The organism is Sphingobium sp. SJ10-10, from assembly GCF_036038995.2.
Lineage (GTDB): Bacteria > Pseudomonadota > Alphaproteobacteria > Sphingomonadales > Sphingomonadaceae > Sphingobium.
Map to the genome: position 1 here is coordinate 169,661 of NZ_CP158133.1, position 57,671 is coordinate 227,331.

Sequence of the window (57,671 nt, forward strand, 5' to 3'; positions counted from 1 at the left end):
GAATGCCGCTATAGAGATTGAGGTAGACGGGGAAGATGGTCCCGAAAGCGATCAGGGCCACTTTGGGCGTCTCGCCAATGCCGAACCAGACAATGAAAAGCGGCGTCAGCGCGAGCGCGGGAATGGTCCGCTTGATCTGCATCAGCGGGTCGACGGCCAGCTCCCCGGTGCGGGACAGACCGGCGACGAGACCAAGCCCGAGGCCAAGGCCCACCCCTATCAGCAAGCCAGCGGCGACTCGGGCGAAGGACACCAGCAGGTTTGAAGGCAATTCGCCCGAGAGCAGCATTTCGATCAGCGTGCCGATCACGGCGGAGGGCGCGGCCAGGGTCCGTTCGGGGATCAGGCCGCTTCGCGACCCCAATTCCCAGAGCAGCAGCAGAATGACGGGCGAAAGCCAGCGTCCGCCGAAGCGCGCCAGAGAAAATCTCCGGACGTCGGAATATCCGGGACCGCCCCTGTTCACTGTCACAACCGTCATCAACTCGCCCTCTTATGGTGAGGGAAAGCCCAACATGAATTCTCTACCAATTCAATTAAGTTTTATTTGGCCGACCTATGAGGGATGTTAATATGGAGCGATTGACCGCAAATCGGGCGTCATTGGCCGCAGGAAATGGCGGGTTTGCGTGCTTCGACCGTTTGAGCCAAGATTTTCCTGGCCATATTAAATCTCTACTATTTTGATTGATATATTAGCCTTCGCGATAAGACAGCATCTCCGTTCCCGGCTTCGGATCGGCGGCTCCCCTTTCGATGAGGTTTTCATGCCGGTCAATCTGCCCACCAATTTGCTTCGCAGCTTCGTTGCCATCGTCGACACCGGATCGATGCTGAACGCGTCGGAGCAGGTGTTCGTGACCCAATCCGCGCTCAGCCTCCAGATCAAGCGGCTGGAGGAACTGGTGCAGCAGACGCTGTTTCTTCGGGAAGGGCGGCGGCTGAACCTGACCTCCGCCGGGGAAGTGCTGCTCGATTATGCACGGCGCGTGCTGCTGCTGCATGATGAAGCCGTCGCGGCGGTCAGCGCCGGCCGTTTCGCAGGGCCGGCGCGCATCGGCATGGTCCAGGATTTTGCCGACAGCCTGCTCAGCGGGCTGCTGTCGCGCTTTTCCGAACTGCACCCCGACGCGCAGATCTATGCGCGGGTCGCCGGCACCGCCGAGTTGCAGACTTTACTGGACCGCCGCGAACTGGACATTTTGCTGGGTTTCGCCGCGCCCAACGATCCGCATGCGGTGACGATCGCCCCGATGAGCTGGTATGGCGAGGCCGCGTTGGTCGAGCGCGAGGTGATCCCGCTGGCCGTGCTGGAGGAGCCCTGCCGGTTCCGCGAAGCCGCGATCCGGGCGCTAGAGGATAGCGGGCTGCAATGGCGGATCGCGGTGGAAACGCCCAATCTGGCGACGCTAAAGGCGGCGGTTGGTGCGGGGCTGGGCGTCACCTGCCGCACCCATTTGTTCCTTGGCGACAGCGAAGCGCTGGAACATGAAAAGCTGCCGCAATTGCCCCGCGTCGCCGCCATCCTGCGCGCAGGCGAAAAGCTGGACAAGGCAGCGCATCGTCTTGCCGAGTTAGCGCGGGAGACGGTTCAGACGCTCTGACTCGATTGCCGCCGGGTTCATTCTCATCCGTCATGCTGAACTTGTTTCAGCATGACGGATTTCCTGGCGGCTATCATTCACGATAATCGAACGTCAGCCGATCCTAATAACCCCGTGCCGGATCCACGATGTCGCTGGGCTTTTCGCCCCGGACGAAGCGGGACAGATCGTCATTGACCTTATCCAGCAACCGATGGCGGATCAGGGTGTAATTGCTGGAAATATGCGGTGTCAGCCGGACACGCGGATGGCTGTAGAGCGCATGACCTTCGGGCAGCGGCTCCGGATCGGTGACGTCCAGAGTGGCAAAGCCCAGCCGGTTCCGATCCAGCGCATCGATCAGCGCTTCCTGATCGATCACGGACCCCCGCGCCACGTTGATGATATGGGCGCCCGGCTTTATCCGCGCAAACAGGGCTTGGTTGAAGAGATGGCGGGTTTCCGGCGTTCCGGGCACGGCGATGACGATATGATCCGCCTCCGCCACCAGTGTTTCGAGATCGCGGACATGCTGCACGCCGCTGATTCCCGATTGCGCCCCGCTTCGCCGCAAGCCAACGACCTGAGCGCCCAGCGCCAGACCGCGCCGCGCCACCGCCGCGCCGATCGCGCCCAGGCCGACGATGCCGATGGTCGTTCCAGACACGCGGCCCAGCGGAAGCTGGGCCCACTGCTCGCGCGAGCGCACCGTCACCGCCTCCAGATTCTTGGCATGCGCATAGATGGCGGCGATCACATAATCAGCGATCTCTTCCGAAGCGACCCCGCGACCGCAGGTGACGAGCGGCGCATCCAGCAGCCAGCCGGGATAGAAATCCACTCCTGCCGAGGCGCTATAGACCCATTTGAGCCGCCCCGGCCATATTTTGGGCCGCTCCTGCGCCGATTGCCGCCAGGCCAAGGAGGGCCGCACCAGCAATATGTCCGCCTCGTCCGCGGCGGTCCACGGCTCGTCCTCCGCCACGTCGATCAGGGTCGGGGCGGACGGGTGCAGGCCAAGGCTACGATTGAAATCGGGTTCCAACTGGCTGGCGATGATCAAGGACATGTCAGTTCCCCAGCGCGGCGCGTCCCGCCGCGATCAATATGGTATCGGTCTGCGGCGAGTGGATGCGGCTGCACAGCACGTCGCGATAATGGCGCTCCAGCGGATTCTTGCGGCTGATGCCCGGATTGCCGGTCAGTTCGAGGCCGATTTCCACCGCGCGAATCGCATTGGCCATCGCGACATATTTGATGTTGTTCACCTCCACCGCGCCGGGCGGATCACCTGCGTCATGGCGCGCAGCGGCGTCGCGGATCAGCGTGCGGTTGACTTGCAACAGTGTCTCGATCTCCCCAAATTTCTCCTGCACCCGCGGCAGCGTCGCCAGCGAAGCGCCGAGGTTGCTGGGCACCCGATCGTTGAGATAGGCGCGCAGCCAGTCACGCGCAGCCCGCGCCACGCCATCATAGATGGTCGAAATCGACAGCGCGTTCCAGATCGCGATGCTGGGGTCACTCACTCCCGCCGCCCATTGCTCGGGCAGACGGATGTCGACCGCATGATCGAGCGGAACCGGCGTATCCGTGAAATGCACTGCATGGCTGACGGTCGCGCGCATGCCCAGATGGTCCCAGGCCGCTTCTATGCCGATGCCCGGACTGTCGGAACGGACCAGGAAATTGCCGACGCGGGGGCTTTCCTCATCCGTCTTCGCCCATACGGAAAACCAGTCGAGGCCCGTCGATCCGGTGGAGTAGATTTTCGTGCCGCTGATCGCCCAGCCATCGGCCGTGCGCCGGGCCACCGTCGCGGGCAGGCCGCCGCGCACCGGCGTCCCCAGCTCCGGCTCGACGCGCAGCCCGCCGATCAATCCGCGCCCCTGCACCGCCTGCCGCGCCAGTTGCTCGTAAATCCCCTGCGGCCAGTCCTGCGCCCGGGCAGGAGTCGCATGATAATGGTAAGTCATGAACAGGATCAGCGCTGTTGACGGCTCCCCCTTGGCCACCGCGCCAAGCACGCGCAACGCTTCGGAGAGGGCCGCGCCGCGCCCACCATATTCGACCGGGACAGTCAGCCCGATCAGCCCTTCCCGCCCCAGCAGATCGAAATTGGCGCGGGGAAATTCCGCGCTCCGGTCATAGGCTTCCGCCGTTTCCGCCAGTTGCCGGGTGATCCGGTCCAACAGTTCGGGGCCGATCGGTGCGAGAGACGGAGTTTCGGGAACAAGTGCCTGGCTGGCCATGATTTTTCAGCCTCTTTTCGGTATGGAATCGTTGAACCGCTTGTCCCAGAGGGGCCGCACGTCGACCGCCTTCGGCAACAGCTTCTGGGCAAAGAAAAGGTCCGCCACCTGCTGTTGAGAGGCGATGGCCGCATCGGTCACGGGGCGCAGTTCATAACTGGCGCTCTTGCGCCGGAACTGGTCCACCACATAATCGCGCGGCACGCCGATGTCCTGGGCGATGATGCCTGCCCACTCATCCTGGTGCGCTGCCGCCCAGCCAAAGGCCTGCTGCACCAGCGCCAGATATTCGCGGATGATCTGCGACATTGCCGGATCGGCCAGCGCATCGACATGGGCTGCCACCAGATAATTGCCCGACAATATGCCATAGGCCGTGCGCAATATCCGGGCGCCTTCGGTCGCGATCGCCCGCTGGATCGGGAAGCCGTAGATCGCCCAACCGTCCAGCGATCCCTGGGAAAAGGCCGCCGCGCCATCGGAGACGCCCATGGCGACGGGCGTGATGTCGTCCCATCCCAGGCCCACTTCTTCGAGCATCCGGATCAGGAAATATTGGGAGGTCGTGGCGCGCACATAGCCCACCCGCTTGCCCTTGAGATCGGCAATGGAGCGCGCTTTCGAGCCCTTGGGCACCAGCACCACCTGATTATTGACGTCGGCATGGGTGACGGCGATCTGCCGGAAGCTCTGGATCGTCGACGCGGCGGCGAAAATGGGCGGAATTTCGCTCATCCCGCCATAATCGAGCGAACCGCCGTTCAGCGCCTCCACCACCAGATGGCCGGACTGGAATTCGCTGTAGCGCAGATCGAAACCCTTGGGCGCGATTCCGGCCGCCTTGAACAGCAGCCGCGTATCGCCTTCCCCCTTGCCGGTGATCGAGACGCGCAGACGGGGCCGGGAATCGCGACCGGCGCCGCACCCCGACAGCAACAGCCCGGATGCCGCCCCAGCCGCCAGAAAACCGCGCCGCGACCAGCCTTCAGCGACCACCGAGGCTTTCCTGCTTCGGCGCAGCCCGATCGAACAGGATCACGTCGGGATCGCGCAGAAATTCGCGACGAGCGGCATCGCGCAAGCGACTCCAGGAGTCGATCAGGAAACGCAACGGGTTCATATTTGTCCTTCCGACAGCAATTGCTTATTTATCTATTTCATCGGTAGAGATAAGTCTCACAAGCAATGCTGTCGGAACTATAAGAATTCTTTGATTCAATGCCGTTCCGGCTTCAGAGGGCGGTTTGCATCACGGCGCAGCCGCTACCAGACCATGCCGGGTCGGATCATATCCGCGAAGCGTCGCCGGAATAACGACTGGCGCGCCCGGCTAGGGGTGCGTCTGCAATTTGCACCTCATGCCGTTGGCCGCGCAAATTGCGTTAAGCGCACTATCGAAAATGGCAGCGGCGCCGGACGCCGGACCGATAAGCTTGCGATGTTCCAAGCTCACCACTCCATGCGCCGCTGCCCACAATGCGTAGGTCACATGCTGGGCATCAAGCCTGCGGTCGGCTGGCAAATCGTCGCGCACGGCATCCCTTAGCGTTTCGAAACTGCGCCAGGCCTGCTTGCGACAGGCGGCGGGCGCTTCCCACGCCCGGCCCAGATCACCGAACATCACATTGTAGAGCGCCGGTTCGTCAAGAGCGAAAGACCGATAGGCTCCCAACATCAGGGCCAGCCGCCGGGCGCTGTCGGCTTCCCCGGCATGTGCTTGAAACGCAAGGACCAGCTCAGCAAAGCTGTGCAGGTAAAGAGCTTCGAGCAAACCGTCCTTGCCGCCGAAATGGGTATAAATCATCTTCGTCGAAGCGCCGACGGTTTCGGCCACGCGCCGGACCGTCAGCGCGCCCGGCCCCTCTTCGCTCAACAAGGCCGCGGCAGCCGACAGGAGGGTCGGACGAGTCTCCGCCTCCAATGCCGACCGGGCGGCCCGGATATTGCCTATGATGGGAGATGCGGTCATGCGGCGACAGTTTGATGATCCGCAGCGCCTTCGGCAAGGAAATTGGATAGCCGCCGCCGGATAATGCTTTCGGCATCGGCCATGATCCGGTCGATCAGATCCTTGACCGTTGGAATGTCCCGGATCAGGCCGACGACCATCCCACAGCTCCATGCGCCCGCGTCCATATCGCCATCGACCATGACCTTCGGATAGACGCCCGCAACCTGATCGTGGATGTCGTCGATCGTGAGGGCGCTGCCCTTTTCCCGCTCAATCTCCTGCAAACGGGTGACATTCTCGTTCTTCAATACGCGTTCGGTGTTTTTGAGAGACCGCATGATCAGCCGCGTATCGAGCTCGGTCGCATCGAGCAGAGCCTGCTTCACATTGGCATGGACCGGCGCTTCCTGGGTCGCAATGAACCGGGTTCCCATATTGACGCCGTCGGCGCCCAGTGCGAGGGCCGCGACAAGGCTGCGCGCGTCTCCTATGCCGCCGGACGCCAGAAACGGTATGCGCAATTCGTCCGCCGCGCGCGGCAGCAGGATCATGTTCGGAATATCGTCCTCTCCGGGATGGCCGCCGCATTCAAAGCCGTCGACGCTCACCGCATCGCAGCCGATCGCTTCCGCCTTTAACGCATGGCGCACCGAGGTGCATTTGTGGATGACCGTGATCCCCGCCGCCTTGAGCGCGGGCATATAGGCCTCCGGGCTCCGGCCTGCCGTCTCCACGATGGTAACGCCGCCCTCGGCGATGGCCTGGATATATTCAGGATAGGGCGGCTTCGCGAACGCCGGGAGAAAGGTCAGATTCACGCCGATCGGCTTGTCGGTCATTTCGCGGCAGCGGGCGATCTCGCGCGCGAGCGCTTCGGGGGTGCGTTGCGTCAGCCCTGTGATCACGCCCAGTCCCCCGGCGTTGGAAACGGCGGAGGCCAGTTCGGCCAGGCCCACGAAATGCATACCGCCCTGAACGATCGGATGCTGTATTCCGAGCAAATTGGTAATCCGGGTGCGCATAATGAAATCTCCTAAACCATGCTGGAAACGTTGTTACCATAAAAAACAACGTTTCTCAACTCCGTCGCGCGGGATTTTTTCCGGCCCCGCAGGAAGCTTGCGAAAGCGCTGTTCCGGCAGTCGAGACCGTGGGATATGATGCAGACATCGAACCGCGGCCGCTGAGCATTTTTTGGCGCAAAGCCGCGAACGGCGGCCGGCTTTATCGTTGCCATGCGCGATTTTCCTTGAACTGCCATCTCACGCAGGGCATCCGATAATGCCACGGAAATCCTTGGTTTCCGGCAGGAATATTGGCGCTGTCTGGGCGAATTCAGATTGGAAATGCTTGATCCATGCTGAAGGTCGATCATGCCGCCATCATCGGGGGCGGGTTCAGCGGCACGCTGCTGGCCATCAACCTGCTTCGGCATGGCACGCTGCGGGTGACGATGCTGGAGCGCCAGGGCGACCGCCTGGGCCGGGGTCTGGCCTATGGCGCCGCGCAGGCCGGCCATATCCTCAACGTGCGCGCCGCCAATATGAGCGCGCTGCCCGACAGCCCGGATCATTTCACCGACTGGCTGAAACAGGAAGGGCTGGGGCAGGAAGGCAGCTTTGCCACGCGGCGCGACTATGGCGCCTATCTCTGCGCGATGCTGGACAAGGTGCGGGGACAGGCCAGCGACAGGCTGACCATCGTGACGGATGAAGCGGTCGATCTGAGTCTGCGCGACGACGGCGTCCATATCGACCTGCGGTCAGGCGGTGGGGTGGATGCCGACATCGTCGCACTGGCGCCCGGCAATCTACCGCCCCATGACCTGCCCGCCTTTGCCGGCCTGTCCGGCCATAGCGCATCCTATGTCGACGATCCCTGGGCCGCATCCATTGCCGAAGGATTGGGACCGAGCGATCGGGTTCTGCTGCTCGGCAGCGGGCTGACCGCCGTAGACTGCGCGCTCAGCCTGGACAGCGCCGGCTTTCGGGGACGGATCGTCGCACTTTCCCGCCGTGGATTGGCCCCGCAAAGCCATGCTCCGGCAGCGCACTACACAGCCCGCAGCGACCGTCCGAGGGGCGCCGCCTCAACGCTGGTTCGCACGCTGCGCAGCCGCAGCGCGGAGATCGGCTGGCGCAACGCCGTCGATGAACTTCGCCGCTTCACCCAGGATATGTGGCGCGCCGCCAGCGCGGAAGAACGCAGTCGCTTCCTGCGCCATTTGCGTCCCTATTGGGATGTGCACCGCCACCGCCTCGCCCCGCAGGTCGCCGCAAGACTTGCGGCGATGCAGGCGGAAGGGCGGCTGGAAATCCATGCCGCCAAGGTGGTGGAGGCCGTTCCCCACGGCCGCACGCTTCACGTCCATCTGCGCAGGCGCGGACAGGACGAGAGGGAGACCCTGCCCTTCGCCCGGGTCGTCAATTGCACAGGCCCGCTGGGCGACCTGCGGCGCACCGACGATCCGCTGCTGCGTCAGTTGGCGATTCGCGGCGACATCCGGCCCGATCCGCTGGCGATCGGCATCGATGTCGACCGGCAATGCCACGCCATCGCCCGCAACGGATCGGCCCAACAGCGGCTGTTCGTGGTCGGACCGATGACGCGTGGCGCGCATTGGGAAATCGTCGCCGTTCCCGACATCCGCCGTCAGGTCTGGGAACTGGCGCGGGAAATCACCGGCGCTCATTGGGTCGAGGCCGAAGGATTGTGAAAGGGCATGACCTGTTTACGCCTGCCCGCGCAAGATGAGGTGCGGATTTGACCGGCATCTTCTAAAGCGATTCCATGACGACATCCCCCGACCTTGCCATTCGCCTGCGCCGCGCCGATTTCAACCGCGCTCTGGCCGAGGCGGACCTGAATGCCATCGGGCCGCTGCTTGCCCTCCATGCCGTTCTCGTCACCGGGACGGACAGCGCCGTCATCTCCGGCCGCAAGGCGCAGCTTCAGGCGTGGAAACGGGAATTCAGCGCGGCGGAGCGAACCCTCTATATCCGCACGCCCGACAGCATCGTCGCCTCGACGGTCGAGCCCATCGCGCTGGAACATGGCCGCTGGCAGGGCGTGGCCGCCGGGGCGGGTCGCCTTGTCGCATCGGGCAGCTATAGCGCCAAATGGCGGCAGGCCGGTGCGGATTGGGTCATCGAAGCGGAAATCTACCTGACCCTCGCCTGATTGGCGCAACGGCCGGAAACGCTTGAACAGCCGCTCGCCAGCGCCCAATTAGAGGATATGCTTCATCCGTCGAGACCCTGAAAGCTGCGAGAAATCATGACGACTGCCAATCCCCTCCTGGCCGATAGTGACCTGCCCGATTTCGCGGCCATACAGGCGGCCCATGTCGTTCCCGCCATGGAAGACGCCATCGCCGCGCATCGCGCTGCCGTCGAAAGGATCACCGCCAGCGGGAAGGATGATTTCGATGCGGTGGTCATGGCGGCCGAACGCGCCGATTTCCTGCTGTCACGGGTGTGGTCGCCGGTGGGGCATCTCGCATCGGTGGCCGACACGCCCGAATTGCGGGAGGCGCATGCCGCCGCCCAGGCGCTGATGACCGCCTATCTGATGGAGGCTGGCCAGAACCGTGCCCATCATGACACCGTGGCGCGCCTTGCCGCGCGTCCCGATTTCGCCAGCCTGCCGCCTGCCGCGCAGCGCGCGGTCGACCTTGCCCTGCGCGGCTTCCGCCTTGCCGGTGTCGCGCTGGAGGGTGAGGCGCGGCAGCGTTTCCTCGACATCGGCGTGGCGCTGAGCGACCTCAGCACCAAATTCGGCAATGCGGTGCTGGACGCGACCGAAGCCTGGAGCGAACATGTCACCGACGAAGCGGCCCTGGCGGGCGTTCCGGAGAGCGACAAGGCGATCCTGGCAGCCTATGCGCAGGAAAAGGGGCTGACCGGCTGGCTGATCACCTTGCGCCAACCGAGCGTCCTGGCGATCCTGCTTCATGCGAAGGACCGGGCCTTGCGCGAACGCGTCTATCGCGCCCACAACACCCGCGCCTCCGATCAGGCCGACGACAAGAGCCACGACAATAGCGAAAGGATCGACGCGATCATGGCCCTGCGCCATGAAGCGGCGCAGATATTGGGCTTTGCCGATTCCGCCGCCCATTCGCTGGAAACGAAAATGGCCGCCGATGCCGACGAAGCGCTGGCATTTCTGGCCGACCTCGCTGGCCGGGCACGGCCTGTCGGGGAGCGCGAACTGGGCGAAGCCCGCGCCTTCGCCGCCAAGCATCTGGGGCTGGACGATGTGCGGCCCTGGGATCTTTCCTATGTGGCGGAGGCAATGCGCCGCACGCTGCACGGCGTCGATCAGGAGGCGCTCAAGGCCTATTTCCCCCTGCCCCGCGTCCTGGCAGGCACCCGGGCGCTGATCGAGCGGCTGTTCAACGTCCGCCTCGTCACGCGGAAGGGGGTGTCGACATGGCACCCGGACGTGCTGTTCTACGACGTGCTCGATGGGGACGGCGCCGTGGTGGCGGGCGTCTATCTCGACCTGTTCGCGCGCGCGGGCAAGCGGGGCGGGGCATGGATGGACGTGTGCCGTTCCCGCTTCCGCGATGCCGACCGCCTGCATCTGCCCATCGCCTATCTCACCACCAATTTCGCGCCGCCCACGGGCGACCGCCCCTCATTGGTGACGCATAATGACGTGGTGACGCTGTTCCACGAATTCGGCCATGTGCTGCATCACCTGCTGACCGAGGTGGATCTGCCCTCGATCGGCGGCATCAGCGGGGTGGAATGGGATGCGGTGGAATTGCCCAGCCAGTTCATGGAGAATTTCGCCTGGGACCGGGACACGCTGATCGGCCTGTCCGGCCATGTCGACAGCGGCGAACCGCTGCCGCAGGCGATGTTCGACCGCCTGCTCGCCGCACGCCAGTTCCAGGCGGGCCTTGCCATATTGCGCCAGATCGAGTTTGCGACCTTCGACCTGCTGCTCCACCGCGACTATGATCCGGCCAAGGGCGCGCAGGTCAACGCCATGTTGGATCAGGTCCGCAAGGCCGTCGCCGTCGTTCATCCGCCGGAATGGAACCGCTTCGCCCATGCGTTCAGCCATATTTTCGCGGGCGGCTATGCGGCGGGCTATTATTCCTATCTTTGGGCGGAACTGCTGTCGGCCGACGCCTTCGAGATTTTCGCCCATGGCGCCATTCCAGGCGGCGGCGCGACCGCTTTCCGGCGCGAGATTCTCGCCGCGGGGGCCAGCCGTCCCGCCGCCGAGAATTTCCGGGCCTTTGCCGGACGCGCGCCGGAGGTCGACGCCTTGTTGCGGATGCGCGGCCTGGCCGCCTAGACTTTGTCCCGATAATAGTGCGCCTGCGAGGGCAGGAGCCCGGTTCAGACATTATATGGATGAGGCGAGGGTGGGACTGGGTTCCTGCCTTCGCAGGAACATGGTTCAACTTAACTCGATAGCCGAACCATATCCTGAAACGGATCAAAAGTGGGCGGTGTAGCCACCGTCCACCGCCAGCACCTGCCCGGTCACATAGGATGCCGCGTCCGACGCAAGGAACAGGACCGGGCCGACAATCTCCTCCGGGCCGCGCCATCTCCCCAGCGACGTGCGCCAGGCGACCTGTTCGATCCGCTTGGCGGCCTTATGCGCAGTGAAGTTACGGTCCCGGTTGTTCACCGCCTTGAACTTGCTGCCGTCCACCGCAACCATGGCCCCGCCGAACAAGCCCATGCTACGGCACAGCATCACGAATTGCGCGCATACCGAGCGGATCGCGGTCCCGTTGTCGCGCCGGAAGTTGGCGATGGTCTTGAAGTCAGGTGCCAGCCGACCCGTCAGCCACATCATCTCGATATTGCGACCTGCCTCACGCTCAAGCCGGCGGCTCGAATGGATCCGGTTGAGATAGCCCTATAGGTAAATCTTCAACATCGTCGATGGATGATAAGCGGGCCGCCCCGTCGCTCCAGGTTCCGCCCCGGCAAAACCAAGAGCCGTTAGATCCAGCTCATCGATGAAGGCCTCAACCACCCGCACCGGATTATCCTCGGGCGCGCCTCGTGGGGCTAGTTTCCCAATGAAGGCGATTTTCCGGCGAGCGCAGCGCATGTCGGCTCGACGGGCGGGCGGTCGAGAAAGAAGGCCGGCCAGAGCTTCCTCGAAGCCGCTTTCGCTTGGAGTGCGGCATAGGTGAAACCGGAATCCCCGGCGATGCATATCCGTTGGGTACGCGCACCCATCCTTATCCGTTCACAGCCGCCTCCTTTGAGCCCGGCCAACAGGGCATCACCTCCTGCAAGGATGCGCCCGCCGCGAATGATCGCCAGCATAGACGGCGCAGATGCCCGGACCACCTGCTCATAGGGCGTTCTGTTCCGCTGCTTTGCCTGTTCGACCAGGATCACGTCACCGACAGCGCCGGGCTGCAAAACACCGATCCTTCCTGCCAAATGGGCGGCATGGGCGCCATTGACCGTCATCATTCGCCAAAGCGTGCGAAACGGCACGGCACTTCCGGCGGCGTCGGAATAGGCGCGCGCGCAAGCCGCTTCCCGGCCGAGCGTGAACGACCCGGAAGGAAGCCAATCGGTCCCAAGGGACACTGTGAGGCCGAGCGCGAGCGCGGCGTTGATGTCCAACGTCCTGCCGTAAAGAGAAAGGTTGGAGCGAGGCGACCAGACAAGGTCGACCTTGCGCCGCGCCAGTTCGCCCAGCATGGCCCGGTCGAAGGCAACGCCATGCAGGACGGTCACATTGTCCAATAGAAGATTTTGGGAAACGCCTCCTCCCGCCGGGGGTGGCTGAACATCGTAATGCGGGTCCGTCGCGCAGCGAAATTCGTTGCGGGCGGCCTCGCTGATCCCCTCCCCCAGATGCATGAGCGTCACATGTCTGGCCGCCACGGCCTCCGTCTTGTCCGCCAACGGTCCATAATCGCAATCCCCGGTCCGTTCGATGCCCGCCGCATCGTCGAACGGGAAAACTTCGTAGGTCACGCGGGGGACCTGCAATCCTTCAAGGCCCGCATGGAAATCGAGGTTTCGGGCGAGGCCCGCTGCCATGCTTCCACCGACGATCGACGTCTCCCCGCCAAGCAGATGGCGCAGTTCCATCCAGGCGATCAGCGCGGGATCGGTCTCCGGCTGAAAATTCTCAAGCGCCACATAGCCGTTGAGGCCCTTGCGCCAGTCGTGCCGGTGCCGGTAGCGAAGGCCATTGTCCGGTGCAGGGGCGGTGTTTCCGAACGCCAGATGCTCGTGCAAGTTGATGAATCCCGGCGAGAGCAGGGCATCAGGGCAATCGATCCGCGTGGCGTTTGGCTGCTGCGTGCTGCAAGCGCGCCCCACACAGCGAATGGTGCCGGACGGATCGATCAAGACCGTCCCTTGCTTCGGCGCGATGTCGCCGGTCAGCAAAATTGCGCGGATCGATAACCAGCGATTTCCAGGATGCGCCACGCACCGCGCATAGGCATTGCTGGTTGCGCAAATGATGACGAGAAGGGTGAACATGACCATGATACGCATCGCTGCGCGCGTGCTGCTATCCGGCTTACCCATGGTTCAAATCCCGATCTGGCGGCTCTGGAGGGAGCCCACAAGCGGGGCAGGCGACCTTCGGCCGCCCGCCCCCGAAACGCATCAGAACTTCTTGCGCACTTTCATACCGAATTCGCTACGGTCGTTGTTCGTGAGGATTTCAAGATAGCCCGCTTTGAAGCTGTCGACACGATTGACGTCATAGACCTTGTTGAAGATATTATTTCCGTAGATCGACAACTGGATCTGCTTGTCCTTGATGGAATAGGACAAATCGAAATTCGCGAGAAACCTCGGCGCGATGCGGTTGTACACGGTGTTCAGCGGCTGGCTGAAGAAGGCGCTGCGATACGAGCCGTCGACACGCATGGCGACTTCATTGCCGTTCGCCAGTTCCGTCCGGAACGACGGCCCGAGGGAAGCGGTCCACTGCGGTGTATTGGGCGGGCGATTGCCCGCGGCCGTCGCCTGGGTTCCCGGCGTCACATAAGTCACCAGCGCGTTATTATATCCGACCGATCCGTCGAGATTGAAGCCTCGGCCGACGGCCAGATGCCCCTCGAACTCGGCGCCATAAGTGCGTGAGCGGCCTGCGTTCGCCTGAATACTGACGAAGCCGGTGGAGCCGCCGACGAACTGGTTAAAGGCGAGGACCAGATCCCTATACTGCGTATAGAAGACCGCAGTGGAGAAATTGAACGCCCGGCCTATCGATCCCTTCAGACCGCCCTCATAACTCGTCGCAATCGTGGGGTTATAGGGGACGAACGCCGCCACCGAAGACGGACGCGAGGGAAAACCGCCGCTCTGATATCCGCGCTGAACGGTGAGATAGCTGACGAGCCTTGGCGTAAAGCTGTAGTTGATCGCCGCATCCCACGTCAGCTTCTCCCAGGAGCTTTTGCCGTTGGCGCTGATCAGGGGGGATGCCGCGCCGATCTGGCGGAAGAAGCTCATCGCCTTTTCGTCCCGGGTATAGCGGGCGCCAGCGGAGATTTTCAGGCCATCGGCCAGCTCATATCCGCCGTGAAGATAGGCGGCATAGCTGTCCGAAATCTGGTGGACCCCCGAGAAGGTTCGGTTGGTCACGATCGTACCGCCCGACAGCGATCCGCTGGCGCCATATTGCACCCGCGCGCCGCCGCTTTCATGGAAGTAGAAGAGGCCGGACACGAAATCGAAGCGGCCATACTCGCCATTCAGCTGAAGTTCGCCGGTCCATTGCCGGGAATCTCCGGTCTCCGGCGATTCCGCGATCGACAGCGGCGAATTGTCGTCGTCGAGACCGCCCTTGTAGGAAAGATAGCGCTCGGCCCCGATCGCCTTGAGCGAGAGATGATCGTCGAGTTTGTAGATTCCCACCAGCGAGACGCCGAAGGTCCTGGCGTTGGTGTCGGGGATGGATGGATTGGCGGTGCCATTGTCATTCCGGTTCACCGGCAAGACCCCGGCGGTAAGCCCGGACGTGCCCGCCGGATTGATGATGACATTATACATCGGCGTGATGCCGTAGCTTCCGCGAAAACCGTCGACCGTCAGCAGGAGCGATACGCGATCGGTCGGCGTCCACTTTGCCGAGAAGCGACCGCTGCCCTGAAATATCTGGCCGACTTTGGTGCTGGTGCTCGGCACGTTGATGAAGGTGCCGATACCGTTGCGGTGCTCGATATCGCCCGAGAGCGACATGGCCAGCGTATCGGTGACAGGGAAATTGCCGTAGAAGTCGAAGTTGGCCCGGCCGCGCGTGCCGATCTGCGCTCCCATCTCATAATGTTCGTTCTGGTCCGGCTGTTTGGTCACGAGGTTGATCGCGCCGCCGATACTGTTGCGTCCCGAAAGGGTTCCCTGCGGTCCCCGCAAAATCTCGACATGGTCGAGGTTGGTGAGGTTGAAGTTGATGCCCATGTTGCGGGCGATGTAGACGCCGTCGACATAGATGCTGACGGCCGGATCGGTGGTGATCCGATGATCGTTCGTGACGATGCCCCGGATGGCGACTGCCGCCTGGCTGATATTGCCCGCACCGAAATTGGTGATCGTCACGCTGGGAACGACGCGGTCGAGGTCATGCAGACTGGGCGTTCCGCGTGCGGCGAGGGCATCGCCGCTGATCGCGGTGATCGAAACAGGTATATCGATGGTGCGCTCATCGCGCTTTCTGGCGGTCACGGTGATCTCGCCGCTCTCCTCCACGCCACCCGGGGCGGGCTGTTCGGCCGCTGCAAAACAGGGAGCGGCCATGGCGATGGCCACGCTGGAGGCCGCGAGCAACTGGATGGTACGAATGGAGATCATGATTGCCCTCTATATGTTGGCGTGAGAGCGAGCGCCGACAAACCGCAACGCAAAGCATTGCGATAGCGGCCTGTTGCCCCCACCACCGTGAAGCCCCACCCGATCGTGGCGGCCACCGCTGTTCACTCCCGAGATTTTTTTTGCGTCATGGATGACGGCGCGATCATTCTCATTATTGTCGTCGTCGCGAGGCGAATTGCTCGCACAGGGCCGGTTGACAGTAAAGCCCAAAGCGCGGCCCTAAACCATTGGCCTAATCCGGCCGCGTGGATGGTGGCCGATCGCGATTACGCCTAGGATTCGTCGGCAATCGAAACGAGGCAGTGGCATGGCAGGCACCGACAATGATCTCATCAACGCCGATCTGGCGCCGACCGATGCCGGTAGCCGGACCTGGCGCTGGTTCCATTACGGGGCGCTCTGGGTCGGCATGGTGATATCGATCCCGGCCTATATGCTTGCGGCCGGGCTCATCGATCAGGGCATGACGCCGCTACAGGCGATTTTCACGATCCTGCTCGGCAACAGCATCGTGCTGATACCCATGCTTCTGGTCGGACATGCTGGCGCCCGCTACGGCATCCCCTATGCGGTGCTGGTGCGCTGCGCCTTTGGGACGACGGGGGCCAAGGTGCCCGCAGTGGCGCGGGCGATCGTCGCCTGTGGATGGTTCGGCATCCAGACTTGGGTAGGCGGCAATACATTGCTGGCGCTGGCCACGGTCGTGACACACCGCCCGATTGGCGGCGCGCCCTTGCCGCTGGTCGGCATCGATGCCGCGCATCTGGCCTGTTTTACGCTCTTCTGGGTCATCCAGCTGTTCTTCGTCACCAAGGGTCTGGACATGGTCCGCAAGCTGGAAACATGGACCGCGCCCGTCAAGATCGCCATCTGCATAGCCCTGCTCTATTGGGCAATGCACCACACACACGGGCTGGCCCTTGGCACCGCGCCGCTTTTCACCAGTGGATTCTCGGCAATTTTCTGGCCGGGTCTGACCGCGATGATCGGCTACTGGGCCACGCTCGCCCTCAACATCCCGGACTTCACCCGGTTCGCGAAAACCCAGCGCGATCAGGTCGTCGGGCAGACGATCGGCCTGCCGGTTCCCATGGCGATGCTGGCCGTGGTCGCCGTCCTGACCACGGCCGCCACACGCATCGCGTTCGGAAGGGCGATCTGGGATCCCGTCGAACTTGCGACCCATTTGCCCAATGCGGGCGTATTGATCGGTCTGCTGATCATCTCGATCGATACCGTCTCCTGCAATATCGCCGCCAATCTCGTGGGCCCTGCCTATGACTTCGCGGCTCTGGCGCCATCGCGCATCTCCTATCGCGGCGGCGCGTTTCTGACGGCCGTTCTTGCCGCCGCGATCATGCCATGGAAGCTCATCGAGAGCAGCGGCGGTTATATCTTCACCTGGCTGATCGGCTATTCCGCGCTGCTCGGCCCGATCGCCGGCATCATGATTACGGACTATTGGATCGTCCGCCGAACACGGATCGAGGTCGGTGATCTCTACCGGTCCGATGGCCGCTATTCCTATGGCAACGGATGGAACACTGCGTCATTCGTGGCGCTGCTGGTCGGCGTGCTACCCAATGTGCCGGGCTTTCTGGCAGAGGCCTTTCCGGCCTCCTTCGGCGCTGTGCCATCCCTGTTCAGGGCGATCTATCCCTATGCCTGGTTCGTGGGCGGCGCACTCGGATCCATCACTTATTGCCTCGCCATGCGGGGAGAACGCATTCCTGTCGCCTCCTATGGACATGCGCAATGACCCGCTCTTCCTCCCAACTGACGGCGGAAGCCATCGACCGATTCTGGAACGACGCGAGCGCCCATGACAATACGATGCTGGAGCTTGTCGCGATCAGCGCGAACGACGGCATCTGGGGTTGGGAGGTCGATTCGGGTCGGTCCTATTACTCGCGGCGCTGGTGGGAGTTGATCGGCGAGGAGCCCGACCAGATGGAACCGCATATCGACAATTTTTTCGCCCTGCTGCATCCCGATGACCGGGAGCGGGTGCTGGACGCCCAGACCCGTTTCATATCCGGAGAGGCGCAGGAATATCGGGTCGAGTTCCGGTTGCGTCATCGTCAGGGCGGATGGCGCTGGATTTTGTCGCGCGGCTCCGCTGTCCGCGACCCGCATGGCAAAGCCATACGCCTCGCAGGCACGCACACGGACATCACCGATCGCGTCGACGCCTCGGAACGACTGGAGCGCCTGATTGCCGAACGCACCAAGGAACTGGTCGCCGCGCGCGATCGGGCCGAACTGGCGGCCGCGGCGACCAGCAAATTCCTGTCCGCCACAAGCCATGATGTCCGCCAGCCTCTTCAGGCGATGGCGCTGCTGCTGGGGAGCCTTCAGGACGAGCAACTGAGCGCAGCGGGCCAGAGAACGCTGGAGGGGGTTCACCGCTCTCTCATCGCCAGCATGGAGTTGCTGGACGACCTCCTCGAATTCAGCCGCCTTGAGGCAGGGGCGCTGCGTCCCTCCGTCGGCCCGGTCAATCTGGGCGATCTCATGCAGTCGGTCGTGGACAGCTTCGCGATTCAGGCACGGCAGAAGGGCGTGCACCTCATCGTTCGCCCGACCCGGCTCAAGGGACGGTCGGACGCCCAGCTGATCGGCCGCATCATCCGCAATCTCGCGTCGAACAGCCTCAAATTCACAGCCTCCGGCAAAATCCTCATTGCAGCGCGCTCGCGGGGGCCGAATATCCGGATCGAGGTCTGGGACAGCGGGGTCGGCATCCAGCCCGAACTGCAACGCCAGATATTCTGGGAATTCGTGCAGGACGGACGGACGTCCGACGTCAACAGCTCCGGCCTCGGCCTCGGCCTCGCGATCGTCGAGCGGCTGAGCCGCCTCCTCGGTCACCGGATCGGACTGCGTTCGGAGCCCGGCCGTGGCTCCGTCTTCTGGGTCGAGATACCCAAAATGGCATCGGAACCCGCCCATCAGGGGAGCCACGGCGGTTTGGGCCTGAAGATGCCGGGGCTACCGGCCGGGTGCCGCATTGCCCTGATCGAGAATGATGCGGAGATCGGCGAGGCATTTCTGAAACTGCTCCGCGGATGGGGCGCGCGGGTCGTCTGGGCGCGATCGGGCGAAAGCATGTTGTCCCAGCTCGCGAACGAAGCGCCTGACCTTGTCATCGCCGACTGGCACCTCGACGGAGAGATCGACGGGTTCGAGGCTTTCGACCGATTGGAAGATCGTTTTGGCTACCGCCTTCCGGGCGTGATCCTGACCGGAGATCATGATGTCGAACGGATCAAGAAAGCGAACCGCCAGATGCGGCGGGTTCTTCACAAACCCATCTTGCCGGATATCCTAAATGCCGTGCTGCAAACCGAATTGCGCGACGCGCCCTGAGAGGCGGTGCGCGTGTACGGGCGCCCCCTCAGCCGCCGCTTCGTTCGACACGCCGTAACAACTGGACGCGATTGTTGACGTCATAGGCCCGCATGATCGCCGCCAGATGGGTCTTTACCGTGCCCTCGCTGATGTCGAGGCGGTAGGCGATCTCCTTGTTCGCGTGGCCCTCCAGCACGAAGTCGAGGATCTGCGCCTGCCGTCCGGTCAGGCGGGGCCGCGCCGGGTCCAGCGGCGCATCGGCAAAGCCTATGCCGTCCCCCTGCCCCGCCACGACATCCAGCGGCACATAAATTCCCCCGGCGAGCACCATGCGTATCGCTTCGAACAGCACGGCGATGTCTGAACTCTTCGTGACATAGCCCGAAGCGCCAGCGCCCAGACACCCCACCATGTCCCCGGCGTCTGACGATGCCGTCAGCATGAGGATCGGCTTGTTGCCGAGACGCCGCCGCAGCGCCCCGATACCGTCGGGAATGGTGAGGCCCGGTATCTTGAGATCCAGGATCAGAATATCGGGGTGGTGCAGCGCATCGAGATTCATGACCTCGTCGACATTGCCCGCCTCGCGCACCTCGCGCACCTCGGCCCGCGCTTCCAGAGCGAGGCGCAAGCCAGCGCGAAAGATCGCATGATCGTCCGCGATCATGACCGTCATGCTGTTCTGGCCTGCCCTGCTATCCATCAGGTTCAGCATGTAGCATGATAGGCGAGCGGAACAAACATCCGGTCTATCCGCGCGACAGGGCGCGGAACAGGATCGCCTTGAATGCCTCGTTCGACGCTTCGATGCACAAATTGGCGTTGGCGGGCGGCGTCGGCTTCATGCTGTAGCGGTTTTCCCCATAGAGCAGCGTGCCCCGCGTATATTCGCCCTCCAGTTCGACGCGCGCGTAGATCGCCTTGAACTGCGTCGCCACGGCAGGGTCGATGATCATGGCCATGGCGATCGGGTCGCCGTTGACCGATCCCGGCGCGTTGCGGGCCGACATCTCGAAGGATAGCCGCAGTTCGTTCGACTTCATGAAGAACCGGCTGCGCGGAGTGTCGAAGGTCTTGATATGATCGAAATCGGCTGGACGCAGGGTCGACGAGAGCGGCGTGCCCAGTCCCAGCGTGAGCGGCACCCCGGAATTCAGCACGATATGCACGGCCTCCGGGTCCACCATGGCGTTGAAGCTCGGCACTGCGCTCTGTATGCCCGCGACCCATTGCACGCCCTTGATCAGGGACGCGATGCCGGGCTCCATGAGGAGCGCCATGGCGATGTTGGTCAGCCCGCCGAGAGCGACGATCACAACTTCGCCGGGATAGCGTTTGACGATACGCCGGATCGCATCGACAGCGTGTTCCGGATCGGGCTTCTGCCTGACCTCCGGTACGGCAAACTGCCCGAGCCCGTCGGGCCCATGGATGAAGGTCGATGTGGCATAGGGCTTGTTCAGCAAGGGTTGCGCCATGCCCCTGTGCACGGGAACCTGCCCGCTGCGCCCCGCTAGGTCGACGACATACAGGGCGTTCTTCACCTCCTGATCGTAGCGTATATTGCCGGGGCAGACGGTGATCGCCTCGACCTTCAGATTGGGCGCGTCCAGCGCCATCAGCAGGGCGACCGCATCATCGTTGCCCGGATCGGTATCGATGATGATGCGGCGATTGTTCAACAGGCGCGGGAGCGGAGTGTCGGACACGCCCGGTTCGGCGGCGCTCGCCCGGCTGGCCATCATCGCCGCAGCGCTGCCCGCAATGACGCTTCCCAACAGTCCGCGCCTATCGAGTTCCATGTCATTCTCCATCACTAAGCGACCCTATGCGCTCGACCATGGTAGCAATTAGGCGCAACTGCGACGGCGAAGGCAAGCGGCGCCTGTCCGCCTAAACCATTGGCATAACCCATCCTACCGACGCCGGACGCCATCGTCTCGGCTATCCCAATGGTGTTGACCGTTCGATCTGCCACCTGGGGGCCTCACGCCATGGACCGACATATTGCCATCTTCGAGCTGCCCGCCCGCCCGGAAAGCCTCACGCTGAGCGTGGAGGAGACCGCCGTCGTCGTGATCGACATGCAAAACGGCTATGCGAGCAAGGGCGGCTATGTCGACCTTGCGGGCTTCGACATCTCTGGCGCGGCCTCCGTCATCATGCGGATCGACGAGACGCTGACCGCAGCGCGCGCGGCTGGCATGCAGGTGGTCTTTCTCCAGAACGGCTGGGATCCCGACTATGTCGAGGCGGGCACGGAGAAGTCGCCGAACTTCCACAAGTCGAACGCCTTGAAGACGATGCGCGCCCGCCCGAAACTGCGCGGCACATTGCTCGCGCGCGGTGGCTGGGACTATGCCATCGTCGATGCGCTGACACCGAAGGCCGGGGACATTTGCGTCGCCAAGCCGCGCTACTCCGCTTTCTTCAATTCTCAGCTCGACACGATCCTGCGTTCGCGGGGTATACGCAATCTCATCTTCGTCGGGATCGCCACCAATGTGTGCGTCGAGTCCACGCTGCGGGACGGTTTCCACCTCGAATATTTCGGGATCATGCTTGAGGACGCCACACACCAGCTCGGCCCGGACTTCATCCAGAAGGCGTCCGTTTACAATGTCGAGACCTTCTTCGGCTGGGTCGCGTCCGTATCCGATTTCACCGCAGCGCTGGGCCAGATCACGGCCCCATCCAGAAAGGAGTTCTGACCCATGCCCATGACGCCGATCAACCCGCCCGGTTTCGCCAAACCCATGGCGCCCTATTCATCGGGCACGATGGCCGATGGCATCGTCTATGTCTCCGGCATGCTCGCGGTGAATGAGGACGGCTCGACGGCCTGTGTCGGCGACGTCACCGGCCAGACCCGCCATGTGCTGGAATCCGTCCGCAGGACGATCGAGGCGGCTGCCGGCACCATGGCCGACGTCACCTTCAACCATGTGTTCGTCAGCGACCTTGCCAATTACGCGGCCGTGAACGCCGTCTACGCCGAATATTTCCCGGGAGACAAACCGGCGCGCTTCTGCATTCGCTGCGACCTCGTGAAGCCTGAGTTTCTCGTCGAAATCGCGAGTGTGGCGCATGTCGGATCCCGTTGATCTGCCGTTCACCCAATCGGAGATCGACGGACTGGCTGTGCGATGTTTCGGCGCATCCGACGCGCCTGCGGTCCTCTTGTCCGCCGGATTGGGCGGCGCCGGCGCCTATTGGCATCCCCAGATCGAGGCACTGGCGCGCGACCATTGCGTGATCCTGTACGATCATCGCGGCACGGGGAACAGTTCGCGCGCACCGCTGCCCTCGCCCTATGATGCGACCTATCTGGCCACCGACATCCGCCTGATCCTCGACGGACTTGGCCTGTCGCAGGCTCATATCGTCGGCCATGCGGCGGGCGGCATCGCGGGACTGGAATTCATAAGGCTGTGGCCGGATCGTGCGGCCAGCCTCACGATCGTCAACGGCTGGGCGAAGGCGGATCCGCATTTCGAACGCTGCTTCGACATCCGCCTCGCAATCCATGCGGCCGGAGGCGCGGATGCCTATTCCAAGGCGCAGCCCCTGTTCCTCTACCCCGCCACCTGGATCAGCGAGCATCTGGCTGAACTCGATGAAGAGCGTATCGCTCACGCCCCCGGCTTTCAGGATGAAGCCACGCTGAAAGCGCGCATCGCTGCGCTCCGCGCCTTCGACGCACGCGCTATGCTGACCGACATCACCGTGCCGACGCTCATCATCACCAGCGAGGACGACATGCTCGTCCCATCCACCGCGTCGCGGACTTTGGCCGATGGCATCGCGTCGGCACAGGTCGCGCGCCTGCCATGGGGGGGACATGCCGTGAACGTCACCGATCCCGGCCGCTTCAATGCCATTCTCATCGGCTTTCTCGACGAACATCGCCACAACAAAGCACAAAGGGCTTCCTAAATGGAAATTGGTGTCTTCCTTCCCATCGGCAACAACGGCTGGCTGATTTCCGAAAACGCGCCCCAATACATGCCGTCGTTCGATCTGAACAAAGAGATCGCGCTCAAGGCCGAGCAATATGGCCTCGACTTCATCCTGACGATGATCAAGCTGCGAGGATTCGGCGGGAAGACCGAGTTCTGGGAGCATAATCTCGAAAGCTTCACGCTCATGGCGGGTCTGGCCGCCGTCACCAGCAAGATCAAAATCTATGCGACGGCAGCGACGCTGACCCTGCCCCCCGCAATGGTCGCGCGCATGGCCGCGACGATCGATTCCATCAGCCATGGCCGCTTCGGCGTCAATCTCGTCACGGGCTGGCAAAAGGCCGAATATGACCAGATGGGGCTCTGGCCGGGCGAGGAGCATTTCGTCAGGCGCTACGACATGCTGTCCGAATATGCTCAGATCCTGCGCGATCTGTGGGAGACCGGCGTATCGAACCTCAAGGGCGACTACTTCGAGATGAACGATTGCCGGGTCAGCCCACGCCCGCAAAGCGATATGAAGATCATCTGTGCCGGGTCATCGGACGAGGGTCTCGCCTTCTCGGCGCAATATGCCGACTATTCCTTCTGCTTCGGCAAGGGCGTGAACACGCCGACCGCCTTTCGATCCGTGAACGAACGTCTTGAGGCGGCCACCACAAAAACGGGTCGCAAAGTCGATACCTTCGTGTTGATGATGGTAATCGCGGACGAAACGGACGAAGCCGCGGAGGCCAAATGGCAAAGCTATCGCAATGGGGTGGACCAGGAGGCCATCGCCTGGCTTTCGAACCAGAGTGCAGCCAACAACATCTCAAGTACCACCAACACCCGCCAGATGAGCGAGGCAACGTCAGCAGTGAATATCAACATGGGCACGTTGGTCGGATCCTATGAGAAAATCGCGCGCATGCTCGACGAAATTGCCGAAGTGCCGGGAACGGGCGGCGTTCTGCTGACCTTCGACGATTTTGTGGCTGGGGTGGAAAATTTCGGGACGCGAATCCAACCCCTGATGATAAGCCGGAAGGCACTAAATCCGACAGGCTCAAGTTAAGGCGAGAAGGTTGTCTGACCCCTCAATCGAAATATCTGATTGATCACCTGTCGCCTTCGTCCTGATATTCAACTCCGCGCAATGATGGTGAGGAGATTATGATGTCGAGGACGACAGCCCGCCGGCTGGATTGTGGACGGCGGGAGACCAACAAGCTGACCGGGGCTCACCAGAAAATCGGTCCACCATTTTCGACAGCGGTGAAGATGCGTGCCATTTCTGGTTGAGAAAGACGCACGAAATTCCGGCATACGGTTTATAGGTTTTCTACCTGTCGCAGATGGTCGATCACTGCACGCATGCCCGGCGAGACCGTTCGACGACTGGGATAGTAGAGGTAGTCGGCCGAGATCTCGCAAGCCCAATCCTGAAGCACTTCGACAAATTCGCCTGCGGCGATTCGGTCTGCAACCGCGTCGCGATGCACATAGGCCAAACCCAACCCATACGCGGCCGCGCGCACCGCCATATCCATATCATTGAGGATAAGGTTGGGCTCGATCGCAACGGTGATCGTGTGGCCTTCGTTGCTGAGGCGCCATGGAGCAAGCACTCCGGTGGTCACAAGACGATATCCGATGCAGCTATGTCCATCCAAATCCTCCGGCTTTTGTGGCGGTGAATTGGTTTCGAGGTATGATCGCGCGGCTATAATCGCTGTGCGGTAGTCGTTGCTGATACGAACAGCAATCATGTCCTTTGCCAGCAATTTCCCGGTCCGGACCCCGATGTCACAACCCGTGGCGACGATATCGCTCAGGCCGTCGTCGACCACGATTTCCAGTTTGAGATCCGGATACCGCTCTTTGAGGCTCCTCAGCTTGGGCAAAATGAGCATGAGCAGCGCGTTGCGATGCGCGTTGATCCGTACCGTACCGACAATCCTGTCGCGTCGGCCGGCGAGTTCCTCCAGGCCGCTATCGATTTCCTCGAACGCCGGCCTGAGTCTGCGCAGGAGGTCTGCTCCGGCTTCTGTCAACGAAATGCTGCGCGTTGTTCGGCGTAGCAACGGCACCCCGATCTTCGACTCAAGCTTTCGCAAGGAATGGCTGAGCGCCGATGAGGAGATGTTGAGTTTCGCGGCCGCGCTGCGGAATCCGCCCTCCTCCACGATGACGGCAAAGGCCATCAGGTTCGGCAAATCCTCACGGTCCATTCCTGAATCTCACTCATCCATTTATCTCATATGAGTGATCGTACCACGTAATTTGAGCGTTATGTGGTCATTTCACAATGAGCGATAGAGCTAATCAGAACAACGCCTTGCAAGCAGTTTCGCGCCTGAGGCTTGGGAGACCTCTTACAGTCCGACCTGCCGTCGATCCGGTCGTCCGACCATGAATATGTCAGCCTTGATCCCCAATTCCTGAATTTTGTTCATCATCGTGTACCATAAAAGCTATCTTATCACGCAATTGGAGGCAGCGTATCTATGCGAGATCATCTTAAAAACGAGAAGGACTGAGCAATGAAGCGTTGGATCGTGAAGGCAGGCACTACCTCTCTAGAGGGACTGACCGAGCAGGAAGCTGCGCGTCCCGAACCCGGGCGGGGAGAGGTCAGGATCAAGGTCCATGCCGTATCCCTTAATGCAAGGGATCAGTTGCTCATCAGCGGCGCATATGGTGTGCCAAATGGCGACTTCATAGCAATTGCCGACGGAGCAGGCGAAATCGACGCTTTGGGTTCTGGGGTGGACGGCTGGTCGATTGGTGACAGAGTGACCGGCCTCTACTTTCGCGACTGGCACGACGGCCCTCCCGCGCAGGACCAAGGATGGGGTCTGGGCTCCGACGGTCAGGACGGGATGCTTGCCGAATATGTCATCCTCAAGGCGGATCGGATTGCCGCGATGCCCAAATCGCTCTCGTTCGAGGAGGCCGCCTGCCTTCCTTGCGCTGCGCTGACAGCCTGGACTGCGCTCAACGGCGATCGCCCCTACAGGCGGCCGATCGGTGCTGCCGACAAAGTGCTGGTAACCGGCACGGGCGCCGTCTCGCTATTCGCCCTGCTGTTCGCGAAAGCGAGGGGCGCTGCAGTCGTCGCCACCACCAGCCAGGAAGAAAAGGGTCGGCAGGTACTCGAGCTCGGCGCCTTGGATACGGTGAACTACAAGCAGATCCCAAATTGGGGCGAGATCGCAGCAGAGCGCACCGGCGGATTTGACCGCGTGGTGAACGCCGCCGGAAGTGCAGCAATAGACCAGTCGATCGCGGCCATCGCGCCCGGCGGAGACATTGCGCTCATGGGCCTCTACGACCATGCCGCCACACCGCCGAACTTCGTAGGGCTGATGATGAAAGGCGGCTCAATTCGGGGAACCGCCGTGGGCAGCGCGATGGCCTTTGCCGACATGGCCGCATTCATCGACGAGCATGGCATCAAACCGCCGATCGCGCGCATCTTCGAAATGGCCGAAACGAAGGCGGCATATCAATTCGCCGCGTCCGGCGAACCGTTTGGAAAGGTCGTAATCAGGGTAGCGGGATAGCCGGGACGGGTTCAGGCTTGCTGCGCGCATGCACGGCTCGAGGATCATTGCCCGCAACCGGGATCGGTTGGCCCAAGCATTGCCGCTCTTAAGGCTGCATCATGCGCGAGATCGGATGCGACGGAATACCGTTCATCCTGACGGAGTTTGCAAGTCGAAGATTCCCACGCCCGCCCCGCGCTCTGCGTCATAAATCTTCGTTGCAGAGCAGCAAAACCTTCTGAAAATCCCCCACGTCCAATTTACGATCAATAAAACCAATAAACCGCAGGCAGGGACGTATCCAAAATGGGGGATCGTTATGCATCAAAGCTCTAGAACCTCTTATCCGATCGGCAATATAAGCGATAGGGTCGATCGCCGCCGGACTGGCTTTTGCCCTTCGCGACCATTGGCGTTTGCCGCGTCAATGGTCGCGATCATTGCCGCGACCGTGCCGGTTGCGTCGATTGCGCAGGTCGCTCCAGATAGTGAAGCCAAACAAGCACAGGTGGCTAATGCGGGCGACATCGTCGTTACTGGCTCCCGCATCCGCCTCCCGAATCTTAAATCACTCGAGCCGACTGTCACGATCGGACAGCAATATATCCTGGAACGGAACACTACGAACATAGCCGATACAATCAATGAAAGCCCGGCTTTCCGGGCCAGTGTCGCGCCAACTGCGGCACAGAACTATTTCGGCTCCAACGTCAATTTCGTGAACGCACTTGGCCTTGGATCCAACCGGACCCTGACTTTGGTGAACGGGCGCCGTTTCGTAACGTCCAACGTGCCAGCCGTTGCCAATGGTGGTTCCCAGGGCGCGCAGGTTGACCTCAATGTCATCAATCCACTCCTGATCAGCAGCGTCGATGTCGTGTCGATCGGTGGGGCGCCGATCTATGGCTCGGATGCGATCGCCGGCACGGTCAACCTCATTTTGCGTGACCGCGTCGATGATTTGACCGTGTCGGCGACCACCGGCGCCACCCAATATGGCGATGGTTTCCGCTACGCGATCAGCGGGTTGGGTGGACACAGCTTCGCCGACGGTCGCGCAAATATCACAGTTGCTTTCTCGCACGATCAGCAGGATGGCGTTCTCTACAATGACCGGTCGTTTCTGGCGGCCAATGTGGCAGCCGTCACCAACCCGTCCGCCGCGCAAGCCAGCGCCCTTGGCCGCCCTGCTGGCATAACTGCAGCGAATGACGGCCGCATCAACACGGCGATTGGCTTCAACAATTCGGCCACTGATGGTTTTCCCGGCACCATCCTCATCGCCAACCGGACGCTGCCCTTCTTGACATCGGGGGGCGTGATCACGACCGCGAACGGCAACCCGGCGGCCGCCCGCAATTATCAATTCGATTCGAGCGGCAACCTTGTCCCGTTCAACCGCGGCATCGCCTTCCCTGGCACCGATGCGAGCGGCGGCGATGGTTTCAGGACATCCGACTATGCCCAACTGATGGGGAATGTGAAGCGCGACATCGCCAATGCCTTCTTTCATTTCGATGCCTCGGACGCGCTGAAGCTGTTTGCCGAAACCGAATATTACCACGCGGAATCGAACGTCCTCACCCGCCAGCCGACTTTCAACGGCAGCCTGTTCAGTGGCAAGGGTGCCGCGCTGGTCTTTCCCTCCACCAGCCCCTTCCTCACATCCCAGGCGAAAGCTCAGCTCGCCAGCCTCGGCGTCAGGAGCTTTGCGGTTTCACGCGCCAATTCAAACCTCGCTTCGCTGGCGCCCTCGTCGGAGACGAACTTGTATCGGATCGTGCTTGGTGCGCGGGGCGACTTCGAGGTCGGGGACCGCAAGTTCAACTATGAGATCACCGGCAACTATGGTCACAACAAGATTGTCGATTCCGGTCAGGACATCAACGTCCAGAGGCTCGTCAACGGCGTCAACGTGACCACCAACGCATCGGGTCAGATCGTCTGCAACAGCAACGTCACTGCTGCCAACAGCGCGCTGCCTGGCTTCGCGCCTGTGGCGGACCCGGCCTGCGTGCCTGTAAATCTGCTGGGTAGCGGTGTGCTAAGCCAGGCAGCGCGTGATTATGTCATCCAGGACGTCAGCACGACGACGATCCTGACCCAGAAGGTGTTCGACGCCAATATCGGCGGCAGCCCCTTTGCGCTATTCGGCAACGACGTCGGCTTCAACCTCGGCTACGAGCATCGCGAGGAGCATGCCTCCTTCATGCCCGACAGTTTCCTGCAGCAAGGCTTGGGCCAACGCGCGGCGGTCAAACCGCTTTCGGGCGGATACAAGATCAACGAGTTGTTTGGCGAAGTGCTGCTGCCGTTGGTGACCGAGGATAACAATATCCCATTCATTCATCGCTTCGAGCTGTTTGGCCGCGGCCGCTATGTTCACAACACCGTGAATGGCGGTTTTTTCGCCTGGTCCGCCGGTGGCACGTTCGCGCCGATCAAGGACGTCAGCTTCCGCGGCAACTACACCCGGTCGTTCCGTTCGCCGTCGATCCTCGAACTCTATTTGCCAACGTCGACCTCGTTCGCGACCGTCCCTGATCTCTGTTCGCCGGCCAACAGGAACGGGGGACCAGCGCCCGCAATCCGCGCAGCCAACTGCGCCGCTTTCCTGGCGGTGTTCCCGAACGCGACGCCTTTGGACGCCGCATCCACGACGGTATCACAGCTATCGGGCGGCAATCCGCGATTGGAAAATGAGGTGGCGCGTAGCTACACTTTTGGTGTCGTGGTCCAGCCGCGCTTCATCCGTGGCCTGTCGATCACCGCGGACTATCTGCACATCAACCTGTCGAGCCCGATTGCGAGCCTGACAGTCGCGCAGATCGCGTCGGCCTGCTTCGACAATGCGGATTTCGACACCGCCAATCCCGCAAACGGCAATGCCTTCTGCTCCCTCATTCGACGCTTTCCGACCGGCAGCGCCGGAACCTCTGCGAACGGCGGCAGCATCGCCGGACAGGTCGTCAACGATCCGAGCAACCCTGGCGTCACCAGCGGCTTCGTGAACGGCAACCGCATCCTCTTCTCGGGTATGCAAGGGTCGCTCAACTACACGACCGAGCTCGATGGGATCGGATTGCCGGGACGTTTCGACGTCAGCGTCGATGCGCTCTACGTTCGTCGTCGCCTGGTCGACATAACCGGTGTTGCGCCGCTGCGCACCGACGGCACTTATGGCGCCTATGCCGCATTCGGCAACAACGAACCCCAGGGAGACCCGAAGTTCAGCGGTCAGATGGTCCTGCGCTATGTCGGCAAGATGGTCGGATCGGCTACGACGATCAACTATGTCGGCCGACAGCGCGCTACCCGCGCGGTATCGTCTCCAGACCTGTTCCAGTTCGAGCACGCCAATGCCTACGCCACGGTCAACCAGTCAATCTGGTTCGACGTCCAGTCCCGCTTCCGCCTGACCTTTTCGGTGACCAATCTCTTCAACCGGATAGGCCAGAAATATAATGATTATTACATCCCTGCGCTATTGAGCGATCCGCTCGGGCGTCGTTTCGCAGCGAGCGCGCAGATGAAATTTTAAGCGGCGCCATCCGGTTTCGGGAACCTCTCGTGCCGGGAGACGCGAGACGCCGTGGTCCCCGCAAAGGATCACGGCGTCTTATTGCCTGCAGTTCCGGTCATTGCCAATCGGCACCGGCATCAACGGTTGTTTGACGTTAAAGGTCGAGCGTCGAATGGATATATTGTTCAAGCAGGCGAACGCCAAAGCCGGTGGCACCGGCTGGATATAGACCGCCAGCCTTTTCCGCCCATACCTGGCCTGTGACGTCGAGATGAGCCCAAGTCACACCCTCCTTGACGAACCTGGCGAGGAATTGTGCCGCCGTCACAGGACCAGCTTCAGGCGGGCCAAGATTCTTCATGTCGGCGATCTCGGAATCGATCATACGGTCATAGACCTCGCCCATCGGCAAGCGCAGCAGCTTCTCATCGACCGCCAGACCGGCACTGGCCAGCGCATGAGCGAGGTCATCGTCATTACTGAAAAGGCCTGCATATTCGCGGCCGACACAGGCTATGAGATCGCCGGTCAGAGTGGCCATATCAATGATGACTGCCGGTCCGAACTCGCGCTGCGCCCAGTGGAGCAAATCGGCGAGCACCAGCCGCCCTTCGGCATCAGTATTGATCACCTCGATCGTCCTGCCGGCCATACTGGTGACGACGTCACCTGGGCGCTGTGCATTGCCGTCCGGCATGTTCTCGACGAGGCCGCAGACACCCACGACGTTGCACGGCACACCTTCCAGGGCGAGCGCGCGCATGGTCCCCACAACGGCAGCGGCGCCAGCCATATCCCATTTCATCTGCTCCACATAAGGCGATTTCTTGAGCGTAATGCCGCCGGCATCGAAGGTTACGCCTTTGCCGACAAGGACGATCGGTGTCTCGTTGGCATCACCGGCACCGTTCCAGCGCATGGTGAGGATCTGCGCTTCGCGGGGTGAGCCCTGACTGACACCGAGCAAGGCGCCCATTCCCAGTTCACACATCTTGTCTTCTCCGAACGCCTCAACCACGAGACCTGTCGGCGCGTCCCGCCGGACCCGTTCGACGAAGGATTGGGGAAAGACGATGTTGGGCGGTTCCGACACGAGATCACGTGCATAGAACACGCCCTGGGCGACCGCATCCAGCCTAGCGAAAAGCGACGCTGCACCGTCAGCTCCGGAGAGGAGGACTTCCTCGAGCCGGAGCGACGCGGTGCCGGTCGGCTGCTTACGATAATGATCGAATGCATAGCTGCGCAGCACCGCGCCATGGGCGAGATGCGCAGCGGCTTGCTCGATCGACAGCAGCGAGGGAGACAAGCCCTCCATGTCGATGTGGGCGCGAATCGCGACCGCCCGCAAATGTGCCGCGATCGCGCCGCCCGCCTTCTCGAACACGCAAGCATCTGCCTTCTCAACCGGCCCGAGGCCGCACAGGACAAGCCGATCCTCTTTCAAGCCGTGGGGCACCAGAAGCTCGATGGTGGCTCCGACAGCGCCCTCGAATCGAGCAGCCGTGATGGCCCGTCGAATCAGACCGTCGAGATCGGAGTCGAGGGTGCCGCCGCTTCCGATCAGTTCACCGCCAGCCGCAGCGAAGACGATTCTAGTGTCCGTTGCGGATTCCGATGGTTTGCAAAAACGGATCTTCACAGCCATTGCATCGCGTCCAATAAGTGCCCTTGGTGAATTGCGGAGGTGCGCCTGCGATGGCAGTCCTGCACGCGCTGCCGATCAGTCTTCGTTCGAGCCTATGCGGGGTTGCCAGCCGCCCGGTCGGCGCGCAAGGACCAGATGGTACCAGGCGATAGCGACCAACATCACGATACCAAGTGCGATCAGGCTCGGCCGTCCCGCATCACGGTCGGAGAGGTTGGCGAAGGCAATCGCGCCTGCCAGCACGAGGCCAAGCACAGGCGCAACAGGATGCAACGGAATGCGCCAATAACCGTGACCGCCGGTCAGACCCTTGTAGCGGCCGACGAGCACCGAGATGCATACCAGGCTCCACCCGTAGACGAGAATGCCCGTCATAAAGATCAGCAGCGTGCGGGAGTCCAGGAAGCAAGCGAGCGCTGAATAGACGGCGATTGCGAGAGTGGCATTGCGCGGAACACCTGAGGGACCATCGACGCTAGCCAGCCAACGGTTGGTGCCCGTGTTGAACAGCTTGTCTCGGCCAAGGCTGAAATAGAGGCGGGAATAAGCCATAACCTGGACGATCAGTGCATTGAAGATGGCCAGCACCACACCGATGTTGAGCGCGGTACCGGCCCAGATGCCCAACTTCTCGATGGCGAACATCGCGATCGGCGCAGGACTGCCGAGCACTCCGGGTAGATCGTTCGCGCCGATCGAGATGGCGATCACGGGAAATGCCGTTGCGCAGGCTCCGATCAGCCCCGCCATGATAATGATTGGACCCATCCGGCGATGTGGCCGCTCGAGTTCCTCGCCGAAATAGATGGCCTGCTGTCCGCCGGCGGCCGCGTAGAAGGCGCTGACGGCGCCCAGCGCGAGCGCGGAGGCTGCCGGTGCGATCAATCCACCTGCCGTCATCGTCAGCGGGTGGGTGATCGTCTCTGTGAAATTCCGCGCCGGAGACAGAAAGCCGGCGCCGATCAGCACGACGATCACGGCCGCTTCCACGGCGAGTATTGTTCCGGTGACGATCGCACCCCAACGTACGGCAAGCAGCGCGATGGCGGTCGCCGACAATAGCGCCCCGCCCGTCAGGACGGACAACGGGATCATGGGCAGCAATTCGTGGGCGTAAGCCGCGAAGATCTTTGCCTCAAAGGCGTTACCTGGCCCCGCAAATACCGCCCAGAGCGCAAGCACCACCACGCCGGCCCAACTGCCTAGAATTGATCCGACACCCACATAATCGCCGCCCGCATAAGGAAAGGCCGCGCCAAATTCCGCATAGACAAGGACGAATAGTGCCGTCGCCGCGATACCGAGCAGGAACAGCGGCCCCGCTGCTGTGCCCGCCTGCCGGAGCACCTCAGACCCGGCGCCATATACCGACAGGACCGGCGACAGGCAGGATAAGGTAAGCATCAGCACGCCGAAGGAGGAAAGGTGCCGCTGCAGTCCCTCGCCCGATCGGGGCGGCGTTGCCGCAGCGCTCCCGGTTGCGTCTGCAGATATCGAGAGCGGGTTCGATTGGTCACTCAGCACTGGGCGGTATTTCTTTCTTCTGACACAAGAACTGTGGCGATGGGCAGCCGCGGCACCAACTCCCCGCCCCGTTTTGCCGGGACTGAATCAGAGCGTAATATGCAGGCAACCGATAAAATGATTGTTTTGGTGCGCGTACACGGAATATTTTCCAGACCCCATCTGGAAAAGCGATTAAATTCTCGATCGCTTGCCTGCAACATGGAAGGCCGACACGAGCCCCCGCGCGCTCGAAATGATATACAGGGACCATAGATGAAATTGATGGCTAATATCCGGATCGCCGTCACCACGTCCTTGCAGGTTATGCGGATACTGTCCGGATCGCTTCTTCTCGTGACGCCTGCCATGTCGCAGACGCCAAAGCCAGCCGACGCGATCGACACTCTTTTCGCGTCCGTGGCCGAGAGCCCAGGTTGCGTTGTGGGCGTCGAAGATGGCGACCGTTCACACCTGGTGCGAGCCTATGGATGGGCCGATCTCGAGCGGCGCGTGAAGATCGCTCCCGAGACGATATTTGAGGCAGGGTCAGTCAGCAAGCAGTTCACCGCCGCCGCGATCCTTCTGCTCGTTCAGGACGGCCGTATCGCGCTCACCGACGACATCCGGAAATATTTGCCGGAGCTGCCGGCTTATGGACGGCCGATAACGATCGACCATCTGCTGACCCATAGCAGTGGCCTTCGCGACTGGGGCGATGTGGCTGAAATGGCGGGTTGGCCACGGGGCGATCGGGTCTACAGTTCGGCGGAGGCACTTCGCATCGCGGGACTGCAGCGCGAGCTCAATCATCAACCGGGGGGCGACTGGTCCTACACCAATACCGGCTATACCCTTTTAACGATCGTCCTCCAGCGCGTCAGCGGACAAAGCATGCAGGCTTTCTCGCAACAACGGATATTCGGTCCGTTGGGAATGAAGGATACGCAATGGCGCGACGACTTCCGGCGGGTCGTTGTTCGACGCGCAGTTGCCTACCGCTCGCTTGGCGCCTCCTATGAGCTGCAGATGCCGGCCGAAAATGCCATCGGTCATGGAGGCCTGCTTACCACGATCGGTGATCTGCTGATCTGGGATAGAGCCTTGGCCAGCGGCGCTCTCGGCCGACAGGTTACCGATGCATTGCAACGGCCGGCGAAGCTGAACGATGGCCGCACCCTTGCCTATGCGCGCGGGCTGATGGTCAGCCGGTTTCACGGCTACAAGGAGGTCGCCCATTCGGGCGCCACCGCCGGTTATCGGGCATGGCTGGCGCGCTATCCCGATACGGGCCTTTCGGTGGCGCTGCTGTGCAACAATGGGGATGACGGCGTCGTCACCTTGGGGCGTGCCATTGCCGCGCTCTATCTGCCGGAAAAATCGTCCGAGCCGGTCGCGTCGCCACAGCCGCCCATTGAGCTGGCGGGCTGGTACAGGAACCTGGCTAACGCCGAGCCGCTGCACCTTTCTATCAAGAACGACGTGCTACGCGGCGACGGCGGAGAGACGCTCGAGCGCATGCCCGACGGCAGCCTGCGGTTCAACGGCGAGCCCGCGAAGGTCGGAGCCGGCGGCAGGCTCACCGTGCTGGGCTTAGGCGGACAGTTTGTTACTTTTATCCGTGCACCGATGCAGTGGTTTCCAGGAAAAATATTGGCGGCGGCGAAGGGTCACTTTCATTCGAACGAAGCCTCGGCAACCGTTGAAATCGCCGCAGTCGACGGAAAGCTGCGCGTGACAGCACAGGATCGCCCCGGCCTAGCTGTCGACTTCGCACCGGCTTATGAAAACGCCTTCGTAAACCGTCGCCGCGTCATCCGATTGCTGGTCGATAAGGCAGGACGTGTAACGGGACTGATCATGTCGGCCGATCGAGTATGGCGTCTCCCATTCCGACGCGTGCCTTGAGGATAAGCGGATGAGGAACGCTGCAGCTCTCGACAAAGCCGTTCGCGCTCTGACTGATGGAGCGGGTGGTCTTGGCGGCGCTGTCGCCGTTCTGGACCATGGCGAGACGATTGTCCGACACAGTTGGGGCTATGCCAACGCAGAACGGCGCATCCCATTCGCGCCAACGACGTTGTTCCGGATCTGCTCGATCACAAAGCAGTTCACCTGTGCGCTGCTCCTCGACACGATCGGCCATCCAACCGAGCTAGATGGCGATATTCCTTCGCTTCTGCCGAACCTGCGGCAAGCGCCGCCGCAGACGCTGCACCTTTGCCACAACCAGTCCGGATTGCGTGACTATTGGGCTGTCGCGATGCTGCAGGGTGCCTCCATAGACGGCGTGTTTGGCCCTGCGGAGGCGGAACGACAGTTTCGCGCGACGCGGACGCTCCAGTTCGAACCGGGCACCCGCTATTCCTATGCCAATCAGAATTTCACACTTCTTGGCCAGATGATTGAGCACCGCGCCAATCGCGATTTCGCATCACTATTGGCTGAAAGGATCTTTGAAAAGGTGGGCATGGCTACCGCCTTCGTCGCCGCGGACACGCGCGCTATGCCTGACGGAACTGAGGGCTATGAAGGTTCAGCCGTGACCGGCTATATTCCCGCGATCAACCGGATCAGATGGGTAGCCGATGCCGGGCTGGGCGCCAGTCTCGACGACATGATCGCCTGGGAACGGTTCATCGATGGGACAAACGACCAGCCCGACAGCCTGTACAAACGCCTTTCCGGCCCAGTCCAGTTCCGCAACGGCAGCAGAGCGGCCTATGGTTTCGGCCTTAGTCATGGCACTGCATTCGGCCGCACCTACACAGGGCATGGTGGCGCTTTGCGAGGCTGGCGCAGCTTCCGCATGTATGTGCCCTCTGAACGCATCTCCGTGGTCGTGCTGTTTAACCATATGGGCAATGCCCGCGCCGCCGCTCTCGATCTATTCGCAGCGCTGGTCGACGGGCGCGAAGCGGATTTCCGGACGGCGGCACCGGCATTGATCGGCGATTATATCGAGCCCGAGACCAAGCTTCTCACGCGTATTGCCGACAAGGGCAACGGCACAATCTCGATACAGTTCGATGAGGATGCCGACATGCTGTTCGGTGCTGCGGACGGCAGCGCCTCTGGCGGTGAAGTTGCGCTTCGACCGACGTCCGAGGGTCTTCGGATGGATCGCCCGCGCGAAGGCCAGAGCAGCATCATCTCGCCCCTGGGCGGTGTCGCGAAACGCGATATCGCGGGACGATATCGCTGCGAAGAATTTGATGCGACACTATTGGTTGCCGATGCGGGTGGCCGCTTTTATGGTGCATTCTCTGGCCCTTTCGGCGACGGCCGCATGGAGGCGATGACGGCCATCGGTTCAGACGTGTGGACGTTGGCCTGTCCGCGCGCCCTGGATCAGCCGCCTCCTGGTGATTGGACGATCATCTTCGATCGCGGCAGTGACGACCGGCCCAGGGGCATGACCCTCGGATGTCAGATCGCCCGGCAACTGTGGTTCGAGCGGCTCTCCTAGGCGGACCCATCCGCCTGCCGATCGATCAATCCGAGAGCCCTTACGGCTCGACAGCTCTGCAGGCTCTGCTTTACCGGCGACAACCGCTCGACAATTTTTGTCGCCATTACGAACAAAACTTCCGGCCCGCCGGGATTACTGGCCGGAAACAGCGGAGCGACGGCGTATCGGCAGAGGTTGCGAAGAATTATCCCGCTAGCCGCCTGGAAATTGGCCAAAAATGTAATTTATGCGGCATTTTCCTCTGGACTGGGGTCGTTGCGCAACTAAGCTTTGTTCCTCATTGCCGGAGTTTAGAGGGGGAAGATTGCATGCCGTCATCCGATGGTCGCCAAAAGCTGGACATGCTCGACAAGAAAATCCTTGGGGTGCTCTATCGTGAAGGCCGGATCACCAAACTCAAAATGAGCGAGGAAGTCGGTCTCTCCGCTACGCGCTGCTGGGAAAGAATGCAGCTACTAGAGAAGGCTGGCATCATCAGAGGATATCATGCAGACATAGATTTAAGGCGCCTTGCCAAGCTTTCGACGTTTCAGGTTCAGGTAAAGCTCTCGGATACGTCTCCTGCAAAGGCACGTCAGTTCGAGCAGCTTATCCGCGAGGTCGACCAGATCACTACATGCCAAGCGGTGCTGGGCGATGTCGATTATCTGATGACCGTGGTGGCACCCGACGTCGAAAGCTTCCAGGCGATCATGGATAGCATTTCGGAGGTGCATGGCGTCCGGTTCCAGTTTGTAACCTATCCCATCTCCAAGGTCATAAAGCTTCCCCATTCGGTATCGTTTCTTGATATGATCACGCAATCCGACGAAGGCTGAAGAATGCTATTGCTGAAAAGGTGCTGCGACAACCGCACCCTTGTTCCTTCCGCTCTTGGCGATGCAAATATTCCTATGGTCGGGGTTGCCGACATCGGTCGACGGCAGCACGAAGTTTGCTCCCGCCGCTTTTCATTTTGGCGTGAACGCCCAATCCATCTTTGTTGATTTCAGCCTCGCCGTACCCGGTCTTAATTTCCTGCCTTGGCACCGCGAACCGTCAAAAGTGCCTGTGGATGGTGTCGACCGAACGACGCCTCACGCACCGCTATGATTTCTTCGATCCGAGCCAGCAGGCTTTTGGCCTTGCCGCCGGGCAAGACATTGATCTCGATCGTCACATCCTGGCGATCCGCTCCAAGGTTGGCAGCGATCGATAGCGGTCTGATCCCTTGCCGAGCGAGAAGGTCGAGTATGCGCAACAGTACCTGCATACAAGGATCTGCTTTGACCCTCAACACAGCGATGCGGTCGCGCGGGATCTTGACAGGACGCTGGGCGGTAAAAGCGTCGGATGGCGTGCCAGTAGCATTCTTCGGCATCGATATCACTCATCATTCGGAGATCGAATGTCGATGCCGATGCGGTCACGGCAATACATGTCACTCGATCCGGTAACTCTTGAGAAGCATGAGGGCTCTCCGATCCCAGACGGCCGGAGCGCCGAAACTAAGTCGCGTTGCGGCAAAGGACGAAAGCAGCGTTTGCGAAATGCGCGCGGCATTCATGGAACACCTGCCATAAGGCTCGCGGTTTGGACATTTATCCGTTGCCCTTCTCACGACAAATTTGTGGCGGCATATTCCATCTTTGTCTGGCCGCTTTCCGGGCAATTGGGAAACGTCGGTTCACCGGCAGAAGCGAGTTGATCCCTTAGACCTTTGCCAGTGCGGAGTTCAGGTCGTCCATCAGATCGGCTGGATCTTCCACGCCGCAGGAATAGCGGATGAGTCCTTCAGGGATACCGAGTTCCGCTCGCTGCTCCGCCGTACATTCGACATGGCTTGTGGTCGCGGGCGGTCCAGCCAATGTATTGACCGATCCGAGGCTTGCGGCACGATGCACGAGCTTCAGGCCATCGAGGACACGCTTCACGGCATTGAAGTCGCCGTTGACCGCAAAGCTGAGCACGCCGCCGAAGCCGGCCATCTGCCGGGCCGCGACGGCATGACCGGGATGATCCTCAAGGCCAGGATAGAATACCTGCGTAACGGCGGGGTGCTCGCGCAGCATATGTGAGATGCTAAAGGCCGTCTGGTTTTGCCGTTTGACACGCAAGCTCAGCGTCTTCAGTCCACGTAGCAACATATAGGCCGGGAAGGCCGCCAGTGTGGCTCCTGTAATCTCCCGATACTCGAACACGCGCCGTACGAGGTCGGCGCGGCCGATCAGCGCACCGCCGAGCGCATCGTCATGCCCGCCGAGGAACTTGGTCGCGCTATGCACGACAAGATCGGCACCAAGGTGCAGCGGACGCTGATTGATCGGCGTAGAGAAGGTGTTGTCCACGATAGTGATCGCGCCAGCTTTCCGGGCTGTCGCTGTAGCCCGCGCGAGATCAAGGATCTTGAGGGTGGGGTTTGTCGGCGTTTCAAGATAAACGAGATCGCACCCCGCAGCGATTGCCGCATCCAGCGCGTCAGCGTCGCTCGTTTCCACCAGGGTGACATCGATTCCCATGCCCGGCAGAAAATCGAGGAACAACTTGCTCGTTCCGCCATAGCTATCCCGGATAGAAACCACGCGCTGGCCAGGCCGCAGTAGAGCGAACAGGCTGTTCGATATCGCCGCCATGCCGCTCGAAAAGCTGGTCGCGGCTTCCCCACCTTCCAGGAGACGCATCTTCTCCTCGAAGACATGCACCGTGGGGTTGGTGTTCCGGCTGTAAATATGGCCGTCCGATCGATGAAGCGCCGCATCCATCCAGCTATCTTCATCGGGATAGGCGAAAGGCGCGCTCTGCACAATCGGCACTTGCGCAGCGCCGAATGCCAGCGGCGTTTCCTCGCCGCCCCAGACCGCGATCGTCGCGGAATCCATATCCGAAAGGTGCATGTGCTCACAATCTCCTGTCCTGTCTTGACGGAGATCATAGTCGGCAAAATCGGAGGATTTTTCCGTTCTCTCTATATTTGACGAGAGCTAATCCAGCAGTTCGCCGTCAGTGCATCGGTATGTGCGATCTCGTTGAGAACGTTCATCTGCGCGGCCTTATGCTCGAACCTCGCCTCGCTCCCGAGCAAAGGCGACGACACGCTCTTTTAGGGAGGGCTTCGGACGCCCTGCCAAATCAATCCTCTCTGCGCGATCACGACCGCGCTTTCGAACTTCGAGTGTCGGCTCTCGCGGGGCTGCGAGGGGCCGTCGGACGCAAAGAAACAAACGCGTCTGTCAATCGGCGCCGAAACAGGGCTCCGACACGATTTTGATGACGGAGCTTATGTTTAGATCGGCACTCGACCAGGGTGATTAAAGAACGCCCCGGCACACGACCAAGCCATGGGTCGACTCAGCCTGCAATTCGATAACGGATCGGCAGTTCCTTCACGCCTCCGACGAAACGGGAGATTGTGCGCGTAGGCGACCCACGGAGCTCAAGGGAAGCGACGTGCTCGAAAAACTCTTCGAAGAAAATGCGCATTTCCATCTTCGCGAGATGCTGCCCTAAACATACGTGTGCGCCATAACCGAATGCCAGATGCGAATTAGGCTTGCGGTCAGGGCGAAACTCGAACGGAGCTTCGAAGATATCTTCGTCGCGATTGGCGGAGGGATAGGAAAGGAAGAGCCAGTCACCGGCCCGTATTTTTTGGCCACGCAGGATATAGTCCTGCGTGGCGGTGCGCATGAAGTGGATCACCGGACTGGTCCAGCGAATTGCCTCATCAACGAGACCAGGAATAAGTCGACGATCATTCTTCACGGCTGCAAAAACATCAGGTCGTTCGGCAAGCGCCCATACCGCGCCTGCGGTGGATGAAGAGGTCGTATCATGGCCAGCGGTGAGAATCGTGATGTAATAGCTCGCGGCATCCCAATGCGAGATCGGCTCGCCATTGATCGTGCTGTTGGCAATGATCGATGCAACGTCCCCTGTAGGATTGGCTCGCCGGCTTTCGGTCAGAGCATCGAAAAAGTCCTTCAAAGCGATCGCTGCATCATAGGACATGGCGCGGCCTGTCTTTTCAGCAGCGGAGTCGCTAAAATCTGGATCCTGGGGACTGAAGAATTCCTGGGTCATCCGCAGCATGCGATCTTCATCAGTACGCGGCAAGCCGAGCAACTCGAGGATCACGCGGAGCGGATACCGAAGCGCCACATCTTCGACGAACTCGCAGTTTTCGCCGTGAGCAATCATCTGCGCAATGCCCTCTCGGGCGATGGCGCGAATCTGATCATCGAGACCCTTGATCCCCTTAGGCGCAAAGTCCGCGAAGGTCAGACGCCGGAAGATTCCATGTTCTGGCGCATCCATCGACACGAGAGCATTGACGGCCGAGGGCGAGTCTTCGGGTCTCGGCGCGCTCAACATCCTGTCGGTTTCCTGGTTCAGCAACACCTTACGGACACGGGTATTGCGGAAAAGATCGGGCTGACGACCAATTTCCTGGATGTCGGCATGCTTCGTGACCACCCAAAAAGGATCATGATCTTCGACCTTGGCGACACCCAAGGGCATCTCCCTTCGAAGCCATGCCAAATCTTCATGGATCTGCGACCATTGACCATAGGCGACCGGACTCGCCACGTTCGCTGCGATGGACGCTGGTATCAGCGGCACGCCGACAATGTCTTGGGATTGCGTGGCCATTCTTAACTCCTTTAGCTGTCCCATGCCGTCATGCTGCGATTCGCCGGACAATTGTTTTGGTGTTGGTATATTCCAGCAATCCTTCGACGCCGCCCTCGACGCCAATGCCGGACTGCTTGTGGCCTCCAAAGGGCTGTCCGGGCCGTAGATACTGAATGTCGTTGATCCAGACCGTCCCACATTCCAGTCGCCCAGCGATGTTGTCCGCCAAATCGAGGTTCTTGGTCCAGATCGAGGCCGCAAGACCGAATTCACTGTCGTTCGCGCGCGCAATAACCTCTTCAATGTCGCTAAAGCGCTGCAGGGGAACAATGGGTCCAAAGGGTTCTTCACGCACGATACGACTACCGTCAGGCGGGTTATCGACGATGATCGGTGGAATGAAGAACCCGGGGCGGACCGGCCATGCAGGTGCTATCAGAACGTGTCCGTGCGACCGGCTGTCTGCGATCAACTGATTGACCCGTTCATACTGTAGGCGGTTTTGGATCGGACCCATCTGGACGCCGGCTTCCGCCCCATCACCTAAACGGATCGTGCTCGCAAACGCCGCCAATTCATCGCGAAACCGATCATAGATCGAATGATGGACAAGGATCCGCTTGGCCGCGATACAAATTTGTCCACTGTTGCGAAAAGCTGCCCAGAATATTTTAGGCACCGTTTCGGCGATATCGACATCGCCAAGGACGATGGCGGGGTCATTCCCACCAAGTTCTAGCGTCAGCCGTTTCAAGGTAGGTGCCGCACCAGCCATAACGCGGCGACCGGTGGCGGTCGAGCCCGTGAAACTGATCTTGTCGATATCGGGATGCGCACTAAGCCAAGGCCCGAGTTGATCGCCCCCCGTTACAATATTGAAGACGCCAGGCGGCAGAATGCCGCGGACGATCTCTCCAATGCGCAGCATGACCAGCGGGGTGAACGGTGAGGGCTTCAGGACGACGGTATTACCTGCCACGAGCGCTGGCGCAACCTTCCACAAAGCGAGGATGACAGGAAAATTCCAAGGCGCTATGGCCGCCACAACACCAAGCGGGACATGATGGACCTCAACGCGCCGCTCCGGCGTCTCCTCCAGAACCGTCACCGGCGGCGAGAAGCGCGCGATCGCCTTCATAAAGGTGACGGCATTCATGATCTCAGCCCGGGCGAGATCAAGCGGTCGGCCTTGTTCCGCCGTGAAAAGTGCCGCGAGACTTTCGACCTCGGCGGCGACCGCATCGGCGAAAGCAGTGACGAGAGCCTGCCGCTCCGGAATCGAGTGATCGCGCCATTCGGGAAAGGCCGCCTTTGCTGCCGCGACGGCTGCATTGAGGTCATTTCGAGTCGCGTTGGGGATTTCCGCAATGACAGCCTCGGTAGCGGGATTGATGACTGACAGAAGGCTACCGTCTTCAGCGGCTTTCGCCTCACCGTTGATGAGCATGCGATATGTGCTCATGGCTGGTCATCCATCAACAAGACGGGTTTCACCGCACGGCCTGTCGCCTGGTCCTCGACCGCACGAGTGATATCCTCAAACGCATAGGTCGTGATCAGTCGATTTATCGGGAATTGACCCTTCCGGAACAGCTCAACCATTTCTGGAATGAACGTTTGTGGGTCGCTGTCTCCTTCGCAAATCCCCCGCACCCCGATTCCGCGGCCGATCATGGTGAGCATATTGACCGAAACGGCTGCGGTAGGGTCCGTCGGAACACCCATGAGGCCCAGAATTCCGCGCCGCGCCAGACAGGCTAGTACATCGTCGACAACCGCACCGCGTGCGGTTGTGTCAAGTGCGAAGGCGACACCGCCAGGCGAAATCGCTTGAACCCGCTCCGCGAGTTTCTCGGACAGTGGATCCACGACATGCGTCGCGCCAAGTTCAAGTGCAAGTTGTCGCCGAGCCGCATGTGGCTCACTCAAGATGATGACACGACACTTGCGAACCGCCGCTGCCATGATCGCCGCAAGTGCATAGGTGGTCTGCGCGCCGTTCACGTCGATGGAAATTGTCTCGCGCAGAGCGGCCACTTTTCGTGCCACCTCGGTCGCGCTGGCTGTCAGCCGGTATCCGGTCGCTCCCGCGCCGTCGATCCACAGGGCGTAAAGCGCGTCGCCAAGCTGCGCGAGCTTATAATAGCCCTCGCCGGGTTTCAGCGTCGCCTGCATCTCGGCCAGCGTCAGCCCCTGGGGACTAACGGCCCGATATTGCGGATAGGCCGCCAGCGCCGCCAGCGTATTCGCCTGGTCGGCGGCGAGTTGGTCGATGTCCGCCTGCGCCTGCATGACGTCCGGCAGCAACGCCTTCTGCCCCTCCGCCGCCTGCCGCAACTGCGCCAGCGCGATCCGCCCACGCTCGATGTCGCGCGATAGGGAGACGGACTGGCGGAACAGCCGCGCAGCCTCGCCATTGCCGGCGGACAGTTCGCGGCTCAACTGTTCCAACGTGTCGGCCGCGCCAGGCCGCAGCAGCATCTGGGACGCCGCGAACAGATCGGCCGTCAGGTCCGGTCGATTGGGAATTTCCCGCGCCAATAGGTTGAAATAAGGCTGAAGCTGGTTTGCCATCCCGGTCAGCGTCGCGCGATTTTCCATGGTCGAGGCCATGATGCCGCGATAGATTTTCAGCGCGTCCTCATTGCGCCCGCGCCGGACGAGGAAAGCGCCCAGCCGCGCCCGCGCCCCGTTCAACGCCACCGTTTCGGGATATTGCACGCCCAGCAGCACCAGCGCCTGATTCAGATTGCTCTCGGCCTGCCCGAAATCCCCCTGCGCCTCATAGGTGAGGGCGATCTCGCCCAGCAATTGGGCGCGCAGACGGGTGATGGACGTGACCCGCCCGTCGCGGATCGCGACCGCGCTCGCCAGCGCCTGGGACAGTATGTCCCGCGCTGGTCCCGGCTGCCCCGACAGCCGCAGGATCGTTCCCCGCAACTGCTGCGCCTGCGCGTCGATGATCGCTGCCCGCTCGGCTGGGGCAAGTCTCGTATCCTGCCGCACGCCCAGAGCGCGGGCCGGTGACGCCGCGCTGCTCATTTCGGCGGCGACCTCAGGCGGCAGGAACAGCGCGCCGTCCCCGCCGGTCGCCGCGCCCGTGTCACCGCCCAAGGGACGATCCAGCATCTCCAGCGCCCCGCTCAGATCCTGCCGGTTGATATGATGCATCGCTTCGAAATTGCGGCGAAGGCGGAGCTGCACCGGATCGGCGGTCGCGATCCCTCGCGCCTGGGCGAAAGCCGCATCTGCCTGATCGAACAGCCCCAGATTGGAGAGCTGCAGGCCACGATTGACCAGATATTCATGCGCCCGCCCAGCCCGCTCCGCCGGCGTCAGCTTTGCAACGTCCGGATCGCGCGCCAGCCGGTCGGTCAGGCTGTCGAAAAATTCCGCCGCTTCGGCATAATTGCCCGAAGCATTGCGCCGATAGCCCTCGGCCAGCACGGTTTGCGGGTCCAGCGTCGCGGCCTGCAACCGCGCAAAGCCCGCCTCGTTAGTGCCGACCGTCGCGATGTCGACCTTGCCCGGCACCGTTCGCCCCAACATGACGGACCGCAATCCCAGGTCGAGCGCGCTCGCATAAGCCGCATAGCCCTGCGTAACGTAGATCGTCTTGCCGCGCTCGACGGTCAGGATGCGATAGGCGCCGATCGCGCCGGTACAGTTGCGCATGACCGCCGTGCCAATGTCGGGCAGGCTGACGCCCCCCGGCACGCCGCATTCGACCGCCGTCTTGCGCGAAGCCGCCAACCGTTCCAGCAAAGCCGCATCCCGATCGCCGGAACCGCGCCGCAACGCATAGATCTGCCCGACCGGACGCGCCGCATCCCGGCATACCAGCGTCCAGGCGCGATCGAACATGGTGCGCGCGGTGGGATCTCCGCTCGCGCTCTGCGCCTGACACAGGGCGCCGCCCTCGCTGCCGATGCGAAAACTGTCCCGGAGCAGCGGGCGGTCATCCACACCCTGCGCATGCGCCACGACGGACAGACTCAAGACGCCCCAACCGCCGAGCCCGAAAACCAACTTCCCCAAAGCGTTCAAAGGCTTATCCCCCAAAGCTTGCCGGATTTTTCCGTGCAAAGCTTCCCCTTAGCCATAACCCGGCGCAGTCATAACGCCGCCCGATGGTGCGCCGCAAGGCGAAAGGCGCGGATCACGGATTCCCGAAGCCTTCGCTCCCCAATCGAGTGAGGCAAGGAAGCTACAGTTGAGTAAGATTCAATCTCTTTCACGCAATTTTCATTGCATCGGGCCAAAGACATGATCTAGATTAGCCTTGAGTGAAATCGACCGATAAGACAAGATCAACGTCAACTTATCCAAATAAATATAATAGCGAAGTTCACTACAGGGAGGATGACATGAACCAATTTCCCCGCTACAATTCCATATTGCGCCTGTCCGCGTCATGCCTTGTTTTGGCATTATCGGGCCTCTCTACTGGTGTTTCGGCTCAAGTAACCAACAGCGCGGCGGATTGGTCTGGCAACGAAATCATCGTCACTGCGACCAAGCGCAATGAATCCATCCAGAACGTTCCCTTTTCCATCAATGCACAGACCGCCGAAGCGATGCAGCGCATGGGCGCCACCTCGATCGAGGACGTTTCGCGCAGCGTCGCCGGCCTGACCGTCCAGAATCTGGGGCCGGGCCAGAGCCAGGTGTCCGTACGCGGCGTGTCGGCGGGCCAGGTGGTTCGCGACCAGCCGGGCGTCAAGGAACAGGTCGGCGTCTATCTCGACGAATCCGTCATCTCCATGTCGCTGTTCACGCCGGATTTCGACCTGTTCGACCTCGACCGAGTGGAAACGTTGCGCGGGCCGCAGGGCACGCTGTTCGGCTCCGGCTCCGAAGGCGGCACCGTCCGCTACATCACCAAGCAGCCCAAGCTTGGCCAGACCGAAGGCACGGTGGAGGCGGGCGCCAATGTCCTGAAGGGCGGCGATGTCGGCTATTCCGGCAAGGGTGCGATCAACCTGCCCCTGGGCGAAACGGCGGCGATCCGCGCGGTCGGCTATGCCGAACATTATGCCGGGTTCATCGACGCCATCGGCCCTGCCGCCGGCAAGAACATCAATGACGGCCGCCGCTATGGCGGGCGTCTCAGCCTCCTCTGGGAACCCGCGCCGGGGATCAAGCTGACCCCGCGCATCATCTATCAGGATATCCGCACCAACGGCTTCAACCGGGAGGACAGCTATCATCTCTATTATAACGAGCTGATCAGCCCCTTCGACATCCTGCCCGAACGCACCCAATATCTGAAACTGCGCGAGGAGTTCCGCGACAAGACCACGCTGGCGGACTTCACGGCCAACATCGATATCGGGTCCGACGTCGCGCTGACCTCCATCACCACCTATATCCACCGCAACATTCTGGTCAGCCGCGACGCTTCGGCGCTGACCGGATCGGTTTCGGTGACGCCTTTTGTCATGACCTTCGGCGTCAACCCCGCCATCGCCAATCTGCCATCGAACTTGCGCGATACGACCAAGCTCAAGCAATGGACGCAGGAATTGCGCCTCGCCTCGACCGGCGCGGGGCCGTTCCAATGGGTGTTCGGTGGTTTCTACAGCCATGTCGACCGCAACTATGAGCAACGGCTGCCAACTCCTGGCTATGACGCCTTCATCGACGCGGCGCCGGCGCCATTCGGACCGGGCGCATCGGCAGGGGCGGCCAATGGCTTCCCGCTCAACTCGCCCTACAATGCCGACATTCCCTATATCATCAAGCAATATGCCGCCTTTGGCGAGGCGAGCTACAAGCTTGGCCAGTTCAAGCTGACAGCCGGCGGCCGCTATTACGACTTCAAGGAAGAGCGCGATTTCAAGACCGGCGGCGTCTTCCCCAATGGCGACAACCGCGTGGGCGACAAGACCGGATCGACCGGCTTCTCCCCCCGCTTCATCGCCAGCTATGAGGCCAATCGCGATCTGACCTTCAACGTTCAGGCGTCCAAGGGCTTCCGCCTGGGCGGCGTCAACGATCCGCTGAACCTGCCGCTCTGCAATGGCGGCGCGACCGGGCCGGACGCGGCGACCTATGGCAACCGTCCGACCTTCGAGGACGAAACGCTGTGGAACTATGAAGCCGGGGTGAAGGCGTCGGGCAGCGGCATCACCTTCAACGCGGCGGCCTTCTACAACGACATCAAGAATCTTCAGGTCACGGCGGATGCGGGAAGCTGTTCCTCGCGCATCCTCTTCAACGTGCCGAAGGCGCATACGGCGGGTCTGGAAGCGGAACTGAGCGCCCGCGTCTCCCCGAACCTCGATCTGTCATTGAGCGGCAGCTATATCGACTCGAAGATCGACAGCAACGTCACCGACGGAGGCGGCGCGATCATCGCGGGCATCCGCAAGGGCAACCGCCTGCCCACCGTGCCGAAGTTCCAGATGGCGGCGGCAGCGACCTATACGATGGAGATCGCGGCGGAGACCGACTGGTCCTTCACCGCCAGCTACCAGCATGTGGGCGACCGCTATACCCAACTGGACGATCAGGAGCCGGGCAAGGGCAGCTTCACCAATTCCATCTATTATGATCCGGCCACCGGCGCTTATGGGACCGGCGCGTTCAACTTCGGCTCCTACAAGCTTGGCGCCTATAATCTGGTCAATCTGTCCACGGGCGTGAGCTGGGACAGCGGTCTGTCGGTCACACTCTACGTCAACAATCTGTTCGACGAAAATGCGCTCTATTCGCTGGACCGCGAGCGCGGCGGCCGGGGCCGGCTCGGCTATAATATCGGCACCCCGCGCAAGATCGGCGTGACCGTCCGCAAGGACTTCTAAAGCCCAATCACACGGGACGCCGGAAGCCAAACCGCTTCCGGCGTCCTTATTTTTGGGCAATACACCGGGCCGATCCGTCGCTATGGTCGCCCGGTGATCGAGACCGAGAATGCCATCGCGCAAGAGATGCGCTTCGTCGAAGGCAGCGCCTTCACCATGGGCTCCGACCGCTTCTATCCAGAGGAAGCCCCGTTGCGGCAAGTCCGCGTGGACAGCTTCTGGATCGACGAAACGCCCGTCACCAACCGCCAGTTCGCGGAGTTTGTGGAGGCGACCGGCTACCGCACTTTTGCTGAGATTGCGCCCGACCCCAAAGATTATCCCGGCATGCCTCCAGAAATGGCGCGGGCCGGTTCGCTGCTGTTCCAGCGCACGGCGACGCCCGTCGACCTCAGCGATTTCAGCCAATGGTGGCATTTCAGCTTCGGCACGGACTGGCGCCATCCCCATGGCCCCGACAGCCATCTGGACGAGCTTTGGAACCATCCGGTGGTCCATGTCGTGTTTCAGGATGCGGAGGCCTATGCCAAATGGGCGGGCAAGGCGCTACCGACCGAAGCGGAGTGGGAGTTTGCGGCGCGCGGCGGGCTTGATGGCGCGGACTATGCCTGGGGCGATGAACTAGCGCCCAAGGGAGCCATGCTCGCCAATTATTGGCAGGGCATGTTCCCCTACAGCAATCTGCTGGAGGATGGTTATGAGCGAACCTCGCCGGTGCGAACCTATGCGCCCAATGGCTATGGCCTGTTCGACATGATCGGCAATGTCTGGGAATGGACGACCGATTGGTATGCCCAGCCCAGGGTCGAGCGCAAGGCGAAGGGAAGCTGCTGCGTCCCATCCAACCCACGCGGCGGCACGAGGCGGGAAAGCCTTGATCCCGTCAGTCCGCATGTGCCGATCCCAAGAAAAGTGCTGAAGGGCGGTTCCCATCTCTGCGCGCCAAGCTATTGCCAGCGCTACCGCCCCGCCGCCCGCCACCCGCAGGCGGTGGACAGTTCCACCAGCCATATCGGGTTTCGCTGCATCATCCGCGAACCGGGCCGCTGAATTTCAATAACGGGAAGACGTCATGCTCAATATCCCCTGGGACCAGCCCGCCACCATGATCGACCTTGACGGCAAGGCACCGCTCATCGGCACGATCCGCGATTGCGCCCAGCATTTCGCGATCTTCAAGCCCCATGCGAAGGAACAGGCGCGCATATTGCTGACCCAGCCCGTCCACCGCGAGGGTCGCAAGACGCGAACCTGGGTGCTGGAACCCTGGGAGATCGAAAAGCTGGTCGAACGGCTAAAGACAGAGATGCATTGAACCGATACTTATCGCACGGCGCGCCCAATTAGGCAGGCCCGCCCAGCGCCTTCACCAGCGCAAGCCGAACGCGCCGCCCCCTTCCAATTCTCCGCGCCAGCCTCTATGCAGTCCGGCGAAAGCCAGCCTCGGCCAGCTTTCACTGATCGCGCCGGTGCCCTCCCAAGGGGCTTAATAGGGAATGCGGTGATGAATCCGCGGCTGTCCCTGCAACTGTAAGCGGTGAGCGAGACGCATATCGATTCTTCGGACCGCCGGAGAATCAGCCACTGGGCCGGACGCTAAATCCTGCGAGGCCTGGGAAGGCCATGCGTCGAGCCAAGACCCGTGAGCCAGGAAACCTGCCTGCGTCTGGTCGCTCTTGCCTTGGCCCAGGGGATGGCCGCGGCACGGTACTCCGTCTGAGCGACGCTTTACGCAGCGGGAGCTGCTGTCCGCATGCCGGGCGCAAGCGCGTCCGTCCGGCATGAAGGCAGGTCCCGTCCGGTTTCGCTGACGCCGACGGGGGATCGCCCTGATGAGACCTGTTTTGAATGCCCTGGCCCGTTCCAGCCCAATGGAATCGGCCGGCCTGCTCCGCCGCCGTGCCACGGCCATGTTCGCCGCGCTGATCGCCGCCAATCTGGCCGCATGGGCCTGGGCCTTCACGATCTTCGCGGGCGATACGGTCATGCTGGGGACCGCGCTGCTGGCCTGGAGCCTGGGCCTGCGCCATGCCGTCGATGCCGACCATATCGCCGCCATCGACAATGTGACCCGTAAATTGATGCAGGACGGCCAGCGCCCGCTGACCGTCGGCTTCTGGTTCGCCATCGGCCATAGCGGCATCGTCCTGATCGCCGCCGTCACCATCGCCATCGCCGCCAATGCGCTGAGCCGCGTCGAAGCGGCGGGCGCGATCGGCGGCACCATTGCAACAATCGTCTCCGCGACATTCCTTTTCACCATCGCCGCAATGAACCTGATCATCCTGAGATCGGTTCTCAAAACCTTCAATCATGTTCGCAACGGTGGGCTCTATATCGATGAAGATATGGATATTCTGCTCGGTTCACGCGGTTTTCTGGCCCGCATCTTTCGCCCGCTTTTCCGGCTGATAACGCGGAGCTGGCATATGGCCCCGCTCGGCTTTCTCTTCGGACTCGGTTTCGACACTGCCACCGAAGTCGCGATCCTGGGCCTGTCGGCTGGCCAGGCGGCGAGCGGCCTTTCGATATCGACCGTCCTCATTTTCCCCCTGCTCTTCGCGGTGGGCATGGCGCTGATCGACACGGCGGACGGCGCGCTGATGATGGGCGCCTATCAATGGGCTTTCGTGAAGCCGATCCGCAAACTCTATTACAACATCACCATCACGCTGGTGTCCGCCCTGGTCGCGCTGCTCATCGGCGGGATCGAGGCTGCGGCGCTGCTGGGCGACAAGCTGGGCCTGACCGGCGGCATCTGGACCCTTGCCGCCGACCTTGGCGAACATTTCAACAGCCTGGGTTTCTTCATCATCGGCCTGTTCGCTGCCTGCTGGCTGGCGAGCTGGGCCATCTACCGCTGGAAACGCTTCGACGAGATCGAAGTCACTCTCGAACCGCAAGGAAATCCCGCATGAAAAAGGTTCCCGCCCCAAAAATTCCGGCCACTGTCATCACCGGCTTCCTCGGCGCGGGCAAGACGACGCTGATCCGCCACTTGATCGAAAATGCAGGTGGCCGCCGTCTTGCCCTCATCATCAACGAGTTCGGAGATGTCGGCGTCGACGGCGCGCTGGTTCAGGGCTGCGGCGACGAAGCCTGCCCGGACGAGGATATCATCGAACTGGCGAACGGTTGCATCTGCTGCACCGTCGCGGACGATTTCCTGCCGACCATGCAAAAGCTGCTCGACCGCCCGACGCCCCCCGATCACATCATCATCGAAACCTCCGGCCTTGCATTGCCCAAGCCGTTGGTGAAGGCCTTCCAATGGCCCGACATCCGCACCCGCGCCACAGTGGATGGGGTAATCACGCTGATCGACGCCGATGCATTGGCGGCAGGCCGCTTCGCCCATGACGAGGTCGCGCTTGCCGCCGCCCGCGCAGCCGATCCGACGCTTGATCATGACAGCCCGATCGAGGAATTGTTCGAGGATCAGCTTGCCTGCGCCGACCTCGTCCTGCTCAACAAGACCGACCTGGTCGATGCCGCCACACTGGCGGGTCTGGAACGGGATTTGGCCCGGGAAACCCGTCCCGGCGTCAGCATCATCCGCACGTCAAAGGGCGAAATCGATCCCGCTGTCCTGCTCGGCCTGGACTCAGGCGTGGAAGATCAGATCGATGCCCGCCCATCCCATCACGACAATGAGGAGGAGCATGATCATGATGATTTCGAGAGCTTCATCCTCGACCTTGGCGAACTGGGCACGCCCGAACCGTTGCTGGCGGCGCTCGCGGACGCCATCGCCACCCACGACCTGTTGCGGGTGAAGGGTTTCCTCGCCATCGCAGGCCGCCCCGCTCGCCTGGTCGTCCAGGCCGTCGGTCCACGCATCCAGCATCATTACGACCGCCAATGGCAGCCAAGCGAGCAACGCTCCTCCCGCCTTGTCGTGATCGGCCAGACGGGCCTGGATCGCACCGCTATCAAGGCCGCCCTCAAGGTGCAGACGGTCCCCGCCTGATGCACCTGCTGACCGCCACGCCCGGCACCGTCTCCAACGGCGACGAAGCGATCGACCTTGGCCAGTCGCCGGGCGACATCGTGCTGCTGACCGTGGCGGACAGCGAACTCGCTTGCTTCGCCAGCGCCGCCGCAGCCTTGGGTGAGGCAGGCCCAACAATCCGCCTCGCCAATCTCCTCCAGCTCAAACATCCTTATTCCGTCGATCTCTATGTCGAAAAGGTGATCGCCCACGCCAAATTCGTCTGCGTAATCCTGCTGGGCGGTAAGAGCTATTGGCCCTATGGTATTGATGAAATTACCAATATAGCCCGCGAAAAAGGCATAGCCTTTGCCGCCCTGGCCGATGGTCGGGAGGATGATCCGGACCTGCGCGCAGCCTCGACCCTGCCCGCGGAAACCTGCGACCATCTGCGCGACTATCTCCGGCAAGGCGGCATTCCCAATGCCATCGCCTTCCTCAAGACCGCCGCTCGTCTCGCGGGTTTCGATGCAGGGGCGCCCGATGCCCCGATTCCGGTGGCCGACGCCGGTCTCTACCTTCCCGGTACGGACCGTCCGACATTGGAACAGGTCAAGGCCCGCTGGACCGCAGGCCGACCGACAGCGCTGTTCGTCTTTTACCGCGCCCTGCTGATTGCGGGCACGCTCGAAGCCGTCGATGCGATGATCGCAGGGCTCGAAGCAGCAGGCCTTAATGTCCTCCCCGTCCATGTTCGCGCCCTGCGCGAACCCTTCGCCAAGGATTTCCTGCAAGGCCTGATGGAAGGGACCGCGCCTGACGTCATCCTCAACGCCACCGCCTTTGCCGCCAGCGCGCCGGGAGAACCACGCACGCGCTCGATCCTGGAGCAGGCGGACTGCCCGATCCTGCAAACCATCTTCGCCAGCGCCGAACAAGGCGCCTGGGAAGCGAGCGCCCGAGGCCTTGGCCCCCGCGATCTCGCCATGCATATCGCGCTTCCCGAAGTGGATGGCCGCCTCTTCACCCGCGCCGTCGCGTTCAAGGCCGCTGCCCGCTTCGACGAGCGCACGGAATGCAGCATCATCGTGCCCCGCATATTGGAAAATCGTGTTAGATTTGTTTCCCAACTCACTGCAAATTGGGCAAAACTCCGTCAGACCACCATTGCGGAGCGTCGCGTTGCGCTGGTACTCGCCAACTATCCCAACAAGGATGGCCGCATCGGCAATGGCGTCGGTCTCGACACGCCGGCCAGTGCCACCGCTATCCTGAAAGCGCTGGGGGAATCCGGCTACACCACCCATGACGCTCCCGCCGACGGGGCAACCCTGATGCGCCTCATGACGGGCGGCATCACCAACGCCTCCCCCGATCGTCCCGCCAAAGTCTCGCTCCTCCTCGATGCATATCAAGCCGCCTTCGCCGTCCTGCCCGAAGCCGCTCGCGAAGCGATTCACACCCGTTGGGGCATGCCCGAAGCCGACCCCTTCTTCCAGGAGGGCGCCTTCCGGCTCCCGGTCCACCGCTTCGGCAACATCGCCGTCGCGGTCCAGCCATCGCGCGGCTATCATATCGATCCCAAGGCCAGCTATCACGACCCGGCCCTGCCGCCGCCGCACGCCTATCTCGCCTTCCACATCTGGCTGACGCAGGAATTTAGCGCCCATGCCGTCGTTCATGTCGGCAAGCACGGCAATCTCGAATGGCTCCCCGGAAAGGCCATCGCGCTATCGGAAAACTGCTTCCCCGAAATCTGCGCCGGGCCGATCCCGCAAATCTACCCCTTCATCGTCAACGATCCCGGCGAAGGCACGCAGGCCAAGCGCCGCATCGGCGCCTGCATCATCGACCATCTGACGCCACCCCTTACCCGGGCCGAAACCTATGGTCCGCTCAAGGAACTGGAGGCGCTGGTCGACGAATATTATCTCGCCGCCGGCATGGACCCGCGCCGTTTGGAAACGCTGCGCAAGGACATACTCGCGCTCGCCGCTTCGCAGGGGTTGGATAAGGATGCAGACGCTCAAGGCAGCGGAGAAGATGCTTTAGCTGCGATCGACAACTATCTGTGCGACCTCAAGGAAATGCAGATCCGTGACGGCCTGCATATCTTTACCCAAAGCCCTGAAGGCCATCTCCGCCGTGATCTGCTCATAGCCCTTGCCCGCTGTCCCAGAGGCATGGATCATGAAGGCCAGCAATCCCTCCTGCGCGCGCTTGCCGATGACCTGGCGCTGAATTTCGACCCGCTCGATTGCGTCATGGGCAGCCCCTGGACGGGCCTCCGCCCGGAACCGCTCCAAGGCTTGACCCAAGCCCCATGGCGCACCACCGGCGACACAGTGGAGCGTCTAGAACTCTACGCCATCCATCTCCTTGATAGCGAGGAGCCTGCCCCCGGCCCGCTAAGCGCCGCTGTCCTGAACGCTATCGAAACCGACCTCGCCCCCCGCGTCAGCGCTTGCGGCGAAGCCGAAAGGACTGCGCTTCTATCGGCGCTCAACGGCAATTTCGTCCTTCCCGGTCCTTCCGGCGCGCCGACGAGAGGCCGCCCGGACGTCCTCCCCACGGGCCGCAATTTCTACTCGATCGACACCCGCGCCGTGCCCACGATCGCCGCCTGGAATCTCGGCCAGCGCTCCGCCGATCTCATCGTGCAGGACTATCTCCAGCGAGAGGGCGACTATCCCCGCGCCATCGCGCTTTCCGCCTGGGGCACGGCCAATATGCGCACCGGCGGCGATGACATCGCGCAGGCTCTCGCCCTGATGGGGGCGCGCCCTCGCTGGGACTGGGCTTCCGGCCGGGTCATCGGGTTCGAGGTGATGAAGATCGCGGAACTGAATCGGCCAAGAGTGGACGTCACCTTCCGCGTCTCCGGCTTTTTCCGCGATGCCTTCCCTGAGCAGATCGACCTGCTGGACAGCGCCGCCCGCGCCGTCATGGCGCTGGACGAACCGGAGGAGGACAATCCCGCCGCTGCCCGCCATCGTATCGAAACCGCCGCCCTGATCGCCCAAGGCACGCCGGAAAAAACCGCCCGGCGCCGGGCCGGAAGCCGCGTCTTCGGCTCGAAGCCCGGAGCCTATGGCGCGGGTCTACAGGCGATGATCGACGAGAAGATCTGGCACGACCGCGCCGACCTTGCGAACGTCTATCTCGACTGGGGCAGCTATGCCTATGGCGGCGGCGTGGAAGGCGAAGCCGAGCGCAACCTTTTTGCCGAGCGCCTGACCCAAGCCGACGCCCTGATCCAGAACCAGGACAATCGCGAACATGATCTGCTCGACAGCGACGATTATTACCAGTTCGAGGGCGGGATAGCCGCCGCCGTCGAACATCTCTCCGGCAAGAAACCGCTCAGCTATCATAACGATCACAGCCGCCCGGAACGCCCCGTCATCCGCACGCTGGAGGATGAGATCGGCCGCATCGTGAGAGCGCGGGTCACCAACCCCAAATGGATCGCGGGCATGATGCGCCATGGTTACAAGGGCGCGTTCGAGATCGCCGCCTCGGTCGATTATCTCTTCGCCTTCGCCGCCACCACCCATGCGGTGAAGGATCATCATTTCGACGCCGTCCACGCCGCCTTCATTGAGGACGAGACGGTTCGCGCCTTCATGGCGGAGGCCAATCCGGCAGCCCTGCGCGAAACCGCCGCCCGCTTGTCCGAAGCGCTCGATCGCGCGCTTTGGAAACCCAGGTCGAACAGCGCCGCCATGCTCCTAACCCAACTCAAGGACGCCTAGAAATGATCGAACGCACCCCCGAACAACATGCCGAAAAGATGAAGAAGAAACAGGCCGCCCATGACAAGATCATGGCGACCAAGACCCAGGAAAAGGGTCTTCTCATCGTCCATACCGGCAAGGGCAAGGGCAAGACGACGGCAGCTCTGGGCATGGTCGTCCGCGCCATCGGCCATGGCAGGAAAGTGGGCGTCGTCCAGTTCGTGAAGGGCGCCATGACCACCGGAGAAAAAACGGTGTTCGATGCGTTTCCCGACCATGTCGAGTTCAAGTCCATGGGCGAAGGCTTCACCTGGAACACGCAGGACCGTACGCGGGACATTGCCCTTGCCCGTGAAGCATGGGATGAAGTCAGACGCATGATTGCCGACCCGGCCTATGATATGGTCCTTGCCGATGAGCTCAATATCGTCCTGCGCTACGACTATCTGCCGGTCGAAGAGGTGCTGGAAGCCGTGACCGCCAGAAGCGAAATGAAGCACGTCCTCATCACCGGCCGCAACGCGCCCGAAGCGCTGATCGAGGCGGCCGATCTCGTCACCGAAATGACCCTTGTCAAACATCCCTTCCGCAGCGGCGTGAAGGCTCAGCCAGGAATCGAATTCTGACACATACTGCCTTCGACATCGCCGCTTTCGAGGAATTGGTGCACCTGCGTCGCGATGTGCGCCATTTCCTGACCGATCCGCTGGATGAACATGAGGTCGAACGCCTCCTCGCCCTCGCCCACAGCGCGCCCTCGGTGGGGCTGTCGCAACCCTGGCGCTTCGTCCGGATCGCCACGCCCGCCTTGCGCGAAGATCTCGCCGTCCATATCGATGCCCAGATCATCAAGGCGGGCAAGATTTATGAAGGCGATGAAGACAGGCTGTACCGTAGCCTGAAACTGCACGGCCTGCGGGAGGCGCCGGTGCTGTTCGCCGTCTATTGCGACGAAGGCACTGAAACCGGCCATAAGCTGGGCGCTATCACCATGCCGGAAGCACGCCGCTATAGCTGCGTGATGGCGATTCACACTATCTGGCTGGCCGCCCGCACGCGCGGCATCGGCATGGGATGGATATCGATTCTGGATCGTCCCACGGTCGATGCGATGCTGGAGGTTCCGGAAAATTGGCGCTGCCTCGGCCTGCTGTGCCTCGGCTATCCGGTGAGCGAGGAAGCGACGCCGGAACTGGAACGGCGCGGCTGGGAGCATCGCACCGATTGGCATTCCGCGATCGTGACTCGCTGACTCCCCTACTGCCTGCGCAGGGGAGCAAATTCTCCCCACTTCCCTTTCCCCCACTCTGCGCGTATGAACCGCCTCCGGAGCGGGCATCCGTTCGCTCCATCGATCGCGTCGGTGCCCCGCAAGGGGCTTAAATGGGAACGCGGTGCGGGAGGAAACTCCCTAATCCGTGGCTGTCCCTGCAACTGTGAGCGGCGAGCAAGGCAAGGATCGGCCAACCCCCATCAACCGGGGACGGCCAGCCACTGGAGCAATCCGGGAAGGCCCCCTGCCAAGGCTATGACCCGCAAGCCAGGAGACCTGCCGAACGCAAAGGTCGCTCTAGCCATGACCCAGGGGATGGTCGCGGCTCGGTTCTCCGCACGAGCGACGGATAAGCGGCTGGGGAAGCATCCTCCAGTCGTCGTTGCGACGTGGGAGGTGAAATCCGGTGCCAGACGCGCAGAGCGCATCATCCGCCGCCATTCGCGGCTGGTGTCCCACGGCCTGGCGCCCGATGATGGCGGGCGACGGCCTGCTGGTGCGCGTCCGCCCTCCGCTCGGCCGCATGACGGTGGCCCAGGCTATCGGCCTCAGCGATGCCGCCCGCCGCCACGGCAACGGCCAGATCGACCTCACCAACCGCGCCGCGCTTCAGGTCCGGGGCGTGACGGAGCAAAGCCATCCCGCGCTGCTCGGGCAGCTTGTCGCGCTCGGCCTCACCGATCCTGATCCGACCCGCGAAGCGCGCCG

The 57,671-nt window shown here is 61.8% G+C and carries 44 protein-coding genes, 1 pseudogene and 2 riboswitches (2 of these 47 running past the window's edge); of the genes and pseudogenes, 24 read left to right on the forward strand and 21 right to left on the reverse strand.

Annotated elements, in window-relative coordinates:
* Positions 1–481, reverse strand: partial view of an ABC transporter permease gene (locus VVT58_RS16520; protein WP_327754536.1) — the 5' portion only. It extends 338 nt beyond the left edge of the window; the window shows 481 of its 819 coding nt (coding positions 1–481); it begins with the start codon at positions 479–481; its stop codon lies beyond the left edge, outside the window.
* Positions 482–767: 286 nt separating this feature from the next.
* On the opposite strand from VVT58_RS16520, the gene VVT58_RS16525 reads away from it, so the two are divergent.
* Positions 768–1,604 carry a LysR substrate-binding domain-containing protein gene (locus VVT58_RS16525; RefSeq protein WP_327754537.1) on the forward strand — a complete coding sequence of 279 codons (837 nt, stop codon included), beginning with the start codon at positions 768–770 and terminating at the stop codon, positions 1,602–1,604.
* A 103-nt stretch (positions 1,605–1,707) separates the two neighbouring features.
* Here the strand turns inward: VVT58_RS16525 and VVT58_RS16530 are convergent, their stop codons facing one another.
* The 7 genes from VVT58_RS16530 to VVT58_RS16560 form a co-directional block, all read right to left on the reverse strand.
* Positions 1,708–2,652, reverse strand: a complete 945-nt coding sequence (locus VVT58_RS16530) for a D-isomer specific 2-hydroxyacid dehydrogenase family protein (protein WP_327754538.1) — start codon at positions 2,650–2,652, stop codon at positions 1,708–1,710.
* Position 2,653: 1 nt separating this feature from the next.
* Positions 2,654–3,832 (reverse strand): acyl-CoA dehydrogenase family protein, encoded by a 1,179-nt coding sequence (locus VVT58_RS16535; RefSeq protein ID WP_327754539.1) that lies wholly within the window; start codon positions 3,830–3,832, stop codon positions 2,654–2,656.
* 6 nt (positions 3,833–3,838) lie between these two features.
* Positions 3,839–4,828: an aliphatic sulfonate ABC transporter substrate-binding protein gene (locus tag VVT58_RS16540; protein ID WP_327754540.1), complete on the reverse strand. Its 990-nt coding sequence runs from the start codon at positions 4,826–4,828 to the stop codon at positions 3,839–3,841.
* Positions 4,818–4,952: a hypothetical protein gene (locus tag VVT58_RS16545; RefSeq protein ID WP_257721821.1), complete on the reverse strand. Its 135-nt coding sequence runs from the start codon at positions 4,950–4,952 to the stop codon at positions 4,818–4,820. The genes VVT58_RS16540 and VVT58_RS16545 overlap by 11 nt, the downstream gene beginning before the upstream one ends.
* 210 nt (positions 4,953–5,162) lie before the next feature.
* The gene (locus VVT58_RS16550; protein ID WP_327754541.1) at positions 5,163–5,801 is read right to left on the reverse strand and encodes a TetR/AcrR family transcriptional regulator; all 639 of its coding nucleotides are present in this window, start codon (positions 5,799–5,801) and stop codon (positions 5,163–5,165) included.
* Complete coding sequence (locus VVT58_RS16555; RefSeq protein ID WP_066563447.1) at positions 5,798–6,805, reverse strand: nitronate monooxygenase family protein; 1,008 nt, start codon at positions 6,803–6,805, stop codon at positions 5,798–5,800. Before VVT58_RS16555 ends, VVT58_RS16550 begins: the two co-directional genes overlap by 4 nt.
* Before the next feature lie 11 nt (positions 6,806–6,816).
* Positions 6,817–7,158: a hypothetical protein gene (locus VVT58_RS16560; protein ID WP_145907700.1), complete on the reverse strand. Its 342-nt coding sequence runs from the start codon at positions 7,156–7,158 to the stop codon at positions 6,817–6,819.
* Here VVT58_RS16560 and VVT58_RS16565 point away from each other — a divergent pair.
* The 3 genes from VVT58_RS16565 (at position 7,141) to VVT58_RS16575 (ending at position 11,096) form a co-directional block, all read left to right on the forward strand.
* A complete protein-coding gene (locus VVT58_RS16565; protein ID WP_066563449.1) occupies positions 7,141–8,499 on the forward strand; it encodes an FAD/NAD(P)-binding protein in 1,359 nt (452 codons plus the stop codon). The two genes, VVT58_RS16560 and VVT58_RS16565, sit on opposite strands and share 18 nt — an antisense overlap.
* Before the next feature lie 74 nt (positions 8,500–8,573).
* On the forward strand, positions 8,574–8,963 hold the full coding sequence (locus VVT58_RS16570; protein WP_066563451.1) for a nuclear transport factor 2 family protein: 390 nt from the start codon (positions 8,574–8,576) through the stop codon (positions 8,961–8,963).
* 96 nt (positions 8,964–9,059) lie between these two features.
* The gene (locus tag VVT58_RS16575; protein ID WP_066563453.1) at positions 9,060–11,096 is read left to right on the forward strand and encodes a M3 family metallopeptidase; all 2,037 of its coding nucleotides are present in this window, start codon (positions 9,060–9,062) and stop codon (positions 11,094–11,096) included.
* Between the two features lie 144 nt (positions 11,097–11,240).
* Here the strand turns inward: VVT58_RS16575 and VVT58_RS16580 are convergent.
* From VVT58_RS16580 to VVT58_RS16590, 3 genes and pseudogenes are all read right to left on the reverse strand, one after another.
* Positions 11,241–11,870 (reverse strand): annotated as a pseudogene (locus VVT58_RS16580) (SDR family oxidoreductase).
* Positions 11,828–13,321 carry an amidohydrolase family protein gene (locus VVT58_RS16585; RefSeq protein WP_327754542.1) on the reverse strand — a complete coding sequence of 498 codons (1,494 nt, stop codon included), beginning with the start codon at positions 13,319–13,321 and terminating at the stop codon, positions 11,828–11,830. Before VVT58_RS16585 ends, VVT58_RS16580 begins: the two are co-directional and overlap by 43 nt.
* An 81-nt stretch (positions 13,322–13,402) precedes the next feature.
* A complete protein-coding gene (locus VVT58_RS16590) occupies positions 13,403–15,595 on the reverse strand; it encodes a TonB-dependent receptor (RefSeq protein ID WP_327754543.1) in 2,193 nt (730 codons plus the stop codon).
* A 328-nt stretch (positions 15,596–15,923) separates the two neighbouring features.
* On the opposite strand from VVT58_RS16590, the gene VVT58_RS16595 reads away from it, so the two are divergent.
* Together VVT58_RS16595 and VVT58_RS16600 are read left to right on the forward strand one after the other, a co-directional pair.
* Positions 15,924–17,375, forward strand: a complete 1,452-nt coding sequence (locus VVT58_RS16595) for an NCS1 family nucleobase:cation symporter-1 (protein ID WP_327754544.1) — start codon at positions 15,924–15,926, stop codon at positions 17,373–17,375.
* Positions 17,372–18,985, forward strand: coding sequence for an ATP-binding protein (locus VVT58_RS16600; protein ID WP_327754545.1), 1,614 nt, complete (start codon positions 17,372–17,374; stop codon positions 18,983–18,985). Before VVT58_RS16595 ends, VVT58_RS16600 begins: the two co-directional genes overlap by 4 nt.
* Positions 18,986–19,013: 28 nt before the next feature.
* On the opposite strand, the gene VVT58_RS16605 is transcribed toward VVT58_RS16600, so the two are convergent.
* Entirely contained in the window at positions 19,014–19,670 is a 657-nt protein-coding gene (locus VVT58_RS16605) for a response regulator transcription factor (protein WP_327754546.1), read from the reverse strand.
* Positions 19,671–19,716: 46 nt separating this feature from the next.
* On the reverse strand, positions 19,717–20,769 hold the full coding sequence (locus VVT58_RS16610; protein WP_327754547.1) for a nucleoside hydrolase: 1,053 nt from the start codon (positions 20,767–20,769) through the stop codon (positions 19,717–19,719).
* Between the two features lie 192 nt (positions 20,770–20,961).
* Here VVT58_RS16610 and rutB point away from each other — a divergent pair, with 192 nt between their 5' ends.
* Genes rutB through rutA form a run of 4 tightly spaced genes read left to right on the forward strand, consistent with a single transcriptional unit; the run spans position 20,962 to position 23,986 of the window.
* Positions 20,962–21,678, forward strand: coding sequence for a pyrimidine utilization protein B (gene rutB / locus VVT58_RS16615; protein WP_327754548.1), 717 nt, complete (start codon positions 20,962–20,964; stop codon positions 21,676–21,678).
* Positions 21,679–21,681: 3 nt separating this feature from the next.
* Positions 21,682–22,071: a pyrimidine utilization protein C gene (rutC, locus tag VVT58_RS16620; protein WP_327754549.1), complete on the forward strand. Its 390-nt coding sequence runs from the start codon at positions 21,682–21,684 to the stop codon at positions 22,069–22,071.
* Entirely contained in the window at positions 22,055–22,903 is an 849-nt protein-coding gene (gene rutD, locus VVT58_RS16625) for a pyrimidine utilization protein D (RefSeq protein ID WP_327754550.1), read from the forward strand. Before rutC ends, rutD begins: the two co-directional genes overlap by 17 nt.
* Positions 22,904–23,986 (forward strand): pyrimidine utilization protein A, encoded by a 1,083-nt coding sequence (gene rutA, locus VVT58_RS16630; protein WP_327754551.1) that lies wholly within the window; start codon positions 22,904–22,906, stop codon positions 23,984–23,986.
* Positions 23,987–24,242: 256 nt separating this feature from the next.
* Here rutA and VVT58_RS16635 read toward each other — a convergent pair whose 3' ends face one another.
* On the reverse strand, positions 24,243–25,142 hold the full coding sequence (locus tag VVT58_RS16635) for a LysR family transcriptional regulator (protein WP_327754552.1): 900 nt from the start codon (positions 25,140–25,142) through the stop codon (positions 24,243–24,245).
* A gap of 312 nt (positions 25,143–25,454) precedes the next feature.
* Between VVT58_RS16635 and VVT58_RS16640 the strand changes: the two genes are divergently transcribed.
* Together VVT58_RS16640 and VVT58_RS16645 are read left to right on the forward strand one after the other, a co-directional pair.
* Positions 25,455–26,477, forward strand: a complete 1,023-nt coding sequence (locus tag VVT58_RS16640) for an NAD(P)-dependent alcohol dehydrogenase (RefSeq protein WP_327754553.1) — start codon at positions 25,455–25,457, stop codon at positions 26,475–26,477.
* Between the two features lie 409 nt (positions 26,478–26,886).
* On the forward strand, positions 26,887–30,000 hold the full coding sequence (locus VVT58_RS16645; protein WP_327754554.1) for a TonB-dependent receptor domain-containing protein: 3,114 nt from the start codon (positions 26,887–26,889) through the stop codon (positions 29,998–30,000).
* 136 nt (positions 30,001–30,136) lie between these two features.
* On the opposite strand, the gene VVT58_RS16650 is transcribed toward VVT58_RS16645, so the two are convergent.
* Both VVT58_RS16650 and VVT58_RS16655 read right to left on the reverse strand, forming a co-directional pair.
* Positions 30,137–31,630 (reverse strand): leucyl aminopeptidase, encoded by a 1,494-nt coding sequence (locus tag VVT58_RS16650; RefSeq protein WP_327754555.1) that lies wholly within the window; start codon positions 31,628–31,630, stop codon positions 30,137–30,139.
* Positions 31,631–31,705: 75 nt separating this feature from the next.
* Entirely contained in the window at positions 31,706–33,034 is a 1,329-nt protein-coding gene (locus VVT58_RS16655) for an APC family permease (protein ID WP_327754556.1), read from the reverse strand.
* 375 nt (positions 33,035–33,409) lie between these two features.
* Between VVT58_RS16655 and VVT58_RS16660 the strand changes: the two genes are divergently transcribed.
* The 3 genes from VVT58_RS16660 to VVT58_RS16670 are packed head-to-tail and all read left to right on the forward strand — an operon-like array spanning position 33,410 to position 37,423.
* Positions 33,410–35,041: a serine hydrolase domain-containing protein gene (locus tag VVT58_RS16660; RefSeq protein ID WP_327754557.1), complete on the forward strand. Its 1,632-nt coding sequence runs from the start codon at positions 33,410–33,412 to the stop codon at positions 35,039–35,041.
* 10 nt (positions 35,042–35,051) lie between these two features.
* Positions 35,052–36,602 carry a D-aminopeptidase gene (locus VVT58_RS16665; protein ID WP_327754558.1) on the forward strand — a complete coding sequence of 517 codons (1,551 nt, stop codon included), beginning with the start codon at positions 35,052–35,054 and terminating at the stop codon, positions 36,600–36,602.
* Positions 36,560–37,423: an Lrp/AsnC family transcriptional regulator gene (locus VVT58_RS16670; RefSeq protein WP_327754559.1), complete on the forward strand. Its 864-nt coding sequence runs from the start codon at positions 36,560–36,562 to the stop codon at positions 37,421–37,423. The genes VVT58_RS16665 and VVT58_RS16670 overlap by 43 nt, the downstream gene beginning before the upstream one ends.
* Before the next feature lie 191 nt (positions 37,424–37,614).
* Here the strand turns inward: VVT58_RS16670 and VVT58_RS16675 are convergent, their stop codons facing one another.
* The 5 genes from VVT58_RS16675 to VVT58_RS16695 all read right to left on the reverse strand — a co-directional run bounded on the left by VVT58_RS16675 (position 37,615) and on the right by VVT58_RS16695 (position 45,215).
* Positions 37,615–37,965: a hypothetical protein gene (locus VVT58_RS16675; RefSeq protein ID WP_327754560.1), complete on the reverse strand. Its 351-nt coding sequence runs from the start codon at positions 37,963–37,965 to the stop codon at positions 37,615–37,617.
* A 331-nt stretch (positions 37,966–38,296) separates the two neighbouring features.
* Positions 38,297–39,478: a cystathionine gamma-synthase family protein gene (locus tag VVT58_RS16680; RefSeq protein ID WP_327754561.1), complete on the reverse strand. Its 1,182-nt coding sequence runs from the start codon at positions 39,476–39,478 to the stop codon at positions 38,297–38,299.
* A 454-nt stretch (positions 39,479–39,932) separates the two neighbouring features.
* The gene (locus tag VVT58_RS16685; RefSeq protein ID WP_327754562.1) at positions 39,933–41,234 is read right to left on the reverse strand and encodes a cytochrome P450; all 1,302 of its coding nucleotides are present in this window, start codon (positions 41,232–41,234) and stop codon (positions 39,933–39,935) included.
* A gap of 28 nt (positions 41,235–41,262) precedes the next feature.
* The gene (locus VVT58_RS16690) at positions 41,263–42,678 is read right to left on the reverse strand and encodes an aldehyde dehydrogenase family protein (protein ID WP_327754563.1); all 1,416 of its coding nucleotides are present in this window, start codon (positions 42,676–42,678) and stop codon (positions 41,263–41,265) included.
* The gene (locus VVT58_RS16695) at positions 42,675–45,215 is read right to left on the reverse strand and encodes a zinc-binding dehydrogenase (RefSeq protein WP_327754564.1); all 2,541 of its coding nucleotides are present in this window, start codon (positions 45,213–45,215) and stop codon (positions 42,675–42,677) included. The genes VVT58_RS16690 and VVT58_RS16695 overlap by 4 nt, the downstream gene beginning before the upstream one ends.
* Positions 45,216–45,583: 368 nt before the next feature.
* Between VVT58_RS16695 and VVT58_RS16700 the strand changes: the two genes are divergently transcribed.
* The 9 genes from VVT58_RS16700 to VVT58_RS16740 all read left to right on the forward strand — a co-directional run.
* A complete protein-coding gene (locus VVT58_RS16700; protein WP_327754565.1) occupies positions 45,584–48,022 on the forward strand; it encodes a TonB-dependent receptor in 2,439 nt (812 codons plus the stop codon).
* A gap of 126 nt (positions 48,023–48,148) precedes the next feature.
* On the forward strand, positions 48,149–49,072 hold the full coding sequence (locus VVT58_RS16705) for a formylglycine-generating enzyme family protein (RefSeq protein WP_327754601.1): 924 nt from the start codon (positions 48,149–48,151) through the stop codon (positions 49,070–49,072).
* Positions 49,073–49,094: 22 nt separating this feature from the next.
* Complete coding sequence (locus VVT58_RS16710; RefSeq protein ID WP_327754566.1) at positions 49,095–49,337, forward strand: hypothetical protein; 243 nt, start codon at positions 49,095–49,097, stop codon at positions 49,335–49,337.
* Between the two features lie 135 nt (positions 49,338–49,472).
* A riboswitch (cobalamin riboswitch) is annotated at positions 49,473–49,701 on the forward strand.
* Positions 49,702–49,854: 153 nt separating this feature from the next.
* A complete protein-coding gene (locus VVT58_RS16715; RefSeq protein ID WP_405053748.1) occupies positions 49,855–50,940 on the forward strand; it encodes a HoxN/HupN/NixA family nickel/cobalt transporter in 1,086 nt (361 codons plus the stop codon).
* Positions 50,937–51,992 (forward strand): cobalamin biosynthesis protein CobW, encoded by a 1,056-nt coding sequence (gene cobW / locus VVT58_RS16720; RefSeq protein WP_327754567.1) that lies wholly within the window; start codon positions 50,937–50,939, stop codon positions 51,990–51,992. Before VVT58_RS16715 ends, cobW begins: the two co-directional genes overlap by 4 nt.
* Positions 51,992–55,708, forward strand: a complete 3,717-nt coding sequence (cobN, locus tag VVT58_RS16725) for a cobaltochelatase subunit CobN (RefSeq protein WP_327754568.1) — start codon at positions 51,992–51,994, stop codon at positions 55,706–55,708. Before cobW ends, cobN begins: the two co-directional genes overlap by 1 nt.
* Positions 55,709–55,710: 2 nt before the next feature.
* Positions 55,711–56,316, forward strand: a complete 606-nt coding sequence (gene cobO / locus VVT58_RS16730; RefSeq protein ID WP_066562507.1) for a cob(I)yrinic acid a,c-diamide adenosyltransferase — start codon at positions 55,711–55,713, stop codon at positions 56,314–56,316.
* A gap of 17 nt (positions 56,317–56,333) precedes the next feature.
* The gene (gene bluB, locus VVT58_RS16735) at positions 56,334–56,942 is read left to right on the forward strand and encodes a 5,6-dimethylbenzimidazole synthase (RefSeq protein WP_327754603.1); all 609 of its coding nucleotides are present in this window, start codon (positions 56,334–56,336) and stop codon (positions 56,940–56,942) included.
* 92 nt (positions 56,943–57,034) lie between these two features.
* Positions 57,035–57,262, forward strand: a riboswitch (cobalamin riboswitch).
* Positions 57,263–57,435: 173 nt separating this feature from the next.
* Positions 57,436–57,671 carry the beginning of a cobalamin biosynthesis protein CobG gene (locus VVT58_RS16740; protein WP_327754604.1) on the forward strand. The gene runs 829 nt beyond the window's last position, so the window shows 236 of its 1,065 coding nt (coding positions 1–236); the start codon lies at positions 57,436–57,438; its stop codon lies off the right edge, out of view.

What these genes read in the sequence shown, in the direction of transcription:
- VVT58_RS16525 (WP_327754537.1), top strand. Translation starts at nt 768, where the DNA reads ATGCCGGTCAATCTGCCCACCAATTTGCTTCGCAGCTTCGTTGCCATC.
- VVT58_RS16530 (WP_327754538.1), bottom strand. Translation starts at nt 2,652, where the DNA reads ATGTCCTTGATCATCGCCAGCCAGTTGGAACCCGATTTCAATCGTAGC.
- VVT58_RS16535 (WP_327754539.1), bottom strand. Translation starts at nt 3,832, where the DNA reads ATGGCCAGCCAGGCACTTGTTCCCGAAACTCCGTCTCTCGCACCGATC.
- VVT58_RS16545 (WP_257721821.1), bottom strand. Translation starts at nt 4,952, where the DNA reads ATGAACCCGTTGCGTTTCCTGATCGACTCCTGGAGTCGCTTGCGCGAT.
- VVT58_RS16550 (WP_327754541.1), bottom strand. Translation starts at nt 5,801, where the DNA reads ATGACCGCATCTCCCATCATAGGCAATATCCGGGCCGCCCGGTCGGCA.
- VVT58_RS16555 (WP_066563447.1), bottom strand. Translation starts at nt 6,805, where the DNA reads ATGCGCACCCGGATTACCAATTTGCTCGGAATACAGCATCCGATCGTT.
- VVT58_RS16565 (WP_066563449.1), top strand. Translation starts at nt 7,141, where the DNA reads ATGCTGAAGGTCGATCATGCCGCCATCATCGGGGGCGGGTTCAGCGGC.
- VVT58_RS16560 (WP_145907700.1), bottom strand. Translation starts at nt 7,158, where the DNA reads ATGATCGACCTTCAGCATGGATCAAGCATTTCCAATCTGAATTCGCCC.
- VVT58_RS16570 (WP_066563451.1), top strand. Translation starts at nt 8,574, where the DNA reads ATGACGACATCCCCCGACCTTGCCATTCGCCTGCGCCGCGCCGATTTC.
- VVT58_RS16575 (WP_066563453.1), top strand. Translation starts at nt 9,060, where the DNA reads ATGACGACTGCCAATCCCCTCCTGGCCGATAGTGACCTGCCCGATTTC.
- VVT58_RS16585 (WP_327754542.1), bottom strand. Translation starts at nt 13,321, where the DNA reads ATGGGTAAGCCGGATAGCAGCACGCGCGCAGCGATGCGTATCATGGTC.
- VVT58_RS16590 (WP_327754543.1), bottom strand. Translation starts at nt 15,595, where the DNA reads ATGATCTCCATTCGTACCATCCAGTTGCTCGCGGCCTCCAGCGTGGCC.
- VVT58_RS16595 (WP_327754544.1), top strand. Translation starts at nt 15,924, where the DNA reads ATGGCAGGCACCGACAATGATCTCATCAACGCCGATCTGGCGCCGACC.
- VVT58_RS16600 (WP_327754545.1), top strand. Translation starts at nt 17,372, where the DNA reads ATGACCCGCTCTTCCTCCCAACTGACGGCGGAAGCCATCGACCGATTC.
- VVT58_RS16605 (WP_327754546.1), bottom strand. Translation starts at nt 19,670, where the DNA reads ATGGATAGCAGGGCAGGCCAGAACAGCATGACGGTCATGATCGCGGAC.
- VVT58_RS16610 (WP_327754547.1), bottom strand. Translation starts at nt 20,769, where the DNA reads ATGGAACTCGATAGGCGCGGACTGTTGGGAAGCGTCATTGCGGGCAGC.
- rutB (WP_327754548.1), top strand. Translation starts at nt 20,962, where the DNA reads ATGGACCGACATATTGCCATCTTCGAGCTGCCCGCCCGCCCGGAAAGC.
- rutC (WP_327754549.1), top strand. Translation starts at nt 21,682, where the DNA reads ATGCCCATGACGCCGATCAACCCGCCCGGTTTCGCCAAACCCATGGCG.
- rutD (WP_327754550.1), top strand. Translation starts at nt 22,055, where the DNA reads ATGTCGGATCCCGTTGATCTGCCGTTCACCCAATCGGAGATCGACGGA.
- rutA (WP_327754551.1), top strand. Translation starts at nt 22,904, where the DNA reads ATGGAAATTGGTGTCTTCCTTCCCATCGGCAACAACGGCTGGCTGATT.
- VVT58_RS16635 (WP_327754552.1), bottom strand. Translation starts at nt 25,142, where the DNA reads ATGGACCGTGAGGATTTGCCGAACCTGATGGCCTTTGCCGTCATCGTG.
- VVT58_RS16640 (WP_327754553.1), top strand. Translation starts at nt 25,455, where the DNA reads ATGAAGCGTTGGATCGTGAAGGCAGGCACTACCTCTCTAGAGGGACTG.
- VVT58_RS16645 (WP_327754554.1), top strand. Translation starts at nt 26,887, where the DNA reads ATGGTCGCGATCATTGCCGCGACCGTGCCGGTTGCGTCGATTGCGCAG.
- VVT58_RS16650 (WP_327754555.1), bottom strand. Translation starts at nt 31,630, where the DNA reads ATGGCTGTGAAGATCCGTTTTTGCAAACCATCGGAATCCGCAACGGAC.
- VVT58_RS16655 (WP_327754556.1), bottom strand. Translation starts at nt 33,034, where the DNA reads ATGCTTACCTTATCCTGCCTGTCGCCGGTCCTGTCGGTATATGGCGCC.
- VVT58_RS16660 (WP_327754557.1), top strand. Translation starts at nt 33,410, where the DNA reads ATGAAATTGATGGCTAATATCCGGATCGCCGTCACCACGTCCTTGCAG.
- VVT58_RS16665 (WP_327754558.1), top strand. Translation starts at nt 35,052, where the DNA reads ATGAGGAACGCTGCAGCTCTCGACAAAGCCGTTCGCGCTCTGACTGAT.
- VVT58_RS16670 (WP_327754559.1), top strand. Translation starts at nt 36,560, where the DNA reads ATGTCAGATCGCCCGGCAACTGTGGTTCGAGCGGCTCTCCTAGGCGGA.
- VVT58_RS16675 (WP_327754560.1), bottom strand. Translation starts at nt 37,965, where the DNA reads ATGCCGAAGAATGCTACTGGCACGCCATCCGACGCTTTTACCGCCCAG.
- VVT58_RS16680 (WP_327754561.1), bottom strand. Translation starts at nt 39,478, where the DNA reads ATGCACCTTTCGGATATGGATTCCGCGACGATCGCGGTCTGGGGCGGC.
- VVT58_RS16685 (WP_327754562.1), bottom strand. Translation starts at nt 41,234, where the DNA reads ATGGCCACGCAATCCCAAGACATTGTCGGCGTGCCGCTGATACCAGCG.
- VVT58_RS16690 (WP_327754563.1), bottom strand. Translation starts at nt 42,678, where the DNA reads ATGAGCACATATCGCATGCTCATCAACGGTGAGGCGAAAGCCGCTGAA.
- VVT58_RS16700 (WP_327754565.1), top strand. Translation starts at nt 45,584, where the DNA reads ATGAACCAATTTCCCCGCTACAATTCCATATTGCGCCTGTCCGCGTCA.
- VVT58_RS16705 (WP_327754601.1), top strand. Translation starts at nt 48,149, where the DNA reads ATGCGCTTCGTCGAAGGCAGCGCCTTCACCATGGGCTCCGACCGCTTC.
- VVT58_RS16710 (WP_327754566.1), top strand. Translation starts at nt 49,095, where the DNA reads ATGCTCAATATCCCCTGGGACCAGCCCGCCACCATGATCGACCTTGAC.
- VVT58_RS16715 (WP_405053748.1), top strand. Translation starts at nt 49,855, where the DNA reads ATGAGACCTGTTTTGAATGCCCTGGCCCGTTCCAGCCCAATGGAATCG.
- cobW (WP_327754567.1), top strand. Translation starts at nt 50,937, where the DNA reads ATGAAAAAGGTTCCCGCCCCAAAAATTCCGGCCACTGTCATCACCGGC.
- cobN (WP_327754568.1), top strand. Translation starts at nt 51,992, where the DNA reads ATGCACCTGCTGACCGCCACGCCCGGCACCGTCTCCAACGGCGACGAA.
- cobO (WP_066562507.1), top strand. Translation starts at nt 55,711, where the DNA reads ATGATCGAACGCACCCCCGAACAACATGCCGAAAAGATGAAGAAGAAA.